The 48672-nt window shown below is 34.0% G+C and carries 46 protein-coding genes; 13 read left to right on the top strand and 33 right to left on the bottom strand.

Translation table 11 applies throughout. The annotated features are described in order from the left end of the window. On the top strand, window positions 1-356 hold a 356-nt coding region (locus tag BUA73_RS10835; RefSeq protein WP_143147006.1), incomplete at its 5' end, for an IS3 family transposase. 16 nt (window positions 357-372) lie between these two features. Here the strand turns inward: BUA73_RS10835 and BUA73_RS10830 are convergent. The 5 genes from BUA73_RS10830 to BUA73_RS10810 all read right to left on the bottom strand — a co-directional run bounded on the left by BUA73_RS10830 (window position 373) and on the right by BUA73_RS10810 (window position 6320). Next, the gene (locus tag BUA73_RS10830) at window positions 373-708 is read right to left on the bottom strand and encodes a HepT-like ribonuclease domain-containing protein (RefSeq protein WP_242942375.1); all 336 of its coding nucleotides are present in this window, start codon (window positions 706-708) and stop codon (window positions 373-375) included. Further along, window positions 686-1120: a nucleotidyltransferase domain-containing protein gene (locus BUA73_RS10825; RefSeq protein ID WP_072904144.1), complete on the bottom strand. Its 435-nt coding sequence runs from the start codon at window positions 1118-1120 to the stop codon at window positions 686-688. The genes BUA73_RS10830 and BUA73_RS10825 overlap by 23 nt, the downstream gene beginning before the upstream one ends. Before the next feature lie 108 nt (window positions 1121-1228). After that, entirely contained in the window at window positions 1229-3043 is a 1815-nt protein-coding gene (locus BUA73_RS10820; RefSeq protein ID WP_072904147.1) for an ABC transporter ATP-binding protein, read from the bottom strand. 10 nt (window positions 3044-3053) lie between these two features. After that, window positions 3054-4847, bottom strand: a complete 1794-nt coding sequence (locus BUA73_RS10815) for an ABC transporter ATP-binding protein (protein WP_072904143.1) — start codon at window positions 4845-4847, stop codon at window positions 3054-3056. A 15-nt stretch (window positions 4848-4862) separates the two neighbouring features. Next, window positions 4863-6320 (bottom strand): MATE family efflux transporter, encoded by a 1458-nt coding sequence (locus BUA73_RS10810; RefSeq protein WP_072904142.1) that lies wholly within the window; start codon window positions 6318-6320, stop codon window positions 4863-4865. Window positions 6321-6556: 236 nt separating this feature from the next. Between BUA73_RS10810 and ytaF the strand changes: the two genes are divergently transcribed. Next, entirely contained in the window at window positions 6557-7180 is a 624-nt protein-coding gene (ytaF, locus tag BUA73_RS10805) for a sporulation membrane protein YtaF (RefSeq protein WP_072904141.1), read from the top strand. A 169-nt stretch (window positions 7181-7349) separates the two neighbouring features. Here ytaF and BUA73_RS10800 read toward each other — a convergent pair whose 3' ends face one another. Then, entirely contained in the window at window positions 7350-8099 is a 750-nt protein-coding gene (locus BUA73_RS10800; RefSeq protein WP_072904140.1) for an acyl-[acyl-carrier-protein] thioesterase, read from the bottom strand. Window positions 8100-8304: 205 nt separating this feature from the next. On the opposite strand from BUA73_RS10800, the gene BUA73_RS10795 reads away from it, so the two are divergent. Next, the gene (locus BUA73_RS10795; RefSeq protein WP_072904139.1) at window positions 8305-9663 is read left to right on the top strand and encodes a YjiH family protein; all 1359 of its coding nucleotides are present in this window, start codon (window positions 8305-8307) and stop codon (window positions 9661-9663) included. 119 nt (window positions 9664-9782) lie between these two features. Here the strand turns inward: BUA73_RS10795 and BUA73_RS10790 are convergent, their stop codons facing one another. The 4 genes from BUA73_RS10790 to BUA73_RS10775 form a co-directional block, all read right to left on the bottom strand. Next, on the bottom strand, window positions 9783-10703 hold the full coding sequence (locus BUA73_RS10790; RefSeq protein WP_072904138.1) for an ABC transporter permease: 921 nt from the start codon (window positions 10701-10703) through the stop codon (window positions 9783-9785). After that, complete coding sequence (locus BUA73_RS10785; RefSeq protein ID WP_072904137.1) at window positions 10704-11819, bottom strand: ABC transporter permease; 1116 nt, start codon at window positions 11817-11819, stop codon at window positions 10704-10706. Then, complete coding sequence (locus BUA73_RS10780; RefSeq protein ID WP_072904136.1) at window positions 11809-13365, bottom strand: ABC transporter ATP-binding protein; 1557 nt, start codon at window positions 13363-13365, stop codon at window positions 11809-11811. The genes BUA73_RS10785 and BUA73_RS10780 overlap by 11 nt, the downstream gene beginning before the upstream one ends. Window positions 13366-13432: 67 nt before the next feature. Continuing rightward, on the bottom strand, window positions 13433-14557 hold the full coding sequence (locus tag BUA73_RS10775; protein ID WP_072904135.1) for a BMP family ABC transporter substrate-binding protein: 1125 nt from the start codon (window positions 14555-14557) through the stop codon (window positions 13433-13435). A 225-nt stretch (window positions 14558-14782) separates the two neighbouring features. On the opposite strand from BUA73_RS10775, the gene BUA73_RS10770 reads away from it, so the two are divergent. Further along, window positions 14783-15340: an anti-sigma-I factor RsgI family protein gene (locus BUA73_RS10770; protein ID WP_072904134.1), complete on the top strand. Its 558-nt coding sequence runs from the start codon at window positions 14783-14785 to the stop codon at window positions 15338-15340. 276 nt (window positions 15341-15616) lie between these two features. On the opposite strand, the gene BUA73_RS10765 is transcribed toward BUA73_RS10770, so the two are convergent. Beyond that, window positions 15617-16786 carry an ABC transporter permease gene (locus tag BUA73_RS10765; protein ID WP_084672237.1) on the bottom strand — a complete coding sequence of 390 codons (1170 nt, stop codon included), beginning with the start codon at window positions 16784-16786 and terminating at the stop codon, window positions 15617-15619. Further along, a complete protein-coding gene (locus BUA73_RS10760; protein WP_242942374.1) occupies window positions 16786-17517 on the bottom strand; it encodes an ABC transporter ATP-binding protein in 732 nt (243 codons plus the stop codon). The genes BUA73_RS10765 and BUA73_RS10760 overlap by 1 nt, the downstream gene beginning before the upstream one ends. 186 nt (window positions 17518-17703) lie before the next feature. On the opposite strand from BUA73_RS10760, the gene ispF reads away from it, so the two are divergent. After that, the gene (gene ispF / locus BUA73_RS10755) at window positions 17704-18198 is read left to right on the top strand and encodes a 2-C-methyl-D-erythritol 2,4-cyclodiphosphate synthase (protein ID WP_242942373.1); all 495 of its coding nucleotides are present in this window, start codon (window positions 17704-17706) and stop codon (window positions 18196-18198) included. 240 nt (window positions 18199-18438) lie between these two features. Here the strand turns inward: ispF and BUA73_RS10750 are convergent, their stop codons facing one another. From BUA73_RS10750 to BUA73_RS10740, 3 genes are read right to left on the bottom strand one after another with little or no spacing between them, the layout of a single operon-like run. Further along, on the bottom strand, window positions 18439-18660 hold the full coding sequence (locus BUA73_RS10750) for a DUF2922 domain-containing protein (RefSeq protein ID WP_072904132.1): 222 nt from the start codon (window positions 18658-18660) through the stop codon (window positions 18439-18441). A 52-nt stretch (window positions 18661-18712) separates the two neighbouring features. After that, window positions 18713-18937, bottom strand: a complete 225-nt coding sequence (locus BUA73_RS10745) for a DUF1659 domain-containing protein (protein WP_072904131.1) — start codon at window positions 18935-18937, stop codon at window positions 18713-18715. A gap of 47 nt (window positions 18938-18984) precedes the next feature. After that, window positions 18985-19584, bottom strand: coding sequence for a hypothetical protein (locus BUA73_RS10740; RefSeq protein WP_072904130.1), 600 nt, complete (start codon window positions 19582-19584; stop codon window positions 18985-18987). Window positions 19585-19801: 217 nt separating this feature from the next. Here BUA73_RS10740 and BUA73_RS10735 point away from each other — a divergent pair, with 217 nt between their 5' ends. From BUA73_RS10735 to BUA73_RS10725, 3 genes are all read left to right on the top strand, one after another. Further along, complete coding sequence (locus tag BUA73_RS10735) at window positions 19802-20905, top strand: M24 family metallopeptidase (protein WP_072904129.1); 1104 nt, start codon at window positions 19802-19804, stop codon at window positions 20903-20905. Between the two features lie 104 nt (window positions 20906-21009). Further along, window positions 21010-21354 carry a P-II family nitrogen regulator gene (locus BUA73_RS10730; protein ID WP_072904128.1) on the top strand — a complete coding sequence of 115 codons (345 nt, stop codon included), beginning with the start codon at window positions 21010-21012 and terminating at the stop codon, window positions 21352-21354. Window positions 21355-21412: 58 nt separating this feature from the next. Next, window positions 21413-22579: a cation:proton antiporter gene (locus tag BUA73_RS10725; RefSeq protein WP_072904127.1), complete on the top strand. Its 1167-nt coding sequence runs from the start codon at window positions 21413-21415 to the stop codon at window positions 22577-22579. A 65-nt stretch (window positions 22580-22644) separates the two neighbouring features. On the opposite strand, the gene argF is transcribed toward BUA73_RS10725, so the two are convergent. The 6 genes from argF to fsa form a co-directional block, all read right to left on the bottom strand. Beyond that, entirely contained in the window at window positions 22645-23643 is a 999-nt protein-coding gene (argF, locus tag BUA73_RS10720; protein WP_072904126.1) for an ornithine carbamoyltransferase, read from the bottom strand. 156 nt (window positions 23644-23799) lie between these two features. Beyond that, the gene (arcA, locus tag BUA73_RS10715) at window positions 23800-25011 is read right to left on the bottom strand and encodes an arginine deiminase (RefSeq protein WP_072904125.1); all 1212 of its coding nucleotides are present in this window, start codon (window positions 25009-25011) and stop codon (window positions 23800-23802) included. Between the two features lie 107 nt (window positions 25012-25118). Then, entirely contained in the window at window positions 25119-26063 is a 945-nt protein-coding gene (gene arcC, locus BUA73_RS10710) for a carbamate kinase (RefSeq protein ID WP_072904124.1), read from the bottom strand. A gap of 220 nt (window positions 26064-26283) precedes the next feature. Next, window positions 26284-26421, bottom strand: a complete 138-nt coding sequence (locus BUA73_RS10705; protein ID WP_143147005.1) for a YvrJ family protein — start codon at window positions 26419-26421, stop codon at window positions 26284-26286. Window positions 26422-26632: 211 nt separating this feature from the next. Next, window positions 26633-27220 carry a DUF1836 domain-containing protein gene (locus BUA73_RS10700; RefSeq protein ID WP_242942372.1) on the bottom strand — a complete coding sequence of 196 codons (588 nt, stop codon included), beginning with the start codon at window positions 27218-27220 and terminating at the stop codon, window positions 26633-26635. A gap of 117 nt (window positions 27221-27337) precedes the next feature. Further along, window positions 27338-27976: a fructose-6-phosphate aldolase gene (fsa, locus tag BUA73_RS10695; protein ID WP_072904121.1), complete on the bottom strand. Its 639-nt coding sequence runs from the start codon at window positions 27974-27976 to the stop codon at window positions 27338-27340. 383 nt (window positions 27977-28359) lie between these two features. Between fsa and BUA73_RS10690 the strand changes: the two genes are divergently transcribed. Beyond that, window positions 28360-28608 (top strand): AbrB/MazE/SpoVT family DNA-binding domain-containing protein, encoded by a 249-nt coding sequence (locus BUA73_RS10690; protein ID WP_072904120.1) that lies wholly within the window; start codon window positions 28360-28362, stop codon window positions 28606-28608. 213 nt (window positions 28609-28821) lie between these two features. On the opposite strand, the gene BUA73_RS10685 is transcribed toward BUA73_RS10690, so the two are convergent. From BUA73_RS10685 to BUA73_RS10645, 9 genes are all read right to left on the bottom strand, one after another. Next, window positions 28822-30006, bottom strand: coding sequence for a C40 family peptidase (locus BUA73_RS10685; protein WP_072904119.1), 1185 nt, complete (start codon window positions 30004-30006; stop codon window positions 28822-28824). Window positions 30007-30070: 64 nt separating this feature from the next. Continuing rightward, a complete protein-coding gene (gene rsmI / locus BUA73_RS10680; RefSeq protein ID WP_072904118.1) occupies window positions 30071-30919 on the bottom strand; it encodes a 16S rRNA (cytidine(1402)-2'-O)-methyltransferase in 849 nt (282 codons plus the stop codon). 71 nt (window positions 30920-30990) lie between these two features. Then, window positions 30991-31740, bottom strand: coding sequence for a tRNA1(Val) (adenine(37)-N6)-methyltransferase (locus tag BUA73_RS10675; RefSeq protein WP_072904117.1), 750 nt, complete (start codon window positions 31738-31740; stop codon window positions 30991-30993). 215 nt (window positions 31741-31955) lie between these two features. Continuing rightward, on the bottom strand, window positions 31956-32726 hold the full coding sequence (locus tag BUA73_RS10670) for a hypothetical protein (protein WP_072904116.1): 771 nt from the start codon (window positions 32724-32726) through the stop codon (window positions 31956-31958). After that, window positions 32719-33636, bottom strand: a complete 918-nt coding sequence (locus BUA73_RS10665; protein ID WP_072904115.1) for an ATP-binding cassette domain-containing protein — start codon at window positions 33634-33636, stop codon at window positions 32719-32721. Before BUA73_RS10665 ends, BUA73_RS10670 begins: the two co-directional genes overlap by 8 nt. Before the next feature lie 137 nt (window positions 33637-33773). After that, entirely contained in the window at window positions 33774-35933 is a 2160-nt protein-coding gene (locus BUA73_RS10660; protein ID WP_072904114.1) for a methyl-accepting chemotaxis protein, read from the bottom strand. A 25-nt stretch (window positions 35934-35958) separates the two neighbouring features. Next, complete coding sequence (locus tag BUA73_RS10655; protein WP_072904113.1) at window positions 35959-38025, bottom strand: efflux RND transporter permease subunit; 2067 nt, start codon at window positions 38023-38025, stop codon at window positions 35959-35961. A gap of 54 nt (window positions 38026-38079) precedes the next feature. Beyond that, window positions 38080-38685, bottom strand: a complete 606-nt coding sequence (locus BUA73_RS10650; protein WP_072904112.1) for a TetR/AcrR family transcriptional regulator — start codon at window positions 38683-38685, stop codon at window positions 38080-38082. Between the two features lie 151 nt (window positions 38686-38836). Further along, window positions 38837-39199 carry a hypothetical protein gene (locus tag BUA73_RS10645; RefSeq protein ID WP_072904111.1) on the bottom strand — a complete coding sequence of 121 codons (363 nt, stop codon included), beginning with the start codon at window positions 39197-39199 and terminating at the stop codon, window positions 38837-38839. Between the two features lie 664 nt (window positions 39200-39863). Between BUA73_RS10645 and BUA73_RS10640 the strand changes: the two genes are divergently transcribed. Both BUA73_RS10640 and BUA73_RS10635 read left to right on the top strand, forming a co-directional pair. Continuing rightward, window positions 39864-41864: a fructose-1,6-bisphosphatase gene (locus BUA73_RS10640; RefSeq protein ID WP_072904110.1), complete on the top strand. Its 2001-nt coding sequence runs from the start codon at window positions 39864-39866 to the stop codon at window positions 41862-41864. Window positions 41865-41910: 46 nt separating this feature from the next. Then, window positions 41911-42174, top strand: coding sequence for a cysteine-rich small domain-containing protein (locus tag BUA73_RS10635; protein WP_072904109.1), 264 nt, complete (start codon window positions 41911-41913; stop codon window positions 42172-42174). Window positions 42175-42304: 130 nt separating this feature from the next. Here BUA73_RS10635 and BUA73_RS10630 read toward each other — a convergent pair whose 3' ends face one another. Continuing rightward, on the bottom strand, window positions 42305-43114 hold the full coding sequence (locus tag BUA73_RS10630) for a LysM peptidoglycan-binding domain-containing protein (RefSeq protein ID WP_072904108.1): 810 nt from the start codon (window positions 43112-43114) through the stop codon (window positions 42305-42307). A gap of 260 nt (window positions 43115-43374) precedes the next feature. Here BUA73_RS10630 and BUA73_RS10625 point away from each other — a divergent pair, with 260 nt between their 5' ends. Together BUA73_RS10625 and BUA73_RS10620 are read left to right on the top strand one after the other, a co-directional pair. Further along, window positions 43375-44481, top strand: coding sequence for a TFIIB-type zinc ribbon-containing protein (locus BUA73_RS10625; protein WP_072904107.1), 1107 nt, complete (start codon window positions 43375-43377; stop codon window positions 44479-44481). Window positions 44482-44494: 13 nt separating this feature from the next. Next, entirely contained in the window at window positions 44495-45325 is an 831-nt protein-coding gene (locus BUA73_RS10620; RefSeq protein WP_072904106.1) for a TPM domain-containing protein, read from the top strand. Window positions 45326-45412: 87 nt separating this feature from the next. Here the strand turns inward: BUA73_RS10620 and BUA73_RS10615 are convergent, their stop codons facing one another. Together BUA73_RS10615 and BUA73_RS10610 are read right to left on the bottom strand one after the other, a co-directional pair. Then, window positions 45413-46345: a leucine-rich repeat domain-containing protein gene (locus BUA73_RS10615; RefSeq protein WP_143147004.1), complete on the bottom strand. Its 933-nt coding sequence runs from the start codon at window positions 46343-46345 to the stop codon at window positions 45413-45415. A gap of 196 nt (window positions 46346-46541) precedes the next feature. Continuing rightward, the coding region (locus BUA73_RS10610) for an immune inhibitor A domain-containing protein (protein WP_178139255.1) at window positions 46542-48672 on the bottom strand (2131 nt) is incomplete at its 5' end.

The following is a 48672-nucleotide window of genomic DNA, read 5'->3' as shown; positions in this document are numbered from 1 at the left end:
TAAAGAATAACAGGAATGTAAAATTAACTAAAGATGCTTTTATCCATTCAGATCAAGGCATTCATTATACTAGTCCAGCTTTTCAAAAATTAGTAAAGAAATATAAATTAGGACAATCTATGTCTAGACGTGGTAACTGTTGGGATAATGCACCACAAGAATCATTCTTCGGACATTTTAAAGATGAGACATACATAAAGCCCTGTAAAACTTTAGAAGAGTTAAAGCGGGAAATTAAGCAATATATGATTTATTATAATAACTATAGATATCAATGGAACTTAAAAAAGATGACCCCTGTTCAATACAGAAATCATCTTCTCAATTGTGCCGAGGCTTTTTTAAATTGTCCTTGACAAAGGGTACATTTTATTACTGCTCCGAGTTTCTTTTTAAAAATAATCTAATTTTATCTTGCGACGCCTCTAAGAACATATCAAAAGTAGTAAGCTCATTTTTACATATGTTTATGATTCTGTCTCTAGCCTGTTTTTTCTGGTAGTAATCATGTGTATATCTATTTCTAAGCCTCACTATACCCTCAAGTTTTTTGGAATCTTCCTTATCAATAAAACCAAAATCACTGGCTAATTCTATAATTTCTGGACCAGACTTATTAAGAATATAGTTATTAGTGGATACAAGATAAGTCTCACACATATCTATACCAAATTCACAAAAAGAATTAAAATAAGTATAATATACCACGTCTACATTCCTCCAATTCCTTGTTATTACATTGCCTCATTATTTCTAAGTTTTCCCTATCTCTTTTAAAGGTAGTGTAGGCAAGAACGTAATCAAAATATTTCTCTTCTTTGTAAACAAGTTTGTCATTGCTGCTAATTAATAATTCACTAAAAGGATAGTTCAAATCACTTATGAAAGTAAAATGAAAATTATCAAATTGGAAAAAATCGCCCAATTTACCTTGAAGATAATCTTGGATTTCAACCTCTCGATTAATATCCAAAGCTTTTTCACAAAGAATCATTATATCGATATCACTTCTATGCTCATTAAAACTTTCTTCATGATAACTTCCAAAAACAGCTATACAAATTATATCATGAAGAATTTCTACGGATAAACTGCAATTTTTCAATTCTACTTTTTTCATATATTACCTCAACTAACGAATATTGAATTCAAAACTCCACTTAAAACTAATAATCATGTTTATATTATACACAATTTCCAGATATTTAACAACAAACTTCCCCACGATCTAATCATTATACCTGTTTTCCAATTGGCTCATACACATTTCGTAGTAGAAGCCTTTCATGTCCATGAGTTGGTCGTGACTGCCCTGTTCTATGATTTCACCATGGTTTATTACCATGATCACATCAGCTTCCCTAATGGTACTAAGCCTGTGGGCTATGATAAAGCTTGTTCTACCCCTCATAAGTTCAATCATGGCTGATTGTATATGTTTTTCTGTCCGGGTATCCACATTGCTAGTAGCCTCATCTAATATAAGGATTGACGGATTGCTGAGTATAGCTCTAGCAATGGCAATTAGCTGTCTCTCACCTTGACTTAGATTGCTTCCACCTTCGTAAATCATAGTATTGTATCCTTGCCTTAACCTGCTAATGAAACCATGGGCATTGGCCATTATAGCTGCTTTTTTTATTTGTTCTTCTGTGGCCTCTGGATTCCCATACATTATGTTTTCTTTTATAGTACCTGTAAAAAGATAAGTATCCTGAAGGACTATGCCAAACATATCTCTAAGATTACTCCTCTTTAGCATCTGAATATCTGTACCATCAATTAGTATTGTCCCCTCAGTAACATCGTAAAATCTAGTTAAAAGGTTTACGATGGTGGTTTTCCCGGCGCCAGTAGAGCCAACCAAAGCTATGGTGCTACCAGCCTTCACCTTGAAGGATACATTATTCAAGATGTTTACATCCTCTCTGTAAGCAAAGCTAACATTTTTAAATTCCACATCACCTTTTACCTGCTGAATTTCTATAGCCCCTTCCTTGTCATCCACTTCTTCAGCTTCATCAAGAATTTCAAAAACTCTCTCTGCTCCAGCCACTGCCGATTGAAGCGTATTGAATACATTTGCAAAGTCATTTAGAGGTCTAGAAAATTGTTTTGAATATATTATAAAGCTGGATATTATGCCCACACCTATCTGACCCTTAACAGCCATAATTCCTCCAACCCAAGCAACCATGGTAAATCCGATATTATTTATTACATTCATTAGCGGCATAATAAGTCCTGACAATACCTGAGCCTTTATACCAACACTGCATAGCTCCTCATTGGTTTTTGCAAAATGTTCTATGATTTTATCTTCATGGCCAAAGGATTTTACAACATATATACCAGATACGCTCTCTTCTATGGTGCCATTCAGTAGTCCAAGCTGTCTCTGCTGCATCCTAAAAAGAGGGGCTGTCTTTTTAGCAACGGTTTTAGTAAGAAAGAATACAAGAGGCACTGTGATTATTGTAGCCACGGTCAATAAGGTACTTAAATATAGCATCATGATGAGGGACCCCACAATGGAAATCACACCAGCCATAAGCTGTAATATGGATTGAGAAACTGTTGTACTTACATTGTCAATATCATTGGCAAGTCTACTCATAATGTCGCCTTTGCTGTTACCATCGAAGTATGCCACGGGCAGACGTTGTAATTTATTGAATAAAACCCTTCGCAAATTTTTTACCATACGCTGGGATACACCCGCCAATACAAAGGATTGTAGAAAATTCAAAGCTGCATCCACCACATATGCCACTACCATGAATAGAAGCATAAAAAATAAAATATTAAAATTTATATTAGATACTGACACATCCATGATGTCCACCGCTTTACCTATGATATGTGGTACAAATACCCCAATTAGAGAACTTAATATCATAAAAAAACACATTAGCAATAGCTTACCATGTTCACCATCAAAGTATTTCCACACTCTCATCATGGTTTTCTTAAAACTCTTGGGCTTTTGTACAACAACTTGTCTATGCCCATTTCCAAATCCGCCAACTTTCAATCTTGGCATGGAAGTATCACTAAAGTTTTGTTTTTGCTGATGATTGGCCACGATTTTCCATCCCCTTTCCTATCTGAGATGTATAGATATCCTTGTATATATGACACTTGTCCATAAGTTCTTCATGGGTTCCAATGCCTGCAACAGTGCCATTGTCCATGACAAGAATCTTATCCGCGTACATCACAGAAGTTATCCTCTGGGCAACAACAATAGTTGTCATTCCCTTAGAGTAATTTTTAAGTGCACTTCTTATTTTTGACTCTGTCACTACATCTAAGGCACTGGTGCAATCGTCCATTATGAAAAGCTGAGGTTGTCTCATCAATGCCCTGGCAATGGAAATTCTCTGTTTTTGTCCACCAGATAGATTAACACCACCTTGTCCAAGCATAGTACCGTACTTCTCTGGGAAACCTTCAATAAACTCATGGGCCATGGATAGCTTAGCCATAGTCTCAACCTTATTTTTATCTGCAGTTTCGTCGCCCCATTTTATATTGTCCTCTATGGTGCCAGAAAACAACACAACCTTTTGAGGTACCACCGCCATAATCCCTCTAAGTTTCTTTATATCTACATCTTTTATGTTTACACCATTAAATTTTATTTCCCCACTATAGGGAGCATAAAATCCCTGTATCATGCTGATTATAGTGCTTTTCCCTGAACCTGTAGAACCTATTATCCCCAATGTTTCACCTCTATTTAACTTGAAACTAACATCTTTTAGCGCTAATTCCCCTGTGTCCTTATAATAGGAAAATTCCACCTTGTTAAACTCTAAAACAGGTTGCTGTTCTTTTAAATATTCTTCCAATTGTTTTTCAAAATATTTATCTTCAAAAAATTGTTCTCCAAATTCGCTTACTGTATCCTCTTTAAATACCTGACCTATTCGTTCATAAGAAGCCTTTGCTTTAATGAACATCATAAATACGTGGGAAATCATGGTAAGAGAAAACAATATCTGAGTCATGTAGTTTATAAAAGCCATTATTTGCCCCACAGCCATGGTACCGTTGTTTACCTTTATCCCACCAATCCACAGAATAGCCACGATTCCTAAATTCACCACCAGCATTATACAAGGAGAAAAAATAGCCATTATCCTCATAGCTTTTACAGAAGTATCTGCCAAATCTTCATTGGCCTTTTCAAATTTCTTCTCTTCATAATCACATCGGTTAAAAGCCCTAACTACCCTAATTCCAGACAAATATTCCTTCATGACCCCATTGACGCCATCCATTTTATCTTGTATTTTCATAAAAAAAGGGTAGCCTGTTCTCATATTTATCATGATGATAATTATTACCATTGGAATTACAGCTAAAAATACCAAAGACATTCTCCAATTCAGCTTTACAGCCATGACTATGCTTCCCACACACAATATAGGTGCCTTAACGAATATTCTCATCATGCCATTTGTAAAGTTTTGAACTTGGGTTACATCGTTAGTGAGCCTAGTAACCAAAGAAGCCCCTCCAAACTTGTCTACAGATTCAAAGGAAAGGCTTTGTACCTTTTTAAATAAATCAAGGCGCAATTCAGCCCCAAACTTATAAGACACATGAGTTGCCAAAATATTTCTGCTGACAGCGAAGATAGCACCCACCGCTGCCACAGACAACATGAGGATCCCCATATTCATAACATATTGAAGATCCCCATTTTTTACACCTTTATCGATAATTTTCGACATTATAGTTGGCTGAAGTAAATCGCAAAAAGCTTCCATGGAAAGGCACCCTACGGCAAGAACAAATAATTTCCAATACTTTTTTACATATTTTTTAAAGAATTTCAAGTTACCATCCTCACTCTATTTTGTAAATTTTTTTATTAAATTCTTAAGACTTTTCCCAAAGAATACATAACTTATAAGTGTAAATCCTATTATGTATACTACAATGCCAACGTACCATTTATTCATAGTTGTTGTAAACAAAAATAGTACTATAGCAAGAATTTGTGCTATATAATGTTTTCTCGTGGATATGCTAAGTTTCTTTCCAAAATACTCATCTCCGTATATCCCCCATATATAAAAGGCTGCAAGAGATGACACTGCAATTGCCTCCTTAGTCTTAAATACAGTAGCTGCAATGGCAATGGTGATAAGTGAAACTACTACGCCAATAATGCTGTTTTTAGTATACTCTTTTTTAAGCTTTAAGATCTTGTAATAATTACAAGTCACAATATTTATGGTGGCGCTTATCAATATTGTGGGAAATATAATAGCAGTGACACTTAGTGCATCTTTAAACACTGGGAACCAACGAAGTATTATAAGGTAAAAAACGAAATAAGCACAAAGACAATAGCCAAATACCACAAATATGATGTCCTTTAAAATACAATAGCTTTCAGCTAAGTTTTCTTTTTTAATTCTTGCCAAATAAGGATAAGCTAGAGATTTGATCCCATTTAACAAGATGTACACCATATTTAGGAGTGATACTGCAAAAGAATACATGGACATATCAGCTTGAGTAAACATAATACCCGCCCTTTGCAGATTGTCTATGAGAATTCTATCCACCCCAATGATTATTATGCTTACAAAGTTGCCCAACATGATAAAAAAGCCCAATTGCATATTGCTTTTAATATCCTTTATTAGTTCTCCCCTAGTCTCCCCCTTGCCAAAGGTGATTTCCTTAAAGCGAATTATGTATATTACTAGCACTATAATACCTATAAAAGTCTGTAGACCCATGAATAATGCTAGTTTCCTCAAATCTGTTAGCTTATTTCTCATGAGATATAGGGCCAAAATACTGACAATATAAAATCCTTTATTCAGCATAGTGTTATAGGAATACAGCTTAAATCGCCTTACAATCTGGCTAATGAACTCGAAATAGCACGTAAGGTTCATAATAACAATATTAACACAGATAAATAAATCTATCATAAGTCTTATATAGTCCTTGGTAATTACAAAAGAAATAAGAGACAACATCAACGCTATCCCCACCTGAAAACAGAGCAAAAATCGGAAATAAGATCTAAATTTTTTTCTCGGTAATGTTTCATAATCATAGTTTCCGTAGTTCACCATAATGCCATCGTTAAAGCCAAAATGGAAGAACCCTACATATCCTAAGTACAGTGTAAACACCTTGCTGTAGGCATACCACTTGGTCACATCTGTAGTCCATATTTTGGCAATTATGAAAGTGCTAGCAATACCAGACAAGAGCATTAAGAAATTTGCCATAAGAGTATAGCCCAAATCCTTTACACCCTTGCTTTTCAATATTTTTATGTTCATCTTTTTATCCTCAATTCATATTAAGATAATATACTTATTATATTATTTTTTTTCAAATTTAAACCCCATAATAAGCTTTTCTATATAGAAACAGTATACTAAAATACAAATTTATTGGCAATGTTTTGTCGAAAACATCCATTAACCCATTCGCCACAAGCCGCATAGAATATTTAGGAGTACAAATTTTTTCACACAAAGGTATATAAAAATCTAAGCTAAAGAGGTGTTTTTACATGTTGGAAACTTTTTTGCTAGTCCTAGCACTATCTTTAGATGCATTGGTAGCCAGTATCGCATATAGCACAAATAAAATTAAGATTCCACTAAAATCAATCTGCCTTATGAGTTTAATATCCTCCGTTATTTTAGGAATTGCCCTAAGCCTTGGAGGTTTTATAAAGGAATTTATTCCACCTAATATTACAACTATATTGAGTTTTATAATACTGCTTCTTCTAGGTATTTACTACCTTTTTGAAGGACTCATAAAAAATTACCTGAGAAAACAACAGGACCAAAACAAAAAAGTCCATCTGAACTTTTGCAATATATGTGTAGTTCTTGATATATATCTAGATGAGACAAAAGCCGACTTCAATCACTCAAAAAACTTAAACCTAAAGGAAGCAGCTTATTTGGCTACAGCACTTTCCATAGATTCCTTAGCTGTGGGAGTTGCCAGTAGCATGGCTGTCATAAATTATTGGCAAACCCTACTAATGTCCTTTGCCTTTAACCTCATATTTATAATGACCGGAACCTTTATCGGCAAAAAAATTGTAGAAAAAAGCAATTTAAATCTCTCATGGCTCTCAGGGGCTTTGCTCATTATTTTGGCCGTCAAAAATCTTTTTTAAAATATATTAAGGAGTACCTAAAATGCTTTCATTTTAAAGTACTCCTTTTTTGATGTATCACTGTATTCTACCAAAGAGCCACATGCAAAATTCACCTCAGAATTGAATACTCTGAAATGAATTATCTTTATATTTATTTAAATCATGATATTTATTTAAATCATGTAATTTAAAAGTAAAACTCACAAGAAAAACATATTCTCTCTTTTTGTTTTCCAACTACAGTAAACATTTGTTTTTCTTCATTTCTAGCTCCATACAGTTGTAAAACTTCTCCTAACTTAACTTCACTTGCAAAATTAATGCAAAAATCCTTTATATCCATGTTTTGAACATCCTGTGGCAAGTGATCCATGGCTATAGACGCATATTTTGAATTGTTCACATGTCCATTGCCATCTAAATCTGAAAACACTATTTTTCTGTGACCAAGTTCCGCTAAGAATTCTGGTATAGGTATTTTTACACATTCCATAGAATCCACCGTTACTTTAGATTCTGGAAATTTCCTCAAGGTGAAATTGACAGGTCTTATAATTTTGTGTGTTTTGGGTTCTACAATTAACCAAGCAGTCTCTGCTGATATAATTTTTTGTCCCTGTTCACTAAATATCTCAAAATCACGAAAAACCTGTGGTCCTTTCACTCTACCTTCCCAAGTTTTCAATGTTATTATATCCTCCGCTTTAGGGATTTTATGAAACCTAACTGTAACTCTAGACAGTAAAAACACATACCCATGCTCTACTAAGAATGCATGAGACATCCCCTTTTCCGTGTAATCCTCACCCCCAGCTTCTGTAAGGGTTTTCATAACCTCGCCCAATGAAATTCTCTCAAACATATCACAATTAGAGAATTCTACGGCTTTCTCTTTGCAAAATACATTTCCCTCATACCACGTTTTAAATGCTCTCATTTTTCTTCTCCATTATAAATATTTATGCTTATGTACTTTATATTGTAATACTTTATTTAAAAAATTAAAAGTAAAGCATGTAAAACAAATGAATATTTATTGCATATTTATTAATATTCATTGCATATTTATCTTGATTTTTTTTTAAAAACAGTTAAAATAGTATAGAATAAAACTATAAAAACTAAAAAGCAGGTGATTTAAAATGTTAAATATTAAAAATAGTTCTTTCAATTGTAAAGCATTTTTCAAGTTTTTTATTCCTTCATTATTCGGTATTATATTTTTTATGATTCCAATTAAATTCAACGGAAATTTTATAATACCAGTTGCACTACTTTCTAAATTATTGCATAATTATTTATCTAATTATTTACCATTGATTATGACCATACTCATATGTGCTTCACTGGTATTCACATTGATAGCTAAACTATTGAAACCAAAATTTATTATTGAAAATAGTTTTTTTAATTCACTTTTTAATGTATCCCCAATTTGGTTCATTGCTAGAATTTTAGGTGCTATATTTGCAATATGCATATTTTTTAAAGTTGGTCCAGAATTTATATGGTCTAAAAACACAGGCGCATTACTTCTCTACGACCTACTTCCTGTACTATTTTCTGTATTCTTATTTGCAGGATTGTTTTTACCTATACTTTTAAATTTTGGATTATTAGAATTTGCCGGTTCGTTACTTACTAAAGTTATGCGTCCAATTTTTAATTTACCAGGGAGATCTTCAGTAGACTGTATCGCTTCTTGGCTTGGAGATGGAACCATAGGCGTTCTCCTAACTAGTAAGCAATATGAAGAAGGTTTCTACACAAAACGAGAAGCCTCTGTAATTGGTACAACCTTTTCTTTTGTATCCATAACCTTTAGTTTAGTAGTTATATCACAAGTAAATCTATCTCATATGTTTGGTGTATTTTACTTAACTATAATAATATCTGGAATAGTAGCGGCCATTATAATTCCTAGAATCCCACCTCTTTCTAGAAAAGAAAATACATATTATAATGGGGAAAAATGTGATAAAAATAATGAACTTATTCCAGAAGGGTATACTCCTTTAACTTGGGGCGTAACTAAAGCCGTTGAAAGAGCAGAAGCTAATAAAATCTTTTCTATATTAATAGAGGGTAGTAAAAACGTACTAGATATGTGGATAGGCGTATCCCCTATAGTTTTAGCCATAGGAACTTTAGCTTTAATCTTAGCTGAATACACACCTATATTCCAATGGCTTGGTCTTCCTTTTATTCCTATACTAAATTTACTTCAAATCCCAGAAGCAACACAAGCTTCTAGCACACTTGTAGTTGGATTTGCAGATATGTTCTTACCTACAGTGATAGGCGCAAGTATTAAAAGTGAGCTAACTCGTTTTGTAGTAGCTGCTGTATCAGTAACTCAACTGATTTATATGTCTGAAGTCGGTGGTCTTTTATTGGGTTCCAAAATACCGGTATCCATTAAGGATCTTATGATAATATTTTTGGAACGTACCCTAATAACCCTTCCAATTATAGCTCTAATAGCACATATAATTTTCTAAACTTAAAGCTATACATAACTAACCTAAATTAAATATTTCTTATAAAATAAATGAAACCATGTATAATAGGCAATTTATTTCCCTATTTATACATGGTTTTTTAAGATGAAAAGAAATTTTTATTGTCCAAGTTTTTTCTTCTTTGACTTTTGCCTTGAATATATTACTAAGCCAACAATGGTTGCCACATAGGGTATCATCTGAACAAATTCTGTTGGTATCTTCAATATTTGAAGAGAGTTAGACAAAGTATCGGATATGCCAAATAAAAGTGAAGTTAGAAATGTTCCTATGGGTGTGGCTCCACCCATGGCCTCTGCCGCTAGAGCTATAAATCCTCTTCCAGAAGTCATGTCCTTTGCAAACCATGAAAGATATGACATAGACATGTACGCTCCTCCAAAACCTGCTAAAACACCACTTAAACATAAAGCAATATATTTTGTTTTCATGACATTTATCCCTACAGATTTTGCGGCTCTTTCATTTTCTCCCACAGCACGTATTCTAAGTCCCAGTGGGGTCTTATATAAAAATATCCATATAACTACCACTGCAATAAGAGATAAATATGTAAGCACACTATGACCTGATAATATAGGCCCTAAAACTGGTACTTTATCTATAAAAGGCAATGTAATCTTTGGAAGTGAGCCACTATGCAGTGAAGTAGAAGCCCCCTTATCCTGTGTCAGAAGATACAAAACAAATACAGTTCCTCCTGAGGCCATGAGGTTTACTGCAATACCTGTGAGAATTATATCGGCCCTGAGATTTAAAGAAAAGTATGCAATTATTATGCCTATAATAGCACCACATATTACTGCAGCTAAAAGCCCAATCCATACACTGCCTGTATACGCACTAAAAATAACTCCTGCAAGAGCAGCACAAAGCATAATTCCTTCAAGAGCTATATTTATTACACCTGCTTTATCTGAAATTAGTGCTCCTAGAGCTGCAAAAAGAATAGGGGTTGTTACTCTTAATATGGAATACCCAAAGGCAGTGGAATAAATAATATTAAAAAAGTCCTTCATTTACCTTTCCTCCCCTTTCTCTTCCTTATTTAATCCCTGGTTATTTTCTGAGAAAACAGTGGCATTCATAGCTCTTACCTCTTTGTATATGCTCTTTTTCTTCCAATAAGATAAAAATCTCTCAGCCGCTATGAGGAGTATCATAATGCCCTGAATTATAGCTATAAACTCTGACTGTACATCCGTCATCCTGGACATAAGATCTGCACCAGTTCTAAGATATGCAAGAAATATAGCCGCTAGGGGAACAAATAGAGGATTGTTTCTAGCCAAAATAGCAACGATTACACCATCCCATCCATACCCTGGCAATGAACTCCATTGGAATCTAGAGTACATTCCTAAAACCTCTGTAGCACCACCCATACCAGCAATGGAACAGCCTATTACCTGTGAAATTATTATTACTTTAAAAGTATTTATACCTGAATATCTTGCAAAATCGGGATTTTCTCCAGTAACTCTAAGTTCATAACCCCATTTTGTCCTATACAAATAAATATAGGTAATTATTATCATTGAAATAACTATGAATAACCCACTATGTATCCTGGTTTCTGGTATTATGCCAGTGACAAGCTTTGCGGTCTCTTGAAACTTTAGCGAAACTAAAGAGCCCGCCTTAGCATCTCTTAAAAATGTTTGTAAGATGTATGTACCTAGATACAATAATATATAATTGAGCATAAGGGAGGATACGAGCTCTGTAGCCTTGTATTTTGCCTTAAGGTACCCCGGAATCAGTCCAGCTATAGCCCCCATGAAAGCTCCAAGAAGTATTGCTACAGTGGGGTGAAGACCCATTGGCAATGAAAATTTAATTGCTACATAAGCTGCGGCTATACCTCCTATGTAAAAGGCACCTTCAGCTCCAAGATTAAACTGTTTTGCCTGATACATTACACTTACAGCCAAGCCAGTAAATATAAGAGGAATAGCCATCTCTAAGACATTTCCCACATGTCTTATACTGTCCAAAGGACCAATCAGCAAAATCTGAACAGCATTTAATGGTTCCTGACTTACTAAAAATATAATACATAGTGCCAAAAGCAACGCCGCCGCAATAGCTACTATGGTTCTTACAATTTCGTATTTTGCATGTTTATTTTTCATGTATAGCACCACCAATCTGTTCCTCAGACTGTCTTTTTAAGCCTAGCATATAGTATCCTAGTTCCTCTTCGGTAACCTTTGAAGCATCTTCAAAATATGCAGCAATTTTACCATCATATACAACAATTAGACTATCACTAAGCTCCAAGACTTCGTTAAGATCTGCTGACACCATAAGGATACCTTTGCCTTCATGTCTCAACCTTACTAATTCTTTTCTTATAAATTCTATAGCTCCTACATCTACACCTCGTGTAGGTTGATTTACCACAATTAGATAAGGATTTGATGAGAACTCCCTGGCCACAACTACTTTTTGTATATTTCCACCAGACAATCCTCCAACTTTATCCTTTGAACTTGCACACTTGATTTTAAAATCCTTAATAAGCCTTAGGGATATATCACTTATCTTATCCTTCGACATTAAAAATCCTTTATTGAAATCCCTTTTGTAGTATCTATCTCCAATAAGATTTTGCTCAATATTCATATCAGAAGCAACGCCGTGCACCATTCTGTCCTCTGGAACATAGGAAACTCCTTTCTCTCTTACTGAGCGTATATCAAGCCCTGTTATATCTTCATCTCGCAGATAGACTTTTCCATCATGTACTTTTCTCATTCCTGTAATCATTTCGACTATTTGTTTCTGACCATTACCTTCTACACCAGCAATTCCAAGAATCTGGCCTTTTTTCACATTAAAAGATATGTTGTCTACAACCTTTTTTTTAGTTTTATCAATGTAAGTAAGTCCTCTTACTTTTAGCACATCTTCTGTGTTAACACAAGGTTCCTTCTCCACTTCCAAGACCACATCTCTACCCACCATGAGCCTTGAAATATCTTTTTCACTTATATCTTTTAAATCATACACCCCCATAAATCTTCCATTTCTCATTATGGATATCCTATCACATATCTGCTTTATTTCTTTAAGTTTATGAGATATGAATATAATGGTATGACCTTGTTTTTTAAGTATCTCCAGCTCTTCAAAAAGTTCCTTTGTCTCTTGTGGCGTCAATACTGCTGTAGGCTCATCTAAAATCAATATCTCCACTCCTCTTAAAAGAGCTTTTAATATTTCTACCTTTTGTTTAACACCTACAGAAAGTTCAAATACCTTTGCATCAGGATCCAAAATAAGCTTGTATTTATCGCAAAGTTTTTTAGTCTCTTCCCAAGCCCTTTTTTTGTCTATAAAAATACCTTTTTTAGGCTCTGAGCCCAATATCATATTTTCAGCCACTGTAAGAGAAGGTATCAACATAAAATGTTGGTGAACCATTCCTATACCGTATTTCATTGCAATACTTGGAGAATTAATATTTATTTTTTTGCCCCTCAAAAGGATTTCTCCCTCATCCATCTCCTCTATTCCAAATAAAATCTTCATCAATGTAGATTTACCTGCACCGTTTTCCCCCATAAGAGCATGGATTTCGCCTTGTCTTATGGAGAAGTTAATATTATCATTTGCAATGACGCCATTAGGATATACCTTTGTAATGTTTTTCATTTCTAATAAGTCGTTCTGCATCGCACTCTCTCCACCAGATTTTAATTATTGCGAATGAAGTACTTTAAACTCCATCCGCAACTTGTATTTATTTTACGGAATCTTTAATTTTCTGCAATTCTGTTGTATCCATTCCTAAAGCCGATTTCACCTTGATCTCTCCTGAGTCAAGTTTTTTCTGTATTTCATCAAGCTTATCTTTCATTTCTTTAGATACAAGTTTATCAAAGTACTCATTTCTAACCAATTCAATGGCCTTTTCCTTTATACCAAGAACCTCAGTTTCGCCAAACTTTAGCTTACCATCTCTGTAAAGTTCAACGGCTCTAACCAAAGAGTTATCAATTCTTTTAAGAAGTGACGTTGGAATTAAATTGGCTTTTTCTGCTTCCTTTTCTTTCATTAGCATAGCTTGATCGGAGTCCACCCCAATGACATATTTCTTTGCCTCTTTGGCTGCATCAATCTGCCCTAGTCCTGCTTTACCAGCTACATTAAAACCAATATCTACACCATGACTAAACTGTGACAATGCCAATTCCTTTGCCTTTGCTGAATCATCAAAATTTCCAACATAAGATACAGCTACCTTTGTATCCTTGTCAATGTACTTTGCACCCTCTATGTATCCTACAAGAAAATCATTTATAACCGGCATATCGCTGCCACCTATGAAACCAATCTTCTTTTCTTCATTCACCAATGCCATATTGGATTTTGTTATCATAGATGCAAGAGCACCTGCAAGGAAGGAGCCTTCGTTTTGCTTGTATTCAATGGCGTATACATTTTTACACTTTCCTCCACTGAAATCTACGCTGCTATCATAAATCACATATCTTTTATTAGGATACTTTGCGCTAACCTGCTCTAGGTTTTCTTTCATATCCCAAGTTCCAACTACTATAAGATCGTAGTCCTGTTCTGAAACGTCTTCTAAAGTAGTGGCCCACTTTGTTTTATCTAAGCCCATTTCGATTACCTTAGTTTCATATCCATACTTGCTTTTAAGTTCTTTTATTCCTTTTGCTGCAGAGTCAAAAAAAGATTTATCTCCCAAGTTACCATTAATAAGACAGGCAATTTTAAGTTTATCCTTAGCTCCCATATTGCCTTTATTTTCATCACTCTTGTCATTTTGCTTTCCACACCCCGTTAAGACAAGTGAGGTCAATAAGGTTGCACAAATTAAAAATCTAAAATATTTTTTCATCTTTTGTTGCCGATAAAATCGGCTTCCTCCTTTTAGTCAATTTTTTTATTCATAGCCATTTACAGTATGCTATAATATTATTGTTATCCTTTTATTGAAGTTTAATTCATGAAGTGTGAATTTATACTGTGAAAGGCAACATATAAACATTAACAAGAAAGAAAAGGTAGGTGAAAACCCTGATTTTCAAACATGTAAATCTTATGCAAAGACAATCAGGTGTATATGAAGAAAGTAGGAAAAGTTATAAATATTAAAGGAAATAAAATATATATTGTCACAAAGGAAAATGAGTTTTGCATACTAAAAAGGAATTCTACCACCCCAAAAATGAATTCCATTTATGCTGGGGAAGTGTACAACCATAAATCTGCTATTTTGGCAACCATAATAGTAATTTTAATTAGCATCCTTATATTGGCAGTGTTCAAAGCCTATGAATTTTTTTCAATTAAAACCGAATTTATCGTAGAAATGGGTGGAAGATTTAAGATTTCAGTGAATAATGAAGACAAGATTACAAATATACAAGGTAATAATCCCACGGCTAGAAATATACTAAAAAATAAATCCCTCAAGTACAAATCCCTTGATGAAGGCCTCTCCTTTTTATTTCAAGAATGTATAAAAGAGAAAAAAATATTGCCTCAGGGTGATGTAACCTTTTATATGACAAAAGGCTCTGAAGAACACATAACTAAACTATCTAAATTTAATAAATTAAAGGCGGAAAATAGTATATATCTTAACATCAACACGGGAGGAGAAGGTATAATAGAATAGAAAAACTTGTAGACAAGTTATCAACATAACATGTTAATTAATTTAAAAAAACTGTGGATTATCGTACTTATCCACAGTTTTTTTGCTATTTGCATATCACATTTACGCTTAAATATGGTATGCTATTAGTTTTATTAATATCTTGTATTTAATTTTTAAATATATTTCATAATTATACGCAGTGAAAATTAGAATTATTCCATGTTATCCCATTTTTCAAGAAAGTTATGCACAGTTTTTTGTGTTTTGTGCACAGTTTGTGGATAACTTTTTTAATTAGCACCTAAATATTGCGCTTTCTTTTCCAAAAACATATCTAGCCACAAAAATACTTGCCAAAATGTACACTGCTAACCATACAAGAACAACTGCTATATGAAGGGGATTGAATACTCCCATAATAACTTCCTTTAATAGCGCCACAACGTTGTAAATTGGAATATTAAGTTGTGCTAGGGTTATGGTCTTTACATCAATAAAGTAACTTACAAAACCTATAAAGGATACAAATGTCAATGGAGCTACGTAAGTCTGTGCTTCCTTAAAGGACCTAGCATATATGCTTATGGCAAGGGCCAATGCTGCAAACATCATTGTAACACCTACAATGATTACGGCAATCAAGATAAATGTTGCAGGAGTAAGGTTTAAAATTCCGCCTAGCATGGTGGAGGCACTTTTACCTGATATGACAAGTCCCACCATGGATGATAAGGTACCTAACATACCCATGACAATTATAGCCATGTATTTTCCCCAAAGCAAAGACAATCGACTAGCTTGAGTTGTTAACAATGGTTCTAAGGTTCCCCTCTCCTTTTCACCAGCACACAAATCCACAGCACTTGTTATTGGAGCTGATGCCGCAAGAGTCAATATCATCATTGGGAGTAAAATTCCCATCATCATTTTACCCATTGGATCCTTCTCCACATTTATGGATACAGGATTTAAGTTGATTGGAGTTAACAAGTCCGCATTTATATTTCTGCTCTCCAATCTCTTTTTTACAACTTCATCGGAGTATTGACGAAAATATGCAGTAATGACTTCCATGGCCACTTGACATTTGCTACTTACACCATCATAAAAAATCGATATATCTAATTTTTCTTCTTTTTCTATGCGAGTATCTACATCCTCTGGAATCACCATATAGATGTAAGCCGTACCCTCCTCAATGGACTTCTTTCCGTCCTTGCTATTCACTAACTTTATATTGTCTTTTTGCTTAATATAAGTCCCTAATTTTGTGTTGCCCTTATCTTCTAACACCATCTTTACCTCTTTTGTAACGTCCTTAGTTTGACTGTCCATTCCCAAACTCATAATGGCAAATAAAACTGGATATATAACTAAAGGTATTACGATGCTCATTATAATGGTTTTTTTATCCCTAAACATATCTATTATTTCTTTTTTTAGTACTATTCCAACAGTGCTCACTATTTTCCACCTACCAATCTTAGGAATATGTTTTCAAAATCCGAAGTTTCGTAAGATTTTTTCAAGTCCTCGATTTTGCCCTCTTCTACTACTTCACCTTTGTGAATAATAACTACTCTATCACAAAGCTTTTCCACCTCTTGCATACTGTGACTGGAAAACAGTATTCCCTTGCCCTGTTCCTTGCATTTTCTAATGAAGTCCTGCACTATAGCTGTAGCACTAACATCCAACCCCATAGTTGGTTCATCAAAAAGCATATAATCTGGACTGTGCACAATGGATCTAGCAATAGCTATTTTCTGTTTCATTCCTCTTGAAAATTTGCCCACTTTTCTGTCTATGAATTCTTCCATAGAGAAAAGATCTGTAAGTTCATCAATTCTTTTGTTTATTTCTGTTTTGTCCATACCGTTCAGTTGTCCGAAGTAAGATATATTTTCTCTCCCAGTAAGCCTATCGTACAAACCAACTTCTCCGCCGAACAATATACCAATGCTCTTTCTAACTTTTCCACCATCTGTGAGAATGCTATTGCCATCCACCACCACATCTCCCTGAGATGGTCTAATAAGAGTTGCTACCATTCTCAAAGTAGTGGTTTTTCCAGCACCATTTTCCCCAAGAAGGCCTACTATTTCACCAGGTTTTACCACAAGGTTAATTTCATTTACAGCTTTTAAATCTTTAAACTGCTTACTTAAGTTAATTGTCCTCAGTTCCTTTTCCACTTTATCACCCCTGACCTATTACTATTAATATTCTCTAGTAATATTCTCTAATTTTATATAACTCCATATTTTATCTTAATATTAATAGATAATTTTGTCAATAAACATAAACATTATTTAAGGTTAAATTATAACTGTTTCTATGTTATCATTAGATTATTAAATATTGTGAAAGGAAACTTTGCCATGAGTATAGATATGAATTATAGAATTGGTATGGGTTATGATGTACACAGACTTGTTGAGAATAGAAAATTGATCTTAGGAGGCGTAAATATTCCCTACGAACTTGGTTTGCTGGGCCACTCTGATGCTGACGTCTTATTGCATGCTATTTGTGATGCCCTTTTAGGGGCTGCGGCTCTTGGAGATATCGGTACCCACTTTCCCGACAATGACAATGCATACAAAGACATGGATAGTATGATTTTACTTGCTAGAGTAGGCGATTTATTAAAAGAAAAAGATTATTCCATAGGCAACATAGACGCCACAATAATTGCACAAAAGCCTAAAATGGCTCCCCACATGGACTCTATGAAAAACAATATATCAAAAACATTGAAAATAGATTTGGACTCACTTAATATTAAGGCCACCACTGAAGAGGGACTTGGTTTTACAGGTCAAGGCCTTGGGATTTCATGTCAAGCTATTGCGTTGATTTACAAAAACAAATAACCTATGCTATATTTTTATTATATTAAAATAATTTTAATTGTTTTGTAACTACTTAAGGTATACAATACTATATAATAAGGTTATAGCTAATAATTCAAGTGATATATATTAATATATAAATTGACCTACCCCTTGTTAGAGCATAGTCATAGCACCCTTTGATTGTGTTCTTAAAAACAGAAAAACACCCTGCAATGAGTAAAGGCATTGCAGAGTGTTTTCTTTGTTTCTATTTTGATATTATTCTGTAAAGCTTATTTCTTCAGTTGAAGTGTCTACAATCTTTGCCCCAGACTTTTTAGCTAAAATTCCAGCCTTTGTTTGAAAAGCATTGCTTCCTATAATGCTGTCCATAGCTGTCTGTACCTCTGCTTTTGTTAAGTTATCCTTAACATATTTTACTTTTATGCTAGTCTTTGAACCTGCATCGGTTAAAAACTGCATTACTAACTCTTTAGACATTTAAAATACCCCCTTTTCTATTTCCCCTAAACGCTGTTTTTTCCTAAAAATACTATTCACTTACGATTTGGCTATCTTGCTCCAAAAGCATACCTGCAACAGTAGTCCCCAAAAGAGATTCTATAGCTTTTCCCACTGCCAAGATCTCATTTTCACTAAGTGTAACTTTAAGGTTTTTAAACCTCTGTTTCTTTATTATTTCCTTTCCCTTGCCATCAACCCCTACATTGCACTCCAATGCTAGAGTTTTATTTAAGACAACTGATTTTGCTGCCATATTTATCATCCCCTTTCACTTAATAAATACGCCGCACAGAAAAAAGGTTACATATTTTTTTTAACTTTTTTCAAATCACATATCCTATCCTCTAAAACGTAATCCATATCGGACTCCTTGCCCAATCCATTTTTATAAAGTTGCATAGACTTAGCTATATTTATATACTGTGGCTTTTCCCTCAAAATACTAGACAACCAATATACATCTCCCCACTTTAAATACGGCCATACAGACTCGCTATATTGACTTTGTGTCTCTTGGAAAATTTCCTGTGATTTGTCCATAGACTCTAACTCAAAATAACTTTCTGCCTCAGCCAGTTTCATAGACATTATAATAAAGTCATCACTTTCAGGCAGTTTATTGCAAAATTCTCTTGAGTAAGATGCCCTCTTTTCAAAAAAAGAATGGTCCTCTAAACCAGCGTTTTCTAGCTCCATTTCTAGATCTTGCACCCAATTAGATAGTTCCTCCACACCTTCTTCAAAATTTTCCTCCAATTCCTCTATGGAAGTCACTTTTGTATTGTCTATATGGTAAATTAACTTATCCCATGCCTTCAACCACTGCTGGCATGCTGATTTTACATTATCCTCATTTAAAAGTTCATAACCTTGTCTTATATAAGTATTTATTTCATTCATAATATTATGGGTTTCCCCATATTCACCTCCATATTATTATAGCCCTACAACGGTTATTTCCATTATATACCTTTTATCTTCTTATTTCAATTTTTTTGTAGTTTAATTTTTATCTAATAACTACATTTTAATCTCTAATTACTAGCTTTTTTATTTAGATTATACTACAATGTATTTGTAGTTTAAATAATTTTCAACACCTTAGGGGGGATTACCAATGTTTCAAGCACCATATATTGAAAATTTATATGAGTTAATGAAGAAGAACAATATCGATGCTGTTATTATAGCACCATCCAATGATTTAGAGTACCTTCTTGATTTTTCACCAGCTGCTGATGAAAGATTTCAGGCTCTTTTCCTTCTTCAAAACGGAGATTATTTTTATGTAACTCCTGAATTGAATTATGAAGAAATTCTTCACAAGCTTGGAAAAGATGCAAAATACTATATTTGGAGCGACGGTGAAGGTTTCGTAGACTGCGTTGCAAAAGCTTTAAAGGAATACGGTCTTGACGGCAAAAATATAGGAGTTAACTGTACTGTAAGAGCTATAAATATGCTAGATGTTGCAGAAAAAGTAAGTTGTAAATTCTTCAACGCTCATAACTTCTTAGAGCAATTTAGAATAATCAAGAGCGAAGAAGATATTGAAAAAATGAGAACAGCTGCAAAAATGGCAGACCACGTAATGGAAGTACTTTCTACTTTCATAAAACCAGGTATGACTGAAAAAGATATCAAAGAGAAAGTATACAGCATCTTTGATGAACAAGGAGCTGACGGCATTTCCTTTGAACCAATCATTTCTTCTGGTCCAAATAGCTCAATGCCACACTATAGCGGTGACTCAAGGGTAATTCAAGAACAAGATCTTGTAATTCTTGATTTAGGATGCAAATACAAGGGCTATTGTTCCGACACTTCTAGAACTTTCTTTATCGGTGATATAACTGACAAACAAAGAGAAGTTTACGGTATAGTGAAAAAAGCTCATTGGGAAGCTGAACACTTTGCAAAAGCAGGTGTTACATGTGGTGATGTAGACAAAATTGCAAGAGACATCATAAAGGAATCAGGCCATGGTGAACACTTCCTTAACAGAACTGGTCACGGTATTGGATACAGCGTTCACGAAGCTCCATACATTAAAGAAAACAATAAACTTGTTTTAGAACCAGGTATGGCATTTAGTATTGAACCAGGTATCTATATTCCTGGAGAATTTGGTATGAGAATCGAAGACATCGTTGTCATTGATAAAAATGGCAACCCGGATATATTAAACCAATTCTCAAGAGAAATAATTATAATAAAATAAGAATATACTTAATATATAACCCTCGGAGTAAACTACCTTGCCTCATATCTTTCGATGCACGAGTTCTCCGCGGGTATTATATATTTTAGGAGGTAGCTAATAATATGCAAATGTTAACTTTTGTACTAAACAATATTGACTTATTAGAAGATGTCATATCTGGACTTAGCAACGCTGGTATTCATGGTGCGACTATTCTAGATAGTACCGGCATGGGTAGACTTCTTTACAGCTCAAAGAATGAAAACATACCCATCTTTGGCTCCCTAAGAATGATATTAAATAACCACAGACCATTTAACAAAACAATTTTTATAGTCCTTAAAGATTCAGAAGTTCAAACGGCTATAAAGGCAATAAAGGATGTTGTAGGTGATTTATCTCAACCAGATGCCGGAATACTATTTACTATTCCAGTAAATTTTGTAGACGGTATTCCTACAGAATAAAAATCAACTTACATTTTAAAATCTACAATCTAGAATTACAGAAAAGGAGTTAAAAAATTTGAATATTTTATTTTACTTAAGCGTAATATTACTCGCTGGGATGCTCTTGGGAAAATTAGTTGGATATATAAAGCTGCCAGAAGTAACAGGATATCTTATTGCTGGAGTTCTTATAGGACCCAGTGTTCTAGGCATAATTCCCGCTGATGCGGCTGCTAACCTTGATGTTGTTTCCGAAGTTGCTTTAGGCTTCATAGCATACACAATAGGAAGTCAATTCGATTTAAATCACATCAAAAAAGTTGGGAAGGGAGTCCTTCTTATAACAATATTGGAGGCCTGCTGTGCAACGTTGTCCGTAACCTTAGTCATGCTATTTTTATTTAAGCAAACCCTACCCTTTAGTCTAGTACTTGGTGCCATTGCTGCTGCCACTGCCCCCGCTGCCACACTTATGGTGGTACGCCAATACAAAGCAAAAGGCCCTGTGGTAGATACACTACTTCCCGTAGTTGCCATGGACGATGCAGCTTGTATAATGATTTTCGGCATAGCAACCACAATTGCTACAACTCTGCTATCAGAATCTCAAACATCTCTTGTTTGGTCTCTTCTAAAGCCAATCCTAGAAATATTTGGTGCCATGTTGCTTGGATTTATCCTGGGCGTAGTTGTATGCTTCATCATGAAGAAAATGAGTAGCCAAGAAAAGCAATTAGGTTTATCATGTGGTTTTATTCTTCTTGCCATTGGCCTTTGTGATAAGTTTGGACTATCCTCTCTTCTTTGTTGTATGTGTATAGGCGCGTCTATTGTAAATGTGCTTCCAAATTCCAATAGAGTATTTACCACTGTAGACAATTTTACTCCACCAATCTTTGTAGTATTCTTTACCTTGGCAGGGGTGGAATTAAATTTATCTATACTAACAAAAGTGGGATTCATCGGTATAGGTTATGTTGTATTTAGAGTAGTTGGAAAATTTTTCGGTGCATCTCTTGGTGCAAAACTGAGCCACGCCCCAAAAACTGTTCAGCAGTACCTTGGCTTCACCCTTATTCCACAAGCTGGAGTTGCTATAGGTCTTGCATTGATTGGGGAGTCTATTCTTCCAAGTCCTTTAGGTACAGAAATAAGGACCATTGTCCTTGCAGCTACAGTAATTTATGAATTAATAGGACCTGTTGCCACAAAATTGGCATTGATAAAAGCAAAAGAAATTTAATGTATTTTAAATTTTTAAAAAATCACTCTGATATATAATTATCAGAGTGATTTTATTTTTATTTATTACTCACCTAATGTAGCAACCATTACAGCTTTGATTGTGTGCATTCTGTTTTCAGCTTCATCAAATACTATTGATGCTTCGCTTTCGAAAACTTCGTCAGTAACTTCCATTGCACTTATGCCATATTTCTCTTTTATCTCTTTACCTACTACAGTATTTTCATCGTGGAATGCTGGTAAACAGTGCATGAACTTAACTTTTGGATTTCCTGTTTTCTTTAACATTTCCATATTAACCTGGTAAGGAGTTAATAATTTTATTCTTTCTTCCCAAACTGAATCTGCTTCACCCATTGATACCCAAACGTCAGTGTATAAGAAGTCGCAATCTTTTACTCCTTCATCGATGTTATCAGTTACAGTGATTTTTGCTCCAGTTTTAGCAGCAACTTCATTAGATCTTGCTACTAACTCTTTATCAGTTGATAATTCTTTAGGGCAAACAATTCTGAAGTCCATTCCCATTTTACATGCACCAAACATTAAAGCGTTTGCCATGTTGTTTCTTCCGTCACCTATGTAAGCAAATTTAACTTGGCTTAATGGTTTGTCAATGTGTTCTTGCATAGTTAAGAAATCAGCTAATATTTGTGTTGGGTGGTCAAGGTCAGTTAATCCATTCCATACTGGCACTCCAGCGTATTTAGCCAAAGTCTCTACTGTTTCCTGAGCAAATCCTCTGTACTCTATTCCGTCATACATTCTTCCAAGAACTCTTGCTGTGTCAGCCATAGATTCTTTCTTTCCAATCTGTGTTCCTGATGGTCCAAGGTAAGTAACTCCAGCACCCTGATCCATTGCTGCAACTTCAAAAGCACATCTTGTTCTTGTAGAAGTTTTTTCAAATATTAAAGCTATATTTTTTCCCTTCATTGTCTGTACTTCTGTTCCTGTGTACTTTGCTCTTTTAAGATCTCTTGCTAAATCTAGGAAATACTGAATTTCCTTTGGAGTGAAGTCCATTAAAGTTAAAAAGTGTCTATTTCTTAAGTTAAACATGGTAATTCTCCTTTCAGAATTGAACGTTATATTTGTTAATGTATAGTTTTTAACGTGAATTATGTTTGCATAATCCATGTTTCTATATCTACACATATATTTTACTAATAAATTCGAATTTTATCAATTGTTTAATTTGATTTCGTACTGAATAATTTACTTTAAATCCTCTCTATAGAAAGGCATTGACATACATCTTGGGCCACCTCTACCTCTTGATAACTCTGCAGAAGGTATGGCAATTACACTGATATTGTACTTATCTAACAACTCGTTAGTAACGTAGTTTCTTTCGTATGTTACAACTTTACCTGGAGCAATAGCCAAGGTGTTAGAACCATCATTCCACTGTTCTCTTCCAGCTATTATTGTATCTCCACCACCACATCTTATAACAGTGATTTGCTTTTCAAGATGCTTGCTTAATATTTCTTCTAAAGTTCCCTGTTCTTCCTTTGCTATTACTTCTTTTTTAGATTGATCATAAGTTAATTCTGTAACCTTAAGTGATCCTTCTATACCTGGATGAACAGTAAATTTATCGTAATCAATCATTGTGAATACGGTATCAAGATGCATCATTGCTCTTGTTATAGGAATATGGAATATCAATATAGTTTTGAAGGTCTCGCCTGATTCAAATACATTCTTCGCTATTTGCATAATAGCCTCAGCATCTGTTCTCTGGCTAGCACCGATAGCAAGAACATCTTTACTTAAAATTAATTCATCTCCACCCTCAACAGCAAATTTCTGACCTCTTTCGTAGTAAATGCTTACGTCAGAATTTCTAAAAGAAGGGTGATATTTAAATATATATTTACCGAATATTGTTTCTCTATTTCTAGTTTCTGTTCTCATAGTGTTTAATGTAACACCACTTCCCATACATGCAAATGGGTCTCTTGTAAAGTAAAGATTTGGCATAGGATCCATAACAAATGGATAATCACCGTAAGACTCAGATATGCCTAGTTCCTTCTTTCTTACTCCAGCCATAATTTTGTCAATCATACCCTTGTCTGGCATAGATAAAAAATATTTAGTCAAAGCATCGATTATGACAGCATCTGTAATATTGCACTCAGCTATTACCTCTTTTACAAACTGTGCTTTTATATCAGGTGTTGTAAGAGATTCAGCTGCAAGCTTTTCTAAGTAAAGCACCTCAACGCCATTGTTTCTTAATACATCTGCAAAATTGTCATGCTCTTCTCTTGCAACCTTTAAATATGGAATATCATCAAACAACAATCTTTCAAGATACTCAGGTACTAAATTTTCAATTTCTGCTCCAGGTCTGTGAAGCATAACTGTTTTTAAATTACCTATTTCAGAATAAACATGAATATGTCTGTCTACAGTCATTTCTTCATCCTCACTTTCTCATCTAAATTTAATTATTATATATTATTGATCTTAAAATTGATCACATGTTAAACCTAGTATATAAGATAACAGTGAATCACTATGCTTTATCCGATAATCTTTGTTCCAGATTCACCTTTTAATGCAGCTCTAGCATTTTCTAAAGATGCTATTATAGCTGTCTTTGTTTTGTCATTTTGCACAAACTTTTTACACGCCTCAACTTTTGGAAGCATACTTCCTGGTGCAAATTGTCCCTCAGCAATGTATTTATCTACTTCTTCTAAGTTCATTGTCTCCAAAGATTTTTGATCAGGTTTATTGAAGTTTACACATACTCTGTCTACTGCTGTAAGAATAAATAATGCATCAGCTTCTAATATTTCTGCTAATTTTTCTGCAGCAAAATCTTTATCAATAACAGCTGCCACACCTGTTACGCTGTTTCCTTCTCTAACTACTGGAATTCCACCGCCACCACAAGCAATGACAACATTTCCCTTGTTCACAAGCTCAGTAATTGTTTCCTTTTCAATTATATCAACTGGTTTTGGAGATGCTACTACTCTTCTGTAACCTCTTCCAGCATCCTCTTTCATTACATAACCTTTTTCTTCTTCAAGTTTTTTTGCTTCTTCAGCAGTGAAGAAAGATCCTATAGGCTTTGTTGGATTTTGGAAGCCCTTGTCGTCCTTATCTACTACCACCTGAGTTATAACTGTAGCTACGTTTTTATTTATACCTCTCTTTGCCATCTCTTCTCCTATGGCATTTTGAAGATGGTATCCTATGTATCCTTGTGAAAATGATCCACATACGTCAAATGGGAATAATACATTAGATGCATCCTGTTTATGAGCTGCTTCCAATGAGGCCACTATTTGACCTACCTGAGGTCCGTTGCCATGAACTACTGTTACGGTGTGACCTGCTTCAACCAAATCAACAACAGATTTAGCTGTTTCTTTGCAAGTCTTAAGCTGTGCTTCTGCACTTTTATCTTTTGGATCTGCCTGAAGTGCGTTTCCACCTAAAGCTAATACTATTTTCATCTCTCTTCCTCCTGTAATTCGACTATTTTCTCTATTGAGTTCATCATACAATCTAACAAAAACAATGTCAACCCAGTAATTTCAAGGCCTAGTGCATATATATACTTCTTTTTTGAATAAAATTCATATATATATGCACAACAACCTTTTACATAAGATATTTTCGTATTTATTATGTGATATTTTATTTTATTAATGCATATTTATAGAATAAAATTTTTTATCTTCCCATGCTCTTATTTATAGCACTAGTCAAATCATAAAGATTTTTTGATAAAATATCAAATTTTTTTTCGATTCTAACTAGCACATATACAGTAATCGCCATAGGAAATCCTATATTACCTATACTTTGCATAAGTTCCTCCAAAAAAATACACCTCCTTTAATTTGCCACTGAATATAGACTAAGTTCATACTTAATGAATAAATAGATGTCCATATATTAAATATGCATTTTCCATGTTTTATTTACAAAAAAAACGACAAAAGTTAGTTTAGAACTTTTGTCATACTGTTATTCTACATAATCACCTGTTTTATGGAATGGTTTAAATGATTAGTAAACTTTATTCATTTTCGCTATTATCTGAAGCATCAATTATTCTCTTTACCAAATTCTTTATAACACTAGATTGAGATACCAAGATTATCACCATGATAAATAAGGTTATTCTGTGCTCATCTTCCTTCTTAAGGTTTAACTTGCCAATTATACTGTTTATGTTGGACTCATTAAACAATTCCGAATAAGCAAAGGAATCAAAAGCTTCTTTTTGAATTTCGCAAAAACATTCATATGCCTGTTCCCAGTTTATGATGTCATCAGATCTATCATTTATGTCGTTAAACGCTAGCCTAAAAACTTTTTTAATTTGATCCATGGTAAGAACTGGTCGCATGTAGCTAAGTATTACTAATTGTACAAGATGTAATTTTGTATAACCTCTTTTTTTGCCTGCTTCCGGTTTAGATATAACCTCGCTTTTGATATAATTCTGAATTATATTGTTTGTATAATGCTCATTTTTAAAATTATCATTGAGGAAATCAGTAACCTGCGACAAAAACAAATCATACGGAGGTAATTGTTCATAAGGTACAAACATATCCTGTGATAATTCATTTATCATTCTATTGATTTTGTTTGACTCCATTTCTTTTCCCATCTTCATCACTGTCCCTAATATAAATTTACACCATAACTATATTATAAGTTATAAATAACCGTTTTACAAGGACATTACTTATGAACTACAAGCTCTTTCACATTTTTAAATTTTTTTTGCATCGGCCATAAATTTCTCTATTCCAACATCAGTTAGAGGATGATTTATCATATCCATAAGCACCTTGTATGGCACAGTGGCAATACTGGCACCAACCTTGGCACACTGCAAAACATGAATCCCGCTTCGTATACTAGCACATATTACCTCCGTAGAATAATGATAATTTCTTAGTATATCCACTAAGTCACCTATAACTGGTAAACCGCCATTTCCAGTATCATCAAGTCGTCCTATAAAGGGGCTCACATAAGTGGCTCCAGCTTTTGCTGCCAAAAGTCCCTGTTGGGCCGAGAAAATCAAAGTAACATTAGTTCTTATTCCCTCTTGTGAAAGCAACTTCACCGCTTTTAATCCCTCCTTATTCATGGGAATCTTCACCACTACATTAGGGTGTATAAGAGATAGTTCTCTTCCCTGTTTCACCATTTCATCAGTATTTAATCCGGTAACTTCACCAGACACAGGTCCATCTACCATGTGGCATATTTCCCTTATGGTTTTCTTCAAATCCACCTTTTCTTTTGCGATTAAGGTGGGATTTGTGGTTACCCCATCTATAATACCAAGACTTAAAGCTTTTCTAATATCCTCAATATTTGCCGTATCAAGAAATAATTTCATACAATCTTCTCCTTTTTTTGTGTTTTTTGCTTAATTTTATTATGCCTCATGTAAAATAATTAAATTACAAAAACAGAAGATATATTATTTTGAATTTTATATATCATTCTATACTTTTATAGTGTATTTTGTATTATTTTGTAGTATACTATAAGTATTAATACATAATTTGATATATTTTTTATAATAATACCAACTTCTAAATAAGGAAAAGTAATAATTTATACTTTTTTAGAAAATTTTTAAATATTTATATTTTATATGTTGACATTTGCAATAATTGGTTGTATATTATCATTAGATGGAAATTTAATCTTTATATGTAAACAAACCTATATAGTAAAAGAAATTCTAAATTAACGTAAAAATAAGGAGGTAAAGTTATGAAATCAACAGGTGTTGTAAGAAGAGTGGACGAGCTTGGAAGAATAGTACTCCCAATAGAATTGAGAAGAACTTTAGACATTGAGGAAAGGGATTCATTAGAAATTTACGTGGACGGTGAGGAAATCATCCTAAAAAAATATCAGCCATCATGTATTTTTTGTGGTGATGCTAGAGATGTAACAAATTACAAAGGCAAAAACATATGCAAAAAATGTTTTGCTGAATTAAAGAACAGTAATGTTTAGTACAAGCCTCTGAGAAAAAATAAGCACTAAAAATTCATCCTCTTATTGATAACCTTAATAAAAAGATTGTCAACAAGAGGATTTTTGTATAATATAATAGTTTCTGATTATCTTCAACAATACATCAATTACCATCTTGGAATGCTTGGTTACTATTTTTTAAATGAAAAAATGAGATCACAGAGTTACCTCTGAGACCTCAACAATTATTTACTAAGCTATTCTTCTTGCTGTAGCATAATCTCTTCTTCCAGAAAGTGAAGAAATTTTTACTACATCACCTGTTCTTGGTGCGTGAATATAACTTCCATTTCCAACATAAATACCAACATGATGAGGGCTTGAAGCGCTTCCAAAGAATACTAAATCTCCTGGTTGAAGATTATCCCTTGATACAGCAACTCCTTCTCTTACCTGTGTATAAGTCGTTCTAGAAAGACCTACATTATATTTCGCATATACATACTGTACAAGTCCTGAGCAATCGAATCCGCTAGGAGAAGTACCACCCCACACATATGGAACATTAAGATATTTATATGCTTCTAACACTACTGCTCGTCCAAGTTCAGAAGCAGGAATATCCTCACCTCTAGAAGGTTTATTAACTGGTTTATTTGCTGCTCCGTAATTTTTCCAATTTTCTATGGTCTGCTGAGCTAAAGCAATTTGCTTATTATTAGCTTCTTGCTTGTCTCTAAATGATTTACTAATACTTGCGTAGTAATTTCTTTCTTCAGTTGCTTTTGCAATCAGTACTTGCAACTCTTCCTTGTCTTTAACGATTTCTTTTAAGTCAGCTTCATTCTGTTCTTTAAGCGCTACAAGTCTCTGTTTTTCAGTTTTTAATGACTTTTGTTTGCTTTCAACATCATCTTTCTTTGCTTGAAGCTCCTTCATGATAGCGTTATCATGCTCTGAGATATCCTTTAGAGTCTGTATTCTTGATATCAAATCAAAGAATCCATCTGATTCTAAAAGTAACTGAATGTAACTGCCTGTACCATTCATGTAAAGAGCGCTAGCTCTTTCACCGAATATTTCCTGTTCTTTTTCCATCTCAAGTTTAGCTTTGTCTAATTCAAATTGACTCTTAGTTATTTCTTCATTTGTTTTAGCGATTTGATTGTTTGCCTCGTCTATTTTAATCTGTTTAGTAGATATTTCTGTGTCTTTTTGCTCTATTTTAGTTTCCAGATCCTGAACTTTCTTTTCTGCTTCTTGTTCTAAGACGGCATTTTTATCTAAATCGCCTTTATTCTGTGCATTTTGTTGTCTTAGCTGCTCTATGACCTGCTGTTGCTTTTTTATTTGTTCCTGAGTCGTTGCAAATGTGGTAGCTGTAAAGGTAGAAACCATAATTGCTGTCAGGAGCAAGGCTCTTAACTTCTTGTGCACCCTTATCCCTCCCTTATTAGAAATGTTCTTCATAATTATATCACAAGTAAAACCAAAATCCTAGTTAAATATTATTAATATCCAAAGATAATTTATATATTTCATTTTTAGGCAATCCTCTATCCCTTGCAACCACCTTAATTGCCTCTTTTTTTGACAATCCATCCTTCATGTAATTTACAATATGTTCTTTTATGGTTATATTGTTCCATTTAGCTTCCATTTCTTTTTTTATTTCTTCCAGACTCTTGCCTTGTATAACTAAAACGTATTCTCCACGAGGCTCTACTTCATTGTAATAGCTTATGGCTTCATCCAATGTAAATCTGAGCACTTCTTCATGCATTTTTGTAAGTTCTCTGCAAAGTGATATCTTTCGATTTCCCAAAACCTCCTGTATAGCCTTTAAAGTATTGACTAGTCTATGTGGTGCTTCATAAAATATAAGAGTTTCTTCTATATCTTTAAGTTTTGTTAATACCTCACGCCTAGGTTTATTTTCCCTAGGAAGAAAACCTTTGAATACAAAACCCGACGTATCTAATCCGGAATACACAACAGCAGTGGTGATAGCCGTAGCCCCTGGAAGAACCTCAAAGGGTATACCCTCTTCAATACATTTCGTAACTATGATACTTCCAGGATCTGATATACCCGGTGTACCTGCATCTGTTACTATGGCCACATCTATTCCATCCTTTAATAAATCTATTATGAACTCACCTTGGCCCTGTTCATTGTGCTTATGATACGATATAAGTCGCTTTTTTATTCCAAGATGATTCATCAGCCTTAATGTAATTCTAGTATCCTCACTAGCTAATACTTCCACGCTTTGAAGTACCTCAATAGCCCTCAAAGTAATATCCTTTAAATTTCCAATTGGTGTTGGTACAAGATATAATTTTCCCATTTATATTTCCTTTCAATCCATTATGCTTTCTTTTCTTGCTCACTATGCTTTTTCTTTATCTGCACATATTTTTACAATATACATTTCTCTGATTTATATAATTGATTTATTTCATCTGTATAACTTCCATCTTTATTATGTATACATAAGTCAGGTTCCCATTTAAAAAACCTGCCTCCATTTCTTTTCCCCTCAATAAGCATTATATTAGGTGCTTTCCCCGGCATAGGTATTACCATTTTTATTCTCTTTGGCTCAATTTTATGCTTTCTCATGAGAGTTACAGCGTCCACCATCCTCTCTGGTCTGTGAACCATATAAAACCTACCACCATCTGCCAAGAGAATTTTAGCAGCCTCTATAACTTGCTCTAAATTGCAGCATATCTCATGTCTAGCTATAGCAAGCTTATCCTCTTGATTTACTATACCACAATTCCCCGTTTTATAGGGTGGATTTACCGTTACCACATTATATTTCTCTAGCTTTTTAAGCTTATCAAAATTTGTCAGATCTTCATTTATGAATGATACCCTATGTTGTAAGCTATTATACTCTACCGTCCTATTGGCCATTTCCACCATGTCCTTTTGGATCTCCATACCGCATATATTGTCACTTTCCGTTTTACCAGCCAAAATAAAAGGCACAATTCCTGTACCAGAACATAAATCCATCACCGATTCCTTTTTTTTAACCCTAGCGAAATTGGAGAGCAATACTGCGTCCACACCAAATCTGAACCCATCCTTCTTCTGAATAATGTATATACCTTTAAGTTGTAAATCATCTAATGTTTCATTTTCCAACATATAATCCATTTTTATTTCCTTTTCAACTATTTGTTTTTCATTCCCCTTAATTATATATTACATTTTGCAAATTTTAAAGGGGACACCACTTCTCCTACCACTAATATCATTTGACTATTTCATCTTTCATCTTAATAGTTTAACGCGTAAAAATACAGGCTATGTTTTACCACGCCTGTATTACTTTATCCATATTAATTCTTTTTAAATCTATTTCCCATGTTTTAATCTATTTCACGCTTATTCATTACAATAGATGATATCACCACAAACACTACAAAGTAACAAAACGATATTACAGGCATTTTCCACCATTCCTCTGAGACAACGGTTTTCATACTGTACCTCATTATATTATGGCTGACAAGATAATTGCATATATTGAATTCTGTTTTAAACAGGTACATTATAGCCGTAGAAATCAGGTACCACAAATTTATGCCGAATCCCGAAAAATAAAGTATGCAAATAGCCATGGCAGCCCCTGATTTTCTCACCAATGTACAGATGAGAATAGCAAAAGACATCATAGCCGAATAAGCTACAAATTGGCATGCCATATATTTTATCAATTCCAATGGAGAACCTATATTTGCCTTACCAAAAACTACAAACATGGCCAAAAAAGCAACTATGAAAGTAGCTATAAACATAATCAAGGTGTATATTATAGAAATAAATACAATACTTAATACAAACTCATGCTTACTCTTTGCAAGATTGGCAACATTTTTTATAAATCCTGTTTTGTATATACTTCCGTAAAATAAAACTACAAATATAGCAATTAACATCATGGAAGTTCCGCCAGCAATAAAGGAAGTTAAATAGGAGCTAAAATCCTTTACCCCTACAATTGATTGATTGGAGTTCTTAAGTACCACTCCTTCTATTATAATTGGCAATAGCAGAAAGACCATATTGATCGCCATTATAATCCAGGTACTTTTATTTTTAATCATCCTATATAAATCCATCTTAAATATTTTAAGCATTTTTACCACCACCTATGATAGAGAAATAATATTCTTCTAGTGATTTCTTTTTTTCTACGATGGATGTCACCGGTATCCTACTGTCCGCCAAAATAAAGTTTACTTCCGCCACATCTACATCCATATCTAGGTGTAATATATTATCATCCAAATATGTTACTCCCCCTATGTTCTTTTCTTCCAAGGCTTGCTTAGCTTTACTTGTATCTCCCACAATCATTTCCGTATATTGTCCACATTGTTGTTGTATTTCTTCTTTAGTAGCTTCTACTATTAATTTTCCCTTGTGAACTATAGCAAAGCTGCTAGCTATCTTAAATAATTCTTCTAAAATATGACTAGAAACCAATATTGTTATGTTTTTTTCAGCTACAAGTCTTTTAAGCATGTTTCTAACATCGGCAATACCCTGTGGATCTAGTCCATTTATAGGCTCATCTAGAAGCAACAGTTCTGGTTCACCAATTAGAGCCATGGCTATTCCTAATCTTTGCTTCATTCCAAGTGAGAAAAATTTCGTTCTTTTTTTTCCCACCTTCTCAAGCCCCGCAAGTTGTAAAAGTCCCTTTAAATATTTTTCATCTGAGAATCCTGCACATAGACCTTTGGTTTTCATATTTTCCATAGCTGTCATATTTGGATACATAGCAGGATATTCAAGCAAAGACCCTATCTTTGAAAAAGCCCCACTAGACCTAGCCCTAGAAGATTCACAGCCAAACAGCTTGAAGTTTCCTGAAGATGCATTTATTAGCCCAGACACGATTTTTAAAATGGTGGTTTTACCGGCTCCATTCTCTCCGATAATTCCATAGATACCACCCCTTTTCACGTGTATATTTACATCATCTACCGCTCTTACTTTTTTAAATGTCTTTGTAAGGTCCATGGTCTCTAATATATTTTCCATATCATCACCCCTAATTGTTTTATATGATATCACTTTGATATCACTAATAATAGACTTAATTCATAATTTTGTCAATACAATTAAAAAGCTGATACCTTATAACTTGATATCAGCTTTTTGTTATTTATTATTTATCACTAAAACAAATTTGTAAAGAAATCTCCAATCTTCTGCCATATAGATTTCTTTTCCTCTACTTTAACTACTTCATTTTTAACTTCTGGCTTTTTTATTTCATCTGTCTTCATTACAAATTTTACGGTGCCATCCATGTTTTCGCCTACACTTGTATAGCATTGGTATTGGTCGCTAAGCTTAAACATTTCATCTTTAACTTCAATAAGTTCACCAATATTATCAAAGGCTTTTCCTGCTACATCATCAATTTTACTTATTCCCTCTTCTTGGAATTTCTTTGTTCCATCACTAAGTTCTGAAGATTTTTCAGCTAATGTAGCGCTGCCATCTTTTAACTTACCAATACCTGATTGCATTTCTCCTGAAGCTGACTTAAGTGAACTTGTACCATTTTTCAATTCTTTAAGGCCAGAATTCATATCTGAAGCGCCTTTAAATAATTTCTGTGAACCATCATTAAGTTGTGATACAGCCTGCTGCAATTGCTGAAGTTTTAAAGCTACAACATCTTTATCAGAAAGTACTGGACCTAACCCCTCTGTCATGGCATTAATTCCTTCGCTTATCTTTCCACTACCCTCAGTAGATTTTCTGCTGCCTTGCTCTATAACTTTTAAATTATCGCTAAGTTCTTTAGTTCCTTTTTGAAGTTTATCCGCACCGTCTTTAAGTTGTTTATATCCACCTTCTAATTTTTGAGATGGCGTTGGTTCACCTTCTGATACCTTGAAACCTTCTAAAACAGCCTTATCTTTTTCTATAAGACTTAATACATTTAAAAGCTTCCTGCCCTCTTCAGAACCATTTAGAGAAGCTAGTAATTGCTGCCCCTCTGCAGTACTCTTTAATGATGCTATATTTATTCCCATGTCCATCATATTTTTTCCTAAAGCAGATACTGCAGTTTCTGTGCCTTTTACACTTTTTGATACTTCGCCATAAAACTGATCTAATCCTTGAGATAAATTTGCTGCTCCTTGGCTTAGCTGTTCAGCTCCTGCTGCAGCCTTGCCTATACCTACAGAAAGAAGATCCATATTCTTATATAAATCTGCACTTCCCAACTTTAATTGGGCTATACCCTGGCTTAACTGTCCAACCTGTCCAAGAATGGATGGTGCCTTTTCAGAAAGACCCTGAATCTCTGAATTAAGCTGTGATAAGCCTGAACTAAGTTGTCCTGAACCATCCCTTAACTGTGAAGACCCATTAAGAGCCGAAGCTGCTCCATCATCAAGCTTTGATATACCTGAACTCATTTGACCAAAAGCTCCATTAAGAACTCCTAGCTTTGAATCAAGTAACTTTGCACCTTCGCTTAACTTTCCACTTCCATCTACAATTTTATTTGTAGCGTCTTGTAACTCACCTAACTTATCCTTTATTTCATTTACATCCTTAGAATTTTTTATTTCTTTTAGTTTTTCAGGAAGCTCAGATGTCGCAGAAACCATTATAGGTCCCATTTCAAAATCTTTTACATCTCCCTCTATGACAAGTTCCTCTGGTAAATCTATATCTAACATTTCACTATCCAAATTTAAGCTTTCTTTTAAACCTGGGAATGCCAAAAAGGCAATTATCTGGCTATTTGAATCTGATATAAGTTGTCCACTACTAACCTTTACATTTGTAAATTTCTCTGTAGGAAGTTGAAGTAGCGATGCTGTCATGAAAGGTGTATATACATCCCTTTCCTTGCCATTTATACTAACAGTGTGTTTTTCTTTGTTGGTTATCTTAAGGATCATCTTAAACTTTCCTGACTTTCCAGCCATGTCCTTAGGATTTACTTCACTTCCATCTATCATATATTTTACACTTACTTCTAGTGGAAGTTGCTTTTCACTTTTTCCTTGATAATAGATATCATTTTTATCTGATTTCCATGTTATATCATCACCACTTATAGTTGGTTTTTCTTCACCTTTTATATTTACAATATCCTTTAAATCTGATTTATCCTTAATCTCTATTCCAGTGTTTTCAGAATGAATCCAATCACTTACTATCTGGCTCTTGCACTGTCCATTTGCATCCAACACTACGAATACTGACTCGTCTTTCTTTATTCCCTCAGCTGCATAAACAACCTGTGTTCCCATCATGGTACACAACACAACTAAACTAACCAATCTCTTTGACATATTATTTTTCATAATTTATCATCTCCTATATAAAATACTAACCTATTCTCCATTTTATTGATGTTTTATTTATAACCTTTTCAAATATTATCAGCAATGCTGGAAGTACAAATATGATACATGCCATACTTATAAGTGCTCCTCTTGCCATCAAACTACATAAGCTCTTTATTAACTCCATTTTTGATACCATAGCAACACCTATAGTAGCACCAAAGAATGTAAGAGCACTACATATAATTGATTTTGAACATTCCCTTATAGAAATTTTCATAGCCTCACTTGAGTCAAGGCCATTATTTAATTCTTCCTTAAACCTATTGGTCATGAGTATAGCGTAATCCACAGTAGCTCCAAGCTGTATGGTTCCAACAACTATACTTGCGACAAAAGGAAGTACAGTACCTGTATAATATGGTATACCAAGATTTATAGATATAGCCAATTCTATGGCCAAAACTAGTATTACTGGTACACTTACGGATTTAAATACAAATAGTATGATTACAAATATAGCAACAATAGAAGCTATATTAACGTTTTTAAAATCCTCATCAGCTATTTCAATAAGATCCTTTGTAAGAGGCCCTTCTCCAGACATGAAAGCATTAGTATCGTAAGATTTTATTATCTTGTCAATCTCATCGATTTGTGCATTTTCCGCATCAGCTGCTGCTTTATACTTAGAATTTGCTACAATCATGTTATAGCCACCATTTTTAAATACATCCCGTATCTGAGATGGTATAAATTCTTCTGGAATCATTGCCCCCATCAAATCATCATAACCTAAAACAGTCTTTACACCATCTACATTTTCGATTTTTTTAATCATCTCATTAACTTTATAAGATGGAACTTTATCGTTTATGAGAATAAAATGAGTAGTTGTCATGTCATAATCATGCTTTAATTTGTTAGTTCCTACTATGGAAGGCAAATCCTTTGGCAAGGACTCATCCAAATTATAATAAACATCGGCATTAGCCTGTCCAAATATTGCTGGTATAAATAGTACTACAAACACAATGGCTATGATTTTATTGTGTTTTACAACGAAATCAGAAACTTTATCAAATTCAGGCATAAGCACTCTGTGAGTATATTTATGAATTAATTTGTCAAAGTACATAAGCAATGCTGGTAAAACTGTTACTGTAGATATAACTCCAAGAATTACTCCCTTTGCCATAACTAGTCCAATATCCTTACCTAAAGCAAGGCTCATAGTACACAGCGCTAAAAATCCAGCTACAGTAGTAAGTGAGCTTCCAATAATAGAACTGAAAGTACTTACGATGGCATTGCTCATAGCCTCTTCTGCTGAACCACATTTTTTCTTTTCTTCGTCATATCTGTGAAGAAGGAATATGGAATAGTCCATGGTTACGCCTAACTGCAACACCGCAGCCAGGGCCTTTGTGATATACGAAATCTCCCCAAAGAAATAATTTGTACCCATGTTATATAGTATTGGAAATGCTATACCCAATAAGAATATAAACGGTACAATAGTGGATTCTAGGCTCATAGCCAATACTGCTATGGCAAAAATAACTGCTACAATTACATATAATGGTGTTTCCTGCTCTGCTAATTCTCTTGTATCGTGAACTATAGCTGACATACCTCCAAGGAAAGCCCTTTTATCTGTGATTTTTCTTATATTTTCTATAGCTTCATAAGTTTTTTCTGAAGCTGCATTGTTGGTAAACTTTATTAAGATCAATGTTGAATTATCGGAATAACATATTTTCCTAAATTTTTCTGGCAACATTTCTTTTGGAACTCCAATGTCCAATATGCTTCTAGCACCAATGACATCTGTTACACCATCGACATTTTTAATGTCTTCACACAACTTTTTTACATCCTTGTCTACCATGTTTTCTATGGTCATCATACCCGTGGCAGCCAAGTTATATTCGCTCTCAAGGATTGATTGTCCCTTCATGGTCTCCAAATCTTGTGGAAGGTAGCTTAAAATATCGTAATTAATTTTTGTAGCAATCATGCCTATAACCGATGGAACCAGCAATGCAATTGATATAATAAGAATTAAAATTTTGTTCTTAACGATAAAGTCTGCAAATTTCTTTTTCATAACTCCTTGTCATCTCCTAATCTTTCAATACTCCACTGTCCTACACAATGGCATCTAGCTCAATATTTTTCTTACAGTATCAAATAAAATAGGTTTCATGTTGTCAATTTCATCTGGCTCATGCAAAATAATAGAGCAATAACAAACACTTCCTATTAAATCAACTATAATAAATATTGTTTTTTCTACTTGTTCTTTAGAATATCCCTTGTTTATCTTCATGTAATCACAGATATATTCAAAAAAATCCTTTAGCGAACTATTTTGAGATGTGGTTACATAGGTTTTTTTTATGACATTCCAGGAAAAGTTTTTATTCATTATTTTTAGTAGTAATTTGTTTTCTTTAAAATACTCAATTATAAAATCCGCAAAGTAAATTATGTTTTCTACACAATCATCACATTTTCTTGCTTTAGTATTTTTAATGGCTTTATCTAGTATATCTAGATTTTTACTCCATATTATTTTATCTACAATGTCAAATTTGTCCTTGAAGTATAAATAAAATGTACCCTTTGCAACACCCGCCTTTTTCACGATATCGTCTATAGAGGTTTTGTCTATGCCCTTTGAAATAAATAAATCATATGCGGCTTCAAAGAGGCTTTTTTCCTTCTTTTGTTTCTTATCCGTAACAGAGTTTTTATTTTCATCCATAAATACCACCTCACTTTATGACTACTAGTCATTTTTAAGTTCTTATATGATTATATCACTTTATGACTAATAGTCAATATATTTTTTGTAAAAAAATGCACAAAAAAAGTCCTAATTAAACACCAGGACTCTTTTACTGTAAAATAAGCTATTACCCAATTTGTCTTATTTTATTCTTTGCAATTTGTGCAGATACCCATCTTGCACCATTCCATCTGTAGCATATTATATAGGTGTCGTGAATAGAGATAAGCCATATCCAAAAACTTCTTCCATCATTTAGCCACAAATACGTATACCTGTTAAAACACTGACATAAAAATTTATTTACCTTATTAACATTTAAAAAATTGTATTTTATATTATCTGTAACACTGTCTATTATGTTTGGTATTTTGTCTGGTGGAGCAGATAACTTCAGGTCATCATTAGGATTTTTTATATTTGCCTTAAAGGTTTCCTGCGCCTCATCTTCCTCTTGATCCCTAAAGATGTTATTGTAATAAATTCCCATAAACAATCTCCTCATTATAATGTTATATCTATAATTACTGTATGCTTATTTATTTAGATTGGTGATTGTTTGGAGGGAAATTATTTTGGAGTTTTGCTATATATTTTAGTGTTTATTTATATATAGGGTTAGAGAGTAGATCGTAAGACCTACTCTCTAAGGGAGTTTAAAATATTTAGTTATGGGGGATAACTATTTTCCCACAGAGCCTCTCATTTACTCTGTGGATATAACATATAAGGGGATTGAGGGATCATAAGGGCTTAATGTGTATTTATATGTCACAGTAATAATTATACCCACTATGAAAAAATATATACACATACAAAATAATTTTTTAATTATTTTTAGGAACTATTTTTTATTTCACTCATATAATACAAGTAAATTTTAATATTATATACAATTCCTTAAAACATCATATTTTTATGCGTCATTTTGATACTTTTGTGCTAGTCTATTTTATTTTTATTATTGATATGATATATCAGATATGATATTATTATTTTATCTGATGGCTAGCCGTTGTAACACGCCCTCCTCTTATAGGAGGGCGATGACATAAGCCACGCCCCTAGATAACGAATTCTAACCTTCACGTGGGGTTAAAACTCCAAGTGAAGCTAAGAATTCTGTTTATGTTAAGCACTACCAGGAGGTTGTTATGAGCGATATTAGCTTGCAGACTTTACAAAGCAATTTAAAATATTTGGAACTACTGTCTAGACAGTATCCTACAATTGCCTCTGCTTGTACTGAGATTATAAATCTTCGGTCAATTTTGAATCTGCCAAAGGGTACGGAACACTTTCTTACAGACATACACGGAGAATACAGTGCCTTCACCCATGTTCTTAAAAATGCTTCTGGTGTTATAAAACGCAAAATCGAAGATATTTTTGGGAACACTCTTAGAAGCAGTGAAAAAAAGCGACTAGCTACTTTGATTTATTATCCAGAATTAAAGCTACAGCATATTAAAGACTCAAAAGAAGAGAGCAACATGAATGATTTTTATAGGATCACATTGTACAGGTTGCTTGAGATTTGCAGAAACGTTTCATCTAAGTATACGAGGTCAAAGGTTAGAAAAGCTCTTCCCCCAGATTTTGCGTATATAATAGAGGAATTGCTACATGAACATGAAAACACAAAAGACAAACATGAATATTATAATGAAATAATTAACACCATTATTTCTATAGATAGAGCAGATGAATTTATAACAGCTATTTGCGAGTTAATCCAGCGCTTAGTAGTGGATAGACTGCATATACTTGGGGATATATACGACAGAGGTCCTGGTCCGCACATAATTATCGATGAGCTTATGTCCCATCACTGTGTGGACATCCAGTGGGGGAACCACGATATAGTATGGATGGGGGCTGCTGCCGGCAGTGATGCTTGTATAGCCAATGTCATTCGTATTTGCACCAGGTATGCCAACCTTAAAATTCTAGAGGAAGGCTATGGTATAAATATGCTACCCCTTGCCACCTTTGCAATGGAGACTTACGGCAACGATGCTTGTGCTTGTTTCAAACCTAAAATGTCCTCTGAGGAAAAATATAGAGGTAAAGAGCTGCAGATGATTTCTCAAATGCATAAAGCTATAAGCATCATTCAGTTCAAAATAGAAGGAAACATTATAAAAAGAAGGCCTGATTTTAATATGTCTAACAGATTATTGTTAGACAAGATAGATTATTCCAATGGCACCATAACAATTGAAAATAAGACCTATGATCTTTTAGATACCAATTTCCCTACCATAGATCCAAAGGATCCATACAAGCTAAGTGAAGAAGAAAATGAACTTATGAATAGAATGATTAGCTTTTTTAGAAATAGCGAGAAATTGCAAAAACAGGCAGCTTTTCTTTATGCTAAAGGAAGTCTATATTTAAATGTGAATTCCAACTTGCTTTATCATGGTTGTATTCCACTAAATGAAGACGGAACTTTTAAAGAGGTTAAAATAGATGGACAATGGTATAAGGGCAAAACTTTGCTAGATAAATGCGATGTAATAGCTAGAAGAGCTTTCTTCATTGAAGAAGATGTCACTGCCACAAAGGATGACATACAGGCTGCCCTAGATGGTATATGGTATTTATGGTGTGGTGAAGACTCCCCTCTATTCGGGAAAGATAAAATGGCCACCTTTGAGAGATATTTCATAAAAGAAAAAGAGACACATTTTGAATTAAAAAATCCTTACTTTACGTTGAGAAACGAAGAGCAAGTGTGCAATATGATTTTAGAAGAATTTAATTTAAACCCTTGTACGTCTCATATAATCAATGGACACGTACCGGTAAAAACTACAAAAGGTGAGAATCCAATTAAAGCTGGTGGAAAGCTCCTTGTCATAGATGGTGGATTTTCAAAATCCTATCAACCCGAAACAGGAATAGCAGGATATACTCTAATTTACAACTCTTATGGTCTTATATTGGTATCGCACCAACCCTTTGAATCCATTGAAAAGGCTATTACAGAGGAACAGGATATATTATCCTCCACAAGAATTGTAGAATCCAACATTGAAAGAAAAAGAGTTTCAAATACAGATATAGGCGAAGAGCTAAAGCATCAAATTGAAGACTTAAAGATGCTCCTTCTTGCTTATAGAAAAGGCTTGATTAAACAAAGTACTTGATGTATAATAACTCTAATTTTACTGTGCTTTTACAGGAGGTTTTATCATGAGTGAAAATTATAAATTTGTTCAACATACTAAATGCGAATTTTTTCCTTGCCACAAGGGTGTGGCAAATGAAGATTTTAATTGCTTGTTCTGTTACTGCCCACTTTATACTTTAGGTAGCAAATGTGGTGGTAACTTTACATACAACGAGCGCGGTATTAAGGATTGCTCTAAATGCGCCATACCTCACTCCAAAAATGGTTATCAATATATAATGTCAAAGTGGGACGATGTTTCAGAGTTGGCCAAAAAAAATAGATAACCTATACAAACTACCCAAATTTATTTTATGCTAAGACTACCCAATAGTCTTAGCGTTTTTTTTACTATTTTTAGTAAAAAAACTAGGCTTTAGCATAAGAGCATTTCTCTTCTAAAGCCTAGCTCCTTTTCTATTTCTTTGTTGGTATAATCAACTTTTGATTTTCCTTTATAGTATCATTGGATATCTTGTTTGCATCTTTTATAAGCTTAAGCCCAGTATCTACATCACACCATTCCATTTCTTCCTTTACAATATTGGTGAGAGTATCTCCTTTTTTCACGATATAGGACCTGTAATCTTTCCCCATAACTTCACTGGTTTTCTTGGGGGAATTACTTGCAACGGGTATATAAAGTTTGTCCCCCTCTTTTATTAAATCTGATAATCCAATGTTGTTTATCTTTTTCATTGTATTGATTCCTTCTGTCAATTCGTCCTCAACAAAAAATTTCTTACCAATAGTATATAGGGTATCCCCTTTTTTAACTATGTATTGGTCATCGTAAACTTTTACAACTTTTACAGTTGAGTCAGTATTCTCTGTACTTTGCGAACTTGACTTGTCGTGTTCATCATCTTTTTTGGAATCTTGATTTCCTGTTGTCTTTGTGTCTTTGTCCTCCGTGCCGTTTTTATCCCCATCTGACTTGGCCTCATCTGTAGCATCCTTTGATTTGTTTTCTTCCCCTTCTGCCCCACTTTCCTTGTCCTTTTCATCCTTTTTTCCATTTTCCTCTTCAGCCTTTTGTTTAAGACTGTCTGCAATAGCATTCTCATCGTCAGTAATTTGCTTTTCAGTTCCTGAGGATACTTGCGCCAATGAACTCTTAGCATCTGCGTTCATCATCACCTTAACTCCAATAAATACTCCAAGAACCACCACTGCCACAGTACTAGCTGTGATCATAAACTTTTTGTCTTTAAAATCGAACTTCATACAAATATTCTCCCTTCATTCTTTATATCTTTAAACCCCCTGCTCTTTGTAATTATTTTATAAAATTTATTTTTCGAGCAGATACCATAGATGTTAATTTCTGGTATACTTATATTTTCCTATATTTGTAAGCAAAAATCAAGTGTTTTTTAAAAATATTTCCAATAATTTAAAATATATTAGACTTATACATTTATTTTATATATAATTATATTGTCATAATTAAATTACACATATTTTATAATAAAGGAGTGATAAGAATGACAGTAGTAGGCTACAAATGCCCCTCCTGTGGAGCGCCGCTGCCCTTTGACAGTTTATCTCAAAAAATGAAATGCCATTATTGTGATAGCACTTTTGATGTAGATGCAGTGAAAGCTTACAATGAAGAACTAGATAAGGATAATTCAGAAGATACATTCCAGTGGAAAGAGACAACCCATGAACATAAAGATGAAAGCTATTCTAACAATGATTCTACGTTTGAAGATAAGGATAGCTTTTCCTCTTACCGATGCACATCATGTGGAGGTGAAATAATAGCAGATAAAACTACTTCTGCAACTAGTTGCCCATACTGCGGCAATACAGCTATTATAGAAACACAGATTTCCGGTATTTATAAACCAGATTTAATTATTCCCTTTAAGTTAGATAAAAGCCTTGCAAAGGATATTTATGCAAAGTTCACTTCAAAAAAACTTCTTCTACCAAATATTTTTAAGAGCCAGTCAACAATTGATAATATCAAAGGGGTATATGTTCCCTTTTGGCTATTTGACTGTGACTCACATGGCAGAGCCCGATTTGAAGGAACTAGGGTAAAGCATTGGAGTGATAGCAACTACAATTACACAAAAACAGACTACTACACTATAATAAGAGAAGGTGAAGCTAGGTTTAAAAAACTTCCTATTGACGGTTCTTCCAAAATGCCAAACGAATACATGGAAGCCATAGAACCTTTCCAATATTCTTCCATAGTGAATTTTGACAAGACTTATCTTTCAGGATTTTTTGCTGAAAAATATGACGAAGATTCTCAATCCTGCAAGCCTCGGGCTAATGAACGCATAAAAAATACCACCCATGACCTCTTAAAAAGCACCGTCATGGGATATAACAGCTGCGTAACCAGATCCCTTACAGTAAACACATCCCATGGAACATTTGCCTACGCACTATTGCCTGTATGGCTACTCAATGTAAGATTCAAAAACCAGCTCTACTCTTTTGCTATTAATGGACAAACAGGTAAGGTAGTTGGTAAACTCCCTGTGTCTGCAGGAAAAACTTTATTGTATTTTTTGTTAACTTTTATTTTAACATTTGCTATAGCTTTATTAATAATATTTTTTATTTTATAGGAGGTGAGAGACAATGAAAAAGTTTATTAACATTGTAATTTTATTTTTAATGACATCATTTTTGTTTCTTCCATCCTATGTATTGGCAGAACAACCTGCAGATCCCGACAAACCTCGCGTAGTAGACAATAGCAATTTGCTTACTGATGAAGCTGAACAAAAGCTTACAGAAAAAATTAAAAACATGGGCAAGACTCATTCTATGGATGTTGTAATAGTAACCACAGATACGTTTGATGGGAAAACACCTGAAGCCTATGCAGATGATTATTACGATTATAATTTCTATGGGTATGGTCCCACTAAAGATGGGGTACTTCTCGTAGTAAATATAGTTTCTAGAGATTGGCACATATCCACCACTGGCAAAGCCATTGAATATTTCAATGATGATAGAGTAAACTTAATTGGAGATACCATAAGAGATTCTCTATCAGAGGCTGAATATGAGAAAGCTTTTAATAGTTTCCTAAATGTAACTTCTTATTTTTTTGAAAACTATCCTCATCAGAGTAGTTATGATTCTAATGACGATTACAAAGTAGTTCACAGTGAGACAAGAAATAAGACTACTGATGTTCTTATAGGCGCCGGCATATGCTTAGTAATATCAGGAATAGTTATGGCTTTCATGGTATTTTCCATGAATAATGCGAGAAAAAATAATTCAGCTATAAATTATGTTGAAAGCCAAGGAGTACATTTGACAAATTCTCTTGATATTTTTACCCACTCACATACATCTAAGACAAAAAAAGCTCAAAACTCTTCTTCCAGTGGGGGAACAAGCACACATACTAGCAGTAGTGGTACAACCCACGGCGGCGGTGGCGGTAAATTTTAATTTAATAATTATATGTATACCAAAAAGCGGATTTAGGCATTACACTAAATCCGCTTTTTTCTGTTGTTTATAGTTACTTATTCTTTGTTATAACGTCTTCAAACCACATTGGTCAATACTAATATTGATTTTCAATGAATACATAGCATAATCCAGTACAAGAAGCACCTTTTTTTGTCTACTTTCAGTTGTATCATTTGCTTTCACTGTTATCACAATTTCGTTCTTAGAATAGTCGAACTTAATAGTTATAAAATCTAAATTCTCTTCAGAAATATCTAGTGCTGGTGCAATGACATCTTCACCACTTTCTTTTAAGTATTCATTGATTTTTTCAACATATTTTTCGCATCCGACAACAGGATTTTTAATTCTGATAACTTCGCCCTCTGACGCTACACTAAATACCTTGTCCTCATCTAGCATCTGTGCATACATATTAAAAAATTTACCACCTGACCAGTCATTATATGCTGCACATGCCAAATCCTGTACAGGAGATATGTCAAGGACATAGTTGTTATTACAGCTAAACGTAGATAACTTGGTTAAATTCTTTAAAAAACTAAGATCCCTTACAAAATCATCATCTATACTTAAAAATTCAAGGTTTATCAATTCAGATAATTTTTCTACATTAACTGGCTTTGTTCTTCTGTTACAATAATGCATATCAATCCATTTAAGACTTGTAATTTTGGAAATAGGAGTTAAATCCACAATTCCAGCATTATTGTATATGTTTAAATGTTCAAGTCGTGTTAATTCTGAAAGTGAAGATATATCCGAAATATTGTTTCTATCTAATTCTAGATAAGTCAACCCTTTAAGATTTTTTATAGGACTAATATCTACTATTTCATTTTCACTTAAATCTATTGATGTAAGATTTACTGCATATTGCAAGCCTTCAACACTTTTAATCCCCCTTGTTATCCCCCTACCATCTTCTAACCTTTGTAAAGGTAAAATCTTGCCATCAATTTTAGTTAACGTCTCCATTTCAGCTTTAGTTATCATTGCATCTTTACTTCTTTCACTACCCAATGCTTTATTGATTACTTCTCTTAATTTGTCATCAGGTATTTCTACAAACTCGCTATCCCTATCTAGTGTAAACTAATCGTATAATAGTTTTTTAAAATAGTTAAACACAGTTCTATAGATATTTTCTATAAAACTGTGTTTAAGTTAGCTATAATTGATTATGTTATGCTTAATTAACACTATAAACCAATTCTTTTTGTAAAGCCCTCATGGTTTTTAAATCCCACAACATTATTTTAATAGTCATATTATCTTCATTTGGAACGTTTATGTCTGAAGTTAAATTAGTTTTCCCATTTAATTTTTGCGTTCTAATAGAACTTCCTAGCATCTTTCCATTTTTATCGTATACTCCTATTAATAATGTCACATCTTCAACACTGTTTGGAAGATCTACGTTTATGCTGACAGTTGATTTTTCACCCTTAGTAAACTTAACATTAGAGTCTACTTCAACTTCTAATTGCTTAAATAATTTGCTAAAATCTGCCCCAAATATACCATTTGCCTCTCTGTTGTAAACAGCTTTGGCATTTCCCACAGCATCTTCAAATATGACAAACTCAGGTTTCCACAATCCTAAATTTGCAATGCCTTGAGAATCACATACGTATTTTCCATTTTCGTAATTCAGCTTAAATTCTTTGCTTCTATGATTTATATCTGAAAATAGTGCATATGCCACATTGCTATATTTATCTTTAGGTGTGATGTAAATTTTGCCATTGCCTATGCTCATTTCCTTTATCATATCAGAGTCTTGCTTTGCGAATCCCCCATTTGAATTGCCATCTTTCTTGGCAATATGGATCTTCGCTGTACTTCTATCTTTGCTCTCATCCGTAACAAAAACTTGTAGTCCACATTCTTTTAAATCCAAGCCTGTTGATGCCCCCCACATTGGTGATGTATAATCATTGCTATCCTTAAATATAGGGTTCATAAATGTATGCCTATCCTCTACGGTGTAAGTTCCGGCATCAAGTAACCAATCTCTATCTGGTCTTATGCTAAAAGTTGCATCCCTAAGCTGATAATTTAATCTATCTGGCCCTGAAGAACCGTTTGGATATGCATATGTTATAGGATCTTGGTCTGCATCTATAACACCTACTGCCACCGCTCCCTTATGGGAATTATAATCCTGATCTGGTCTGTTCCCATTATATTTACCATTAATGTACCACATAAGAAGACCTGTTTCGTATGAAAGTCCTTCTGCACCTATACTTATAGTATCTAACCCCTTATCAACCTTTGTACCTGCACCACTACCTCTCCATTCTAGTAAGTAATAGTGATCGTGTCTGTCATTGCCATCATTTACACTGAATCCTTCAAAGTTGAATTTACTATTTGCCTCGTCTTCTGCGCCATCTTCGAATATAATTTTTGAATTGTCCTGTATTTTTATTTCATCAAAATATATACCCTTTTCAGGAGTATTGTCATCCGTTCTAAATCTAAATCTTAAATCAAATTTTTTTCCTTTGAACTGACTTAAGTCAAAAGCCGCGTATAACCATTTATTGTTGCTTGTATCGGTAAATCCCCAACCTGGATTTCTATCTAGTATATTTTCCTTATCATGTGACTCTATCCAAGGATCTACCTTATTAGTTGTAAGATCGGTCTCATCTTTTAAGGTAACCCAATTATCAGTTCCAACTTCCTTTAGTTGAACTGATGCAAAATCAAAGTACGGGTCTATATCATACCAAGTTTTAAAAGTTAATTTTGCATTGCTATCAGCCGAAAGCTCTATGGGAGTTTTAGTTGTCATGTAGTTTTTTAACTTATCACCTTTACCACTAAAGAAACATTGGCTCCCTTCAGTTGGCATTACCACTCTTTCTGCATATTTAGGAAGGTCAATTCTTACAACGTCTTTATTTTTTCCTTTAAGGGTAGCTTGATCTAGTACAACATCAATTCCTTCTGCCGTAACATCATCTAAGCTTATTTTTTTCATATTTTGCCAATTGGCCGCTCTTTTTCTCTTTTCAAAATCCTTCTGCAAAAACTCTTTACAGTAAGCACCATAGCTTACAGGCTGTGAGCCTCTTGGGTTACCTGTGTAACTTCCACCCATTATGGACCAGTTTTCTACAGGTGGTTCTGATTTGTTTGTATCATACAAATCTGGAAGTCCTAAAACATGTCCAAATTCATGACAAAATAAGTCTAAGGGTAGGTCCTGTTCAAAAATAGTGAAATCCTCAACGAAAAATTCTTTTCCGCTTTTATCTGTTACTTTGTGATTTTTGTTTACTATAGCTTGTTTTTCAGCGGGAGTATAC

The organism is Hathewaya proteolytica DSM 3090 (genome assembly GCF_900142225.1).
GTDB lineage: Bacteria > Bacillota > Clostridia > Clostridiales > Clostridiaceae > Hathewaya > Hathewaya proteolytica.
This window is presented reverse-complemented; position numbering and strand designations above follow the sequence as displayed.

Excerpts from the sequence above, each read along its gene's own strand:
- BUA73_RS10825 (WP_072904144.1), bottom strand. The coding sequence starts at position 1,120 with ATGAAAAAAGTAGAATTGAAAAATTGCAGTTTATCCGTAGAAATTCTT.
- BUA73_RS10820 (WP_072904147.1), bottom strand. The coding sequence starts at position 3,043 with ATGCCAAGATTGAAAGTTGGCGGATTTGGAAATGGGCATAGACAAGTT.
- BUA73_RS10810 (WP_072904142.1), bottom strand. The coding sequence starts at position 6,320 with ATGAACATAAAAATATTGAAAAGCAAGGGTGTAAAGGATTTGGGCTAT.
- ytaF (WP_072904141.1), top strand. The coding sequence starts at position 6,557 with ATGTTGGAAACTTTTTTGCTAGTCCTAGCACTATCTTTAGATGCATTG.
- BUA73_RS10800 (WP_072904140.1), bottom strand. The coding sequence starts at position 8,099 with ATGAGAGCATTTAAAACGTGGTATGAGGGAAATGTATTTTGCAAAGAG.
- BUA73_RS10795 (WP_072904139.1), top strand. The coding sequence starts at position 8,305 with ATGTTAAATATTAAAAATAGTTCTTTCAATTGTAAAGCATTTTTCAAG.
- BUA73_RS10790 (WP_072904138.1), bottom strand. The coding sequence starts at position 10,703 with ATGAAGGACTTTTTTAATATTATTTATTCCACTGCCTTTGGGTATTCC.
- BUA73_RS10785 (WP_072904137.1), bottom strand. The coding sequence starts at position 11,819 with ATGAAAAATAAACATGCAAAATACGAAATTGTAAGAACCATAGTAGCT.
- BUA73_RS10780 (WP_072904136.1), bottom strand. The coding sequence starts at position 13,365 with ATGCAGAACGACTTATTAGAAATGAAAAACATTACAAAGGTATATCCT.
- BUA73_RS10775 (WP_072904135.1), bottom strand. The coding sequence starts at position 14,557 with ATGAAAAAATATTTTAGATTTTTAATTTGTGCAACCTTATTGACCTCA.
- BUA73_RS10770 (WP_072904134.1), top strand. The coding sequence starts at position 14,783 with ATGAAGAAAGTAGGAAAAGTTATAAATATTAAAGGAAATAAAATATAT.
- ispF (WP_242942373.1), top strand. The coding sequence starts at position 17,704 with ATGAGTATAGATATGAATTATAGAATTGGTATGGGTTATGATGTACAC.
- BUA73_RS10750 (WP_072904132.1), bottom strand. The coding sequence starts at position 18,660 with ATGTCTAAAGAGTTAGTAATGCAGTTTTTAACCGATGCAGGTTCAAAG.
- BUA73_RS10745 (WP_072904131.1), bottom strand. The coding sequence starts at position 18,937 with ATGGCAGCAAAATCAGTTGTCTTAAATAAAACTCTAGCATTGGAGTGC.
- BUA73_RS10740 (WP_072904130.1), bottom strand. The coding sequence starts at position 19,584 with ATGAATGAAATAAATACTTATATAAGACAAGGTTATGAACTTTTAAAT.
- BUA73_RS10735 (WP_072904129.1), top strand. The coding sequence starts at position 19,802 with ATGTTTCAAGCACCATATATTGAAAATTTATATGAGTTAATGAAGAAG.
- BUA73_RS10730 (WP_072904128.1), top strand. The coding sequence starts at position 21,010 with ATGCAAATGTTAACTTTTGTACTAAACAATATTGACTTATTAGAAGAT.
- argF (WP_072904126.1), bottom strand. The coding sequence starts at position 23,643 with ATGTTTAACTTAAGAAATAGACACTTTTTAACTTTAATGGACTTCACT.
- arcA (WP_072904125.1), bottom strand. The coding sequence starts at position 25,011 with ATGACTGTAGACAGACATATTCATGTTTATTCTGAAATAGGTAATTTA.
- arcC (WP_072904124.1), bottom strand. The coding sequence starts at position 26,063 with ATGAAAATAGTATTAGCTTTAGGTGGAAACGCACTTCAGGCAGATCCA.
- BUA73_RS10705 (WP_143147005.1), bottom strand. The coding sequence starts at position 26,421 with ATGCAAAGTATAGGTAATATAGGATTTCCTATGGCGATTACTGTATAT.
- BUA73_RS10700 (WP_242942372.1), bottom strand. The coding sequence starts at position 27,220 with ATGGAGTCAAACAAAATCAATAGAATGATAAATGAATTATCACAGGAT.
- fsa (WP_072904121.1), bottom strand. The coding sequence starts at position 27,976 with ATGAAATTATTTCTTGATACGGCAAATATTGAGGATATTAGAAAAGCT.
- BUA73_RS10690 (WP_072904120.1), top strand. The coding sequence starts at position 28,360 with ATGAAATCAACAGGTGTTGTAAGAAGAGTGGACGAGCTTGGAAGAATA.
- rsmI (WP_072904118.1), bottom strand. The coding sequence starts at position 30,919 with ATGGGAAAATTATATCTTGTACCAACACCAATTGGAAATTTAAAGGAT.
- BUA73_RS10675 (WP_072904117.1), bottom strand. The coding sequence starts at position 31,740 with ATGGATTATATGTTGGAAAATGAAACATTAGATGATTTACAACTTAAA.
- BUA73_RS10670 (WP_072904116.1), bottom strand. The coding sequence starts at position 32,726 with ATGCTTAAAATATTTAAGATGGATTTATATAGGATGATTAAAAATAAA.
- BUA73_RS10665 (WP_072904115.1), bottom strand. The coding sequence starts at position 33,636 with ATGGAAAATATATTAGAGACCATGGACCTTACAAAGACATTTAAAAAA.
- BUA73_RS10660 (WP_072904114.1), bottom strand. The coding sequence starts at position 35,933 with ATGAAAAATAATATGTCAAAGAGATTGGTTAGTTTAGTTGTGTTGTGT.
- BUA73_RS10655 (WP_072904113.1), bottom strand. The coding sequence starts at position 38,025 with ATGAAAAAGAAATTTGCAGACTTTATCGTTAAGAACAAAATTTTAATT.
- BUA73_RS10650 (WP_072904112.1), bottom strand. The coding sequence starts at position 38,685 with ATGGATGAAAATAAAAACTCTGTTACGGATAAGAAACAAAAGAAGGAA.
- BUA73_RS10645 (WP_072904111.1), bottom strand. The coding sequence starts at position 39,199 with ATGGGAATTTATTACAATAACATCTTTAGGGATCAAGAGGAAGATGAG.
- BUA73_RS10640 (WP_072904110.1), top strand. The coding sequence starts at position 39,864 with ATGAGCGATATTAGCTTGCAGACTTTACAAAGCAATTTAAAATATTTG.
- BUA73_RS10635 (WP_072904109.1), top strand. The coding sequence starts at position 41,911 with ATGAGTGAAAATTATAAATTTGTTCAACATACTAAATGCGAATTTTTT.
- BUA73_RS10630 (WP_072904108.1), bottom strand. The coding sequence starts at position 43,114 with ATGAAGTTCGATTTTAAAGACAAAAAGTTTATGATCACAGCTAGTACT.
- BUA73_RS10625 (WP_072904107.1), top strand. The coding sequence starts at position 43,375 with ATGACAGTAGTAGGCTACAAATGCCCCTCCTGTGGAGCGCCGCTGCCC.
- BUA73_RS10620 (WP_072904106.1), top strand. The coding sequence starts at position 44,495 with ATGAAAAAGTTTATTAACATTGTAATTTTATTTTTAATGACATCATTT.
- BUA73_RS10615 (WP_143147004.1), bottom strand. The coding sequence starts at position 46,345 with ATGATAACTAAAGCTGAAATGGAGACGTTAACTAAAATTGATGGCAAG.